Annotated in this window: 44 protein-coding genes (1 of these 44 running past the window's edge); 21 read left to right on the top strand and 23 right to left on the bottom strand. The window is 66.5% G+C overall.

Annotated elements, in window-relative coordinates:
* Nucleotides 1-256: 256 nt before the first annotated feature.
* From GTZ99_RS15040 to GTZ99_RS15030, 3 genes are all read right to left on the bottom strand, one after another.
* On the bottom strand, nt 257-823 hold the full coding sequence (locus GTZ99_RS15040; RefSeq protein WP_161720331.1) for a thermonuclease family protein: 567 nt from the start codon (nt 821-823) through the stop codon (nt 257-259).
* A 10-nt stretch (nt 824-833) separates the two neighbouring features.
* Nucleotides 834-2,066 carry a NupC/NupG family nucleoside CNT transporter gene (locus GTZ99_RS15035; protein ID WP_161720363.1) on the bottom strand — a complete coding sequence of 411 codons (1,233 nt, stop codon included), beginning with the start codon at nt 2,064-2,066 and terminating at the stop codon, nt 834-836.
* 134 nt (nt 2,067-2,200) lie between these two features.
* The gene (locus GTZ99_RS15030; RefSeq protein WP_161720329.1) at nt 2,201-4,282 is read right to left on the bottom strand and encodes a S8 family peptidase; all 2,082 of its coding nucleotides are present in this window, start codon (nt 4,280-4,282) and stop codon (nt 2,201-2,203) included.
* Between GTZ99_RS15030 and GTZ99_RS17085 the strand changes: the two genes are divergently transcribed.
* The 4 genes from GTZ99_RS17085 to GTZ99_RS15010 all read left to right on the top strand — a co-directional run bounded on the left by GTZ99_RS17085 (nt 4,248) and on the right by GTZ99_RS15010 (nt 7,137).
* Nucleotides 4,248-4,661, top strand: a complete 414-nt coding sequence (locus GTZ99_RS17085) for a hypothetical protein (protein WP_161720327.1) — start codon at nt 4,248-4,250, stop codon at nt 4,659-4,661. The genes GTZ99_RS15030 and GTZ99_RS17085 overlap by 35 nt on opposite strands.
* Nucleotides 4,662-4,969: 308 nt before the next feature.
* Nucleotides 4,970-5,812, top strand: coding sequence for a 2,3,4,5-tetrahydropyridine-2,6-dicarboxylate N-succinyltransferase (gene dapD, locus GTZ99_RS15020; protein ID WP_161720325.1), 843 nt, complete (start codon nt 4,970-4,972; stop codon nt 5,810-5,812).
* A gap of 5 nt (nt 5,813-5,817) precedes the next feature.
* Nucleotides 5,818-6,639 carry a glutaminyl-peptide cyclotransferase gene (locus tag GTZ99_RS15015; RefSeq protein ID WP_227711395.1) on the top strand — a complete coding sequence of 274 codons (822 nt, stop codon included), beginning with the start codon at nt 5,818-5,820 and terminating at the stop codon, nt 6,637-6,639.
* Between the two features lie 60 nt (nt 6,640-6,699).
* Nucleotides 6,700-7,137 carry an ion channel gene (locus GTZ99_RS15010; protein WP_161720323.1) on the top strand — a complete coding sequence of 146 codons (438 nt, stop codon included), beginning with the start codon at nt 6,700-6,702 and terminating at the stop codon, nt 7,135-7,137.
* Nucleotides 7,138-7,165: 28 nt separating this feature from the next.
* Here the strand turns inward: GTZ99_RS15010 and GTZ99_RS15005 are convergent, their stop codons facing one another.
* The 6 genes from GTZ99_RS15005 to GTZ99_RS14980 form a co-directional block, all read right to left on the bottom strand.
* Nucleotides 7,166-8,461, bottom strand: coding sequence for a dipeptidase (locus GTZ99_RS15005; RefSeq protein WP_320076695.1), 1,296 nt, complete (start codon nt 8,459-8,461; stop codon nt 7,166-7,168).
* Nucleotides 8,462-8,489: 28 nt separating this feature from the next.
* The gene (locus GTZ99_RS15000) at nt 8,490-9,659 is read right to left on the bottom strand and encodes a glycosyltransferase (protein ID WP_161720320.1); all 1,170 of its coding nucleotides are present in this window, start codon (nt 9,657-9,659) and stop codon (nt 8,490-8,492) included.
* Between the two features lie 179 nt (nt 9,660-9,838).
* Entirely contained in the window at nt 9,839-10,375 is a 537-nt protein-coding gene (locus GTZ99_RS14995) for a DUF2141 domain-containing protein (RefSeq protein WP_161720318.1), read from the bottom strand.
* Nucleotides 10,372-11,322 carry a hypothetical protein gene (locus tag GTZ99_RS14990; protein ID WP_161720316.1) on the bottom strand — a complete coding sequence of 317 codons (951 nt, stop codon included), beginning with the start codon at nt 11,320-11,322 and terminating at the stop codon, nt 10,372-10,374. The genes GTZ99_RS14995 and GTZ99_RS14990 overlap by 4 nt, the downstream gene beginning before the upstream one ends.
* A 141-nt stretch (nt 11,323-11,463) precedes the next feature.
* Nucleotides 11,464-12,204, bottom strand: a complete 741-nt coding sequence (locus GTZ99_RS14985; RefSeq protein ID WP_161720314.1) for a DUF2334 domain-containing protein — start codon at nt 12,202-12,204, stop codon at nt 11,464-11,466.
* 24 nt (nt 12,205-12,228) lie between these two features.
* Nucleotides 12,229-14,853: an MMPL family transporter gene (locus GTZ99_RS14980; protein ID WP_161720312.1), complete on the bottom strand. Its 2,625-nt coding sequence runs from the start codon at nt 14,851-14,853 to the stop codon at nt 12,229-12,231.
* 99 nt (nt 14,854-14,952) lie between these two features.
* On the opposite strand from GTZ99_RS14980, the gene GTZ99_RS14975 reads away from it, so the two are divergent.
* On the top strand, nt 14,953-16,005 hold the full coding sequence (locus GTZ99_RS14975) for a lysylphosphatidylglycerol synthase domain-containing protein (RefSeq protein ID WP_161720310.1): 1,053 nt from the start codon (nt 14,953-14,955) through the stop codon (nt 16,003-16,005).
* On the opposite strand, the gene GTZ99_RS14970 is transcribed toward GTZ99_RS14975, so the two are convergent.
* Genes GTZ99_RS14970 through hpnI form a run of 4 tightly spaced genes read right to left on the bottom strand, consistent with a single transcriptional unit; the run spans nt 15,999 to nt 20,651 of the window.
* Complete coding sequence (locus tag GTZ99_RS14970) at nt 15,999-17,171, bottom strand: MlaA family lipoprotein (protein ID WP_161720308.1); 1,173 nt, start codon at nt 17,169-17,171, stop codon at nt 15,999-16,001. The two genes, GTZ99_RS14975 and GTZ99_RS14970, sit on opposite strands and share 7 nt — an antisense overlap.
* Complete coding sequence (hpnK, locus tag GTZ99_RS14965; RefSeq protein ID WP_406818602.1) at nt 17,171-18,130, bottom strand: hopanoid biosynthesis-associated protein HpnK; 960 nt, start codon at nt 18,128-18,130, stop codon at nt 17,171-17,173. Before hpnK ends, GTZ99_RS14970 begins: the two co-directional genes overlap by 1 nt.
* A complete protein-coding gene (gene hpnJ / locus GTZ99_RS14960) occupies nt 18,052-19,497 on the bottom strand; it encodes a hopanoid biosynthesis associated radical SAM protein HpnJ (RefSeq protein ID WP_161720306.1) in 1,446 nt (481 codons plus the stop codon). Before hpnJ ends, hpnK begins: the two co-directional genes overlap by 79 nt.
* A complete protein-coding gene (gene hpnI, locus GTZ99_RS14955; RefSeq protein ID WP_161720304.1) occupies nt 19,494-20,651 on the bottom strand; it encodes a bacteriohopanetetrol glucosamine biosynthesis glycosyltransferase HpnI in 1,158 nt (385 codons plus the stop codon). The genes hpnJ and hpnI overlap by 4 nt, the downstream gene beginning before the upstream one ends.
* Nucleotides 20,652-20,727: 76 nt before the next feature.
* Between hpnI and hpnA the strand changes: the two genes are divergently transcribed.
* From hpnA to GTZ99_RS14920, 7 genes are read left to right on the top strand one after another with little or no spacing between them, the layout of a single operon-like run.
* Nucleotides 20,728-21,723 (top strand): hopanoid-associated sugar epimerase, encoded by a 996-nt coding sequence (hpnA, locus tag GTZ99_RS14950; RefSeq protein ID WP_161720302.1) that lies wholly within the window; start codon nt 20,728-20,730, stop codon nt 21,721-21,723.
* A complete protein-coding gene (locus GTZ99_RS14945; RefSeq protein WP_161720300.1) occupies nt 21,720-22,859 on the top strand; it encodes a glycosyltransferase in 1,140 nt (379 codons plus the stop codon). Before hpnA ends, GTZ99_RS14945 begins: the two co-directional genes overlap by 4 nt.
* Nucleotides 22,856-23,710, top strand: a complete 855-nt coding sequence (gene hpnC / locus GTZ99_RS14940; RefSeq protein ID WP_161720298.1) for a squalene synthase HpnC — start codon at nt 22,856-22,858, stop codon at nt 23,708-23,710. Before GTZ99_RS14945 ends, hpnC begins: the two co-directional genes overlap by 4 nt.
* 42 nt (nt 23,711-23,752) lie before the next feature.
* Nucleotides 23,753-24,622: a presqualene diphosphate synthase HpnD gene (gene hpnD / locus GTZ99_RS14935; RefSeq protein WP_161720296.1), complete on the top strand. Its 870-nt coding sequence runs from the start codon at nt 23,753-23,755 to the stop codon at nt 24,620-24,622.
* A complete protein-coding gene (gene hpnE / locus GTZ99_RS14930; RefSeq protein WP_161720294.1) occupies nt 24,619-25,899 on the top strand; it encodes a hydroxysqualene dehydroxylase HpnE in 1,281 nt (426 codons plus the stop codon). The genes hpnD and hpnE overlap by 4 nt, the downstream gene beginning before the upstream one ends.
* Nucleotides 25,896-27,884: a squalene--hopene cyclase gene (gene shc / locus GTZ99_RS14925; RefSeq protein WP_161720292.1), complete on the top strand. Its 1,989-nt coding sequence runs from the start codon at nt 25,896-25,898 to the stop codon at nt 27,882-27,884. The genes hpnE and shc overlap by 4 nt, the downstream gene beginning before the upstream one ends.
* Nucleotides 27,872-28,564 (top strand): phosphorylase family protein, encoded by a 693-nt coding sequence (locus GTZ99_RS14920; RefSeq protein ID WP_161720290.1) that lies wholly within the window; start codon nt 27,872-27,874, stop codon nt 28,562-28,564. The genes shc and GTZ99_RS14920 overlap by 13 nt, the downstream gene beginning before the upstream one ends.
* A gap of 144 nt (nt 28,565-28,708) precedes the next feature.
* Here GTZ99_RS14920 and hpnH read toward each other — a convergent pair whose 3' ends face one another.
* Nucleotides 28,709-29,869: an adenosyl-hopene transferase HpnH gene (gene hpnH, locus GTZ99_RS14915; protein ID WP_161720288.1), complete on the bottom strand. Its 1,161-nt coding sequence runs from the start codon at nt 29,867-29,869 to the stop codon at nt 28,709-28,711.
* Between the two features lie 55 nt (nt 29,870-29,924).
* Entirely contained in the window at nt 29,925-30,917 is a 993-nt protein-coding gene (ispH, locus tag GTZ99_RS14910; protein ID WP_227711394.1) for a 4-hydroxy-3-methylbut-2-enyl diphosphate reductase, read from the bottom strand.
* Nucleotides 30,918-31,135: 218 nt separating this feature from the next.
* On the opposite strand from ispH, the gene GTZ99_RS14905 reads away from it, so the two are divergent.
* Nucleotides 31,136-31,759 (top strand): ABC transporter substrate-binding protein, encoded by a 624-nt coding sequence (locus tag GTZ99_RS14905; RefSeq protein ID WP_227711393.1) that lies wholly within the window; start codon nt 31,136-31,138, stop codon nt 31,757-31,759.
* A 104-nt stretch (nt 31,760-31,863) separates the two neighbouring features.
* Here the strand turns inward: GTZ99_RS14905 and GTZ99_RS14900 are convergent, their stop codons facing one another.
* The gene (locus GTZ99_RS14900) at nt 31,864-32,319 is read right to left on the bottom strand and encodes a DUF2141 domain-containing protein (protein WP_161720353.1); all 456 of its coding nucleotides are present in this window, start codon (nt 32,317-32,319) and stop codon (nt 31,864-31,866) included.
* A 5-nt stretch (nt 32,320-32,324) separates the two neighbouring features.
* Nucleotides 32,325-34,274 carry a 1-deoxy-D-xylulose-5-phosphate synthase gene (dxs, locus tag GTZ99_RS14895; RefSeq protein ID WP_161720286.1) on the bottom strand — a complete coding sequence of 650 codons (1,950 nt, stop codon included), beginning with the start codon at nt 34,272-34,274 and terminating at the stop codon, nt 32,325-32,327.
* A 214-nt stretch (nt 34,275-34,488) separates the two neighbouring features.
* Between dxs and GTZ99_RS14890 the strand changes: the two genes are divergently transcribed.
* The 4 genes from GTZ99_RS14890 (at nt 34,489) to GTZ99_RS14875 (ending at nt 38,345) form a co-directional block, all read left to right on the top strand.
* Entirely contained in the window at nt 34,489-36,597 is a 2,109-nt protein-coding gene (locus GTZ99_RS14890; RefSeq protein WP_227711392.1) for a TonB-dependent receptor, read from the top strand.
* 51 nt (nt 36,598-36,648) lie between these two features.
* A complete protein-coding gene (locus tag GTZ99_RS14885) occupies nt 36,649-37,200 on the top strand; it encodes a (2Fe-2S)-binding protein (RefSeq protein WP_161720284.1) in 552 nt (183 codons plus the stop codon).
* Nucleotides 37,201-37,204: 4 nt separating this feature from the next.
* Nucleotides 37,205-37,549, top strand: coding sequence for an arsenate reductase family protein (locus GTZ99_RS14880; protein WP_161720282.1), 345 nt, complete (start codon nt 37,205-37,207; stop codon nt 37,547-37,549).
* Nucleotides 37,550-37,712: 163 nt separating this feature from the next.
* Nucleotides 37,713-38,345 carry a class I SAM-dependent methyltransferase gene (locus GTZ99_RS14875; RefSeq protein ID WP_161720280.1) on the top strand — a complete coding sequence of 211 codons (633 nt, stop codon included), beginning with the start codon at nt 37,713-37,715 and terminating at the stop codon, nt 38,343-38,345.
* 71 nt (nt 38,346-38,416) lie between these two features.
* Here GTZ99_RS14875 and GTZ99_RS14870 read toward each other — a convergent pair whose 3' ends face one another.
* Nucleotides 38,417-39,250, bottom strand: a complete 834-nt coding sequence (locus GTZ99_RS14870; protein WP_161720278.1) for a glycerophosphoryl diester phosphodiesterase membrane domain-containing protein — start codon at nt 39,248-39,250, stop codon at nt 38,417-38,419.
* Nucleotides 39,251-39,407: 157 nt separating this feature from the next.
* Between GTZ99_RS14870 and lipB the strand changes: the two genes are divergently transcribed.
* From lipB to GTZ99_RS14850, 4 genes are all read left to right on the top strand, one after another.
* Nucleotides 39,408-40,124, top strand: a complete 717-nt coding sequence (gene lipB, locus GTZ99_RS14865; RefSeq protein WP_161720276.1) for a lipoyl(octanoyl) transferase LipB — start codon at nt 39,408-39,410, stop codon at nt 40,122-40,124.
* The gene (locus tag GTZ99_RS14860) at nt 40,121-40,444 is read left to right on the top strand and encodes a hypothetical protein (RefSeq protein ID WP_227711391.1); all 324 of its coding nucleotides are present in this window, start codon (nt 40,121-40,123) and stop codon (nt 40,442-40,444) included. The genes lipB and GTZ99_RS14860 overlap by 4 nt, the downstream gene beginning before the upstream one ends.
* Nucleotides 40,445-40,769: 325 nt before the next feature.
* On the top strand, nt 40,770-40,952 hold the full coding sequence (locus GTZ99_RS14855; RefSeq protein WP_161720272.1) for a YdcH family protein: 183 nt from the start codon (nt 40,770-40,772) through the stop codon (nt 40,950-40,952).
* Nucleotides 40,953-41,111: 159 nt separating this feature from the next.
* Complete coding sequence (locus GTZ99_RS14850; RefSeq protein ID WP_161720270.1) at nt 41,112-42,098, top strand: TerC family protein; 987 nt, start codon at nt 41,112-41,114, stop codon at nt 42,096-42,098.
* A 104-nt stretch (nt 42,099-42,202) separates the two neighbouring features.
* On the opposite strand, the gene nadA is transcribed toward GTZ99_RS14850, so the two are convergent.
* The 5 genes from nadA to GTZ99_RS16920 form a co-directional block, all read right to left on the bottom strand.
* Nucleotides 42,203-43,189, bottom strand: a complete 987-nt coding sequence (nadA, locus tag GTZ99_RS14845; protein WP_161720268.1) for a quinolinate synthase NadA — start codon at nt 43,187-43,189, stop codon at nt 42,203-42,205.
* Nucleotides 43,182-44,096: an MBL fold metallo-hydrolase gene (locus GTZ99_RS14840; protein WP_161720266.1), complete on the bottom strand. Its 915-nt coding sequence runs from the start codon at nt 44,094-44,096 to the stop codon at nt 43,182-43,184. Before GTZ99_RS14840 ends, nadA begins: the two co-directional genes overlap by 8 nt.
* 111 nt (nt 44,097-44,207) lie before the next feature.
* The gene (locus GTZ99_RS14835; RefSeq protein WP_161720264.1) at nt 44,208-44,669 is read right to left on the bottom strand and encodes a DUF1465 family protein; all 462 of its coding nucleotides are present in this window, start codon (nt 44,667-44,669) and stop codon (nt 44,208-44,210) included.
* 264 nt (nt 44,670-44,933) lie between these two features.
* On the bottom strand, nt 44,934-45,131 hold the full coding sequence (locus GTZ99_RS14830; protein WP_161720262.1) for a YdcH family protein: 198 nt from the start codon (nt 45,129-45,131) through the stop codon (nt 44,934-44,936).
* On the bottom strand, nt 45,128-45,323 hold the 3' portion of the coding sequence (locus GTZ99_RS16920) for a hypothetical protein (protein ID WP_227711390.1). The gene runs 98 nt beyond the window's last position; only the last 196 of its 294 coding nucleotides appear in the window; its start codon lies beyond the right edge, outside the window — the gene reads right to left on this strand; it ends in the stop codon at nt 45,128-45,130. The genes GTZ99_RS14830 and GTZ99_RS16920 overlap by 4 nt, the downstream gene beginning before the upstream one ends.

The raw sequence follows: 45,323 nt of genomic DNA, 5'->3' as shown, positions 1-45,323 counted from the left end.
ACGGCATCCCGATCGTGCCCGACGCGCTGGAGCGGACCTATGATCTGGTGGTACTGGCAGTACCGCACCGGGAGTATCTGACCATCGGCGGGGCGGGTATGCGGGCGCGTTTGAACCCCAATGGTACGCTGGCCGATCTGAAGGGTGTGTTCGGCGCGGCGGCGGACTGGACGCTGTAACGCCACCCATCCGCAACAGCGAAAGGGCGCCCATGCGGCGCCCTTTTTGTTGTCAATGATAGCATTATCGACGCGGTTTAGTGGCACCAATCGCGCCGCCGCCCCGTCCATCTTTCGGCCAGCCCTTCGTTCACCAGCACATCGCCCAGACTGACCCCGCCGCGCGTAATTACACGCAGCGCCCGGCCATATTTGTCGGTCGCCCGCCCGCTGGGCATCTCCACCGAAAACGCCCCCGCGTTCAGCAATTCGACCAGCCGCAGCTTGGCCTTGTTGCCCAGATCCTGTTCGTAATCGCACTGCGCCTGACGGGTTTCTGGCGTGTTGATGTCGGCAATGCGGATCTTCAGCCCCTGATAGTGGATCGTGTCGCCATCCACCACACAGGCGTCCAGGCTGCTGCGCTTGCACAGGACAAATTGCGCCTGTTCCCGGTCACTTACGCCCGGTTTGACAGTCCCCGACACCGCCGCGCCCGGCGCGCTGGCGCCGCCGTTGAACCAGCCGCGCCAGCGGGTTGCCCCCACCATCACCGCCATCAGCGCCAGCACCACCAGAAACACCGCGCGCATCCCCGTAGGCAGCCGCCGCCGCCGGGCCTGCGGGCGCAGCATTTCCCATTCCTCGTCCCAATTGCTCTTCATCTACAATCGCTTACAACGAGAGGAACAGGCCTGCCAGCCCCGCGCTCATCAAATTGGACAGCGCGCCCGCGCACAGCGCCTTGATCCCCAGCCGCGCCAGCACCGGGCGCTGATTCGGCGCCAGCGATCCGGTCACCGCCATCTGGATCGCGATCGAGCTGAAATTGGCAAAGCCGCACAGGGCAAAGGTCACGATTCCAACCGTTTGCGCCGACAGATCCTTGGCCTGACCCAGATCGATGAAGGCGACGAATTCGTTCAGCACCACCTTGGTCCCGAACATGCTGCCCGCGCGCAGGGCTTCGGCCCAGGTGGGCGTGCCCAACAGCGCGAAAACCGGTGCAAAAACATAGCCCAGCACCATCTGGAACGACAAATCCGGGTGGCCAAACAGCCCGCCAACCCAGCCCACCACGCCATTGGCCAGCGCCACCAGCGCAACAAAGGCCAGCACCATCGCGCCCACCGCCACGGCCAGTTTCACGCCGGTTTGCGCGCCTTCGCTGGCTGCCATGATGATGTTGGCGGGGCGTTCCTGATCATGGCCATCGTCCAGATCGGCGTCATCGGATTCAACCACTTGGCCGCGCGGATCGGGCATGATGATCTTGGCCATGCAGATGCCGCCCGGCGCCGACATGAAACTGGCCGCCACCAGATAATCAATACGGATACCCAGCCCCGCATAAGCCGCCAGAATGGTTCCCGCGACGCCCGCCATCCCCACGCTCATCACGCAGAACAGTTGCGCCGGCGTCAGCCGCGCCAGATAGGGGCGGATCACCAAGGGCGCTTCGGACTGACCCAGAAAGATGTTGCTGGCCGCGCACAGCGATTCCAACCGGCTGATTCCGGTGATCTTTTCCAGCCCGCCGCCGATCCAGCGCACCACCAGCGGCATCACGCCCACGTAATACAGCACCGAAATCAGCGCCGCGAAAAAGATGATCACCGGCAATGACGAAATGGCGAAAGAGGTGCCGCCCAACTCTGGCTTGGCCAAGGGGCCGAACAGCAGGTTGATCCCCGCATGGGCATAACCCAGCAGATTGTTCACGCCCCCCGACACGAATTGCAGCGCCGCATTGCCCCACGGCAGATACAGCACCAGCGCGGCAAAGCCCGCCTGCAACCCGAACGCGGCCAGCACCACCCGCAACCGGATCGCCCCGCGATCCGACGACAGCGCAAAGGCTGCGGCGAAAATCAACACCAGCCCCAACAGGCTCAACAGGATATGCACGTTGCCCAAGGCCCCCTTTGGCGCGCCGGGCAGGGCCACGGGCGCGGATCACTTGGGGGCGGAACCTATCGCCGGTTGCCGCGCGCGTCCATGGGGCCCGGCGGGTTTATCCGCCCGCCTTGCTCACATTCCTGTCAAAAGCCGTATTTCCAGCCCACCGACCAGCCGCGATCGACCGGCAGCGTGGCGTAATGGCCCGGATTGTGCCGCCAGAACAGGTTGGCGTTGGCGCTGCCCCCCCACAGCGGCAGGTGCCACGCCAGCTCGGTGGCGATTTCGCGGCCATGCGGGCGCAGGTTTAGCCTTTGCGTGCCCCAAGTGGTTGTTTGCGTGTCGTAATCATAGGCCAGCGGTAGCCACAGATTGGCCCCGCCCGCCGCCACGCGCAGCGGCTGTGATACCCGGATGCTGAAAGTGTCGCCCGGCTTCAGCGCATTGGCCAGCGCCGCATCCACCACCCAGCCATTGGACCACAGATGCGACCCCGATTGCAGCATCGTGCCCGCATGGATCGCGGTATAGCCCTGCCGCCACCCCGCGCCGATGCGCAGATCGCCCATCGGGCGCCAGCCAACAGACGCATCGGCAAACCAGCTGTCGGCCCCCTGCGCGCCAAACACCGGGTTCAGCCGCGCGCCCAGCACGCCGCGCTGTTCGGCCATCCACGACAGGCCCAGCGCCGCGTCCCACGCGCCCCAGTGCCCATCGGCCGCCGCGCCAAAGCGATAGACCGCGTCACTGCGCTGCATCGGATCGGGCATGCCGGTGGTGCGCCATGGCGCGCCGATCTGGCCATCGGCGCGTTCCGCCGACAGCGTCAGCCCCCACAGCCCGCCCCACCGCGCGCCCAGATCCTGCCGCAGGGCAAAGGCGGTCTGGCCATGGCGGGCAAAGCCTGCGTCCTCCAGCGGGTTGGCCGCGATCATGAAGGCCGGGCGGTCCTGCCCCTGAAGTGAGGCCACCAGCCCGTCGGCCCCCATGCTATAGGCCAGACCCATCCGCGTGCGCGCCGACAATTGCGCGATCATCCGCGCGGCCAGCACGCGGGAGGCATCGGCATCCTCTCGGCTCAGCCGCAGCGCGCCGCGCCATGGATTGCCCTGATTGCGGCCATTGGCGTCCACGGTAAAGGCCAGCGACACCCGCCCCTGCGCCAGCGAGAGCGATTCCTGCCGCGCGGTCAGCGCCATCGTCAGCCGGGGCATGATCTGGGCCGCGCGCATGCCTGACGCCAGATTGACGTTGAACGCGCGGGCATAGCTGTCCATCATCACCGTGGGCAGGCTGGCCGCGCTGATCGCGTCACCCATGGCGGGCGATGTCACCACACTGGTGTCGCCCATCGCCATCTGGCTGCTGCCGATGCTGGTGCTGCCTTGCGCGGTAAAGGCCGCCGCGATGTTCAGCACCCCCTTGCCATAGGTGGTGTCCTCACCACTGGTGCCCGCGTCCGTCGCGGTGGTCAGCAGCAATTGCACCGCCTGCGCCGCGCTCAGATTGGGGAAGGCCTGCCGCAACAGCGCCACCGCCCCGGCGATCTGCGGCGCCGAAAAGCTGGTGCCGTTATAGACGGTGTAATAGTTCGACCCGCCGCTGCTGGTCACCTTGATCACGCCATTGGCGTATTCGCAGCAGATCTGTTCGCCCAGCGCGGCCAGATACCAGGCCGATTCCGTCCCCGCCCGGTTGGCAAAGCTGGAGATGACATTGCTGGTCCCGACCGACCCGGCGATGATCACATTGCCATTGCCCGCCGCCCGCAATGCCGCGGCAAAGTCATCCACCTGCGCCCCGCCGTCATTGCCGGCCGACACCACGATCACCACCCCCGCGCTGGCCGCGCGGCCCACCGCGCTGATCACGGCGGCATTGGGCGATGATCCGCCCAGCGAGATGTTGATCACCTTGGCCCCGGCGGCGATGGCGTTGTTGATGCCGGTGGCAATCGCGCTGTCGGCAAAGCTGCATCCGTTGGTGCTCAGGCAACTGCCGGGCGTGTCGGCGCGGTACGCCGCGATGGTGGCGTTGAACGCCATGCCCATCACGCCCGTCCCATCGCGCGCCCCCGCCGCGACCAGCGCGACCATCTCGCCATGCAGATCGTCGGCATTGGTCAGCCCCCGGCTGCCGGCCACATCGGCCGAGGCGCTGGAGATGCGGCCCGAAAATTCCGGATTGCTGGTGGTCAGCCCCGAATCGATGATGCCGATCGTCACCCCCGATCCCGAAGCCCCGGCCGCCCATGCGGTGATCGCGCCATGCTGGCTGGGCCCGCTCGAACGGGTGTATTCGCTGGTGATGAAACTGGCCGATGGGGTGGGCGTGATGATCGGCGTGGCGGTGGCGGTGGGTGTGGCCGTCGCCGTGGCCGATGTCGTCCCGCTGGGCGTGGAGTTCACCCCGCCGCCGCCATCGCCCCCGCCACAGGCCGCCAGCGTCCCCAGCGCCAGCGCGACCACGCCGGTCACGGGCACGCGCGCGATCAGCGCAAAGGCGCGGCTGCGGCAAAAGGTGGTGGCGGCATCGGTGGTGGTGGTGACGGAGTGCGCGTCACACGATTGGGCCGGCGATGGCGTATGGCTGTTCATGGCCTGAATATGTCCCCCAAAACGTCTGATGCCGTGTGCCGGTCGCCCCCTGCGCCCGTGCCATTGGTTCCGCACCGAACCGTGATGTAACGGCAAAAGATGAAGGCATGGTATGCCCGCGCGCGTCCCCGGCAAAGCCCGCAAAGCTCCATATTCCACCGATTTTGCCGCCTCTGCGCTGCGCGTGCCACAGGCGTTGGGGCAGGTGGGGGGCAGGTGGGGGTGCCATGGCTCTTGTGCGCGGGGGCGTGTGGCGATAGTCGCTGGTCGCAACCGTATCGTGGGCCTGTTGCCCCCAAATCCAAGGATTACCCCATGACCGATATCGCCGCCCTGTCCTCTGCCATCGAAGCCGCGTGGGACGCGCGCGACACCGTCACCCCCGCCAGCGATGATGTGCGCGCCTCTGTCGAGGCCGCGCTGGCGCTGCTGGACTCTGGCGAGGCGCGTGTTGCTGAAAAGATCGACGGCGAATGGGTGGTGAACCAGTGGCTGAAGAAGGCCGTGCTGCTGAGCTTCCGCCTGAATGACAACGCGATTTTGGACAATGGCATGGGCGGCGCGCCCGCTTGGGACAAGGTGCCGCTGAAAACCGCAGGCTGGACCGAGGAGCAGTTCCGCGCCGCCGGTTTCCGCGCCGTCCCCGGCAGCGTCGTGCGCCAGAGCGCCTTCATCGGCAAGGGCGTGATCTTGATGCCCAGCTTTGTGAACCTGGGCGCGCATGTCGATTCGGGCACGATGGTGGATACCTGGGCGACCGTGGGTTCCTGCGCCCAGATCGGCAAGAACGTCCACCTGTCGGGCGGCGTGGGCATTGGCGGCGTGCTGGAGCCGTTGCAGGCCGGCCCCGTGATCATCGAGGACAACTGCTTCATCGGCGCCCGCTCCGAGGTGGTCGAGGGCGTGCGCATTGGTGAGGGCGCGGTGCTCTCGATGGGCGTGTTCATCGGCGCGTCGACCAAGATCGTCGACCGCGCCACGGGCGAAGTGCATGTCGGTTACGTGCCGCCCTATTCGGTGGTGGTCCCCGGCAGCCTGCCCGGCAAGCCGCTGCCCGATGGCACGCCGGGGCCGAGCCTGTATTGCGCGGTCATCGTCAAGACCGTCGACGCGCAGACCCGCGCCAAGACCGGCATCAACGACCTGCTGCGCGACTAAGCGCCATGGTGGCGGCTTGGCGCGGATGGCTGATGGGGGTGGCGCTGGCGGCGCTGCCTCTGGCCGCGTGTCAGGCCGCCCCGGCGCGTGCCCCCGCCGCCGTGCCGGTGGCCGAGGCGCAGGCGCTGCGGGTGCTGCCCCATGACACGGGCGCCTTTACCGAAGGTCTGTTCATCGATGGCGACACGCTGTTCGAGAGCACCGGGATGGAGGGGCGCTCGTCACTGCGGCGGGTGGATCTGGAAACGGGGCGCGTGCAGGCGCAGATGAACCTGTCCGCGCCGTTGTTTGGCGAAGGCATCGCGCCGTTCACCGCGCCCGATGGCAGCCGTCAGATCCTGATGCTGACATGGCGCAACGCGGTCGGTTTCCGCTTTGCCCGCGATGGTTTGGCGGTGCAGGGCCGCTTTACCTATGTGGGTGAAGGCTGGGGCATGACCAGCAATGGCGCGCAGATCATCATGTCGGATGGCACCGATCAGCTGCGCTTTATCAATGGCGCGGACTTTACCACCACCCGGCTGTTGCGCGTCACCGCCAATGGCCGCCCGATCGTCAATCTGAACGAGCTGGAATGGGTGGATGGCGAGATTCTGGCCAACATCTGGCTGACCGACCGCATCGCCCGGATTGATCCGGCGACCGGCCACGTCAAGGGCTGGATCGACCTGTCGCCGCTGCGCCGCAAGATGCCCGCGCTGGGCACCGATCAGGTGGCCAATGGCATCGCGTGGGACGCGGTCCACCGTCGCCTGTATGTCACCGGCAAGGAATGGCCCGCGATGTTCCAGATCGCCTGGCCGGTGGCGGGGCGGCGCGCGCGCTAAGACGCCGGATCGGCGCGATTAAGCTATGGCATCGCGGCGCGGGCTTTGGCATGAAGGGCCATGCCGACAGCGCTTTTCTATCAGTTTGCCGTGTCCAGTGTGATGGTGGTGTTTTGCGTGGTGGTGCATGGCATCGGCCTGTTCGGCCTGACCAAGGCATTGCGCAGCGAAATCAACGTCGAACGCCTGCGTCATATCAAGCCGCTCTCCCCGCGCGGGGCGCTGTTCACACTGTCGATCGTGGTGGCGATCATCGGGCTGCACGGGCTGGAGATATGGGCCTTTGCGGTGGCCTATCTGGCGGTGGGCGCGGTGCAGGGGCTGGAGGCGGCGCTCTATTTCAGCACGATCTCCTATTCCACGGTGGGCTATTCGGATGTGCATATCCTGCACGAATGGCGGTTGATCGGCGCGTTTGAAAGCATTCTGGGCATGCTGCTGCTGGGCTGGTCGACCTCGTTCTTCTTCCGCATGCTGGGGCGCATCGACGCCCATTAGGGCGGCGATGCTTGGCCCCTGCGCGCCCTCAGAATGTCGTCGGGTTTTCGATCGGCGGGTCGGCGCGGTGGGTGGCGGCATAGGTTTCGGCGGCCTTGAGCACGCGCATCATGTTGCCGCTGGCGAGTTTTTGCAGATCGGCCTGTGAATGGCCGCGCCGCGCCAGTTCGACAAACAGCGCCGGATAGGCCGAGACATCGGGCAGCCCCTGCAACCCCACCGAGCCGCCATCGAAATCCCCGCCCAGACCCACATGGTCCACCCCGATCAGGCGGATGATATGTTCGATATGGTCGGCCACTTGGGCCAATGTCGCCACCGGCTTGGGATTGTCGCGGGTCCATGCGGCCATGCCGTCCTTGACCGCCTGCGGGCGGTCGGGGTTCAGCGCCTTCAGCCGCGCTTCCTCGCCCGCGCGGCGGCCGGTCCACAGCCGCAGATCGCCGTTGATATAGACCGGGAAGAAATTGACCATGATGATCCCGCCATTGGCCCGCAGGCGCAACAGCACGTCATCGGGCACATTGCGCGGGTGCGGCGCCACGGCATAGGCATTGGAATGCGAGAAGATCACTGGCGCGCCCGCCACGTCCAGCGCGTCCATCATCGTCTTGGGGCTGACATGCGACAGGTCCACCAGCACGCCCAGCCGCTGCATCTCGCGCACGACATCCTTGCCAAAAGGCGTCAGGCCGTTGTGCGCGGGGGCGTCGGTGCCGCTGTCGGCCCAGGCGTTGTTGCGCACATGCGTCAGCGTCATATAGCGCACGCCCAGCCCCGCCATCTGCCGCAGTACCGCCAGCGATCCGCCGATGGAATGGCCGCCCTCCGCGCCCAGCAGGCTGGCGATGCGGCCCTGTTTGAACGCGGTTTCGACGCAGGCGGCCGTTTCGCAATAGGCCATGGTGTCGGCGTGGCGGGCGATGATGCGCTTCATCACGTCCACCTGCTCGATGGTGGCCTGCACCGCCTGTGGTTCGGGCAGGGCGGCGCTGACATAGACCGACCAGAATTGCGCCCCCACGCGCCCCTGACGCAGGCGGGCGATGTCGGTTTGCATCCCCGCGCCGCCTGATTGGCCATCGGGGTCGGCCTCCGCGTGCGTGTCGCGAAAATCAAACGCGCCCGCCTGACCCGCCGCGCCCATCACATTGTGGCGGCGGTCGCGCAATTGTTCGGGCACGTCATTATGCCCATCCCACACGGGCGCGGCCTTCAGCGCGGCGGCGGCGATCTGCTCTGGCGAGGCGGAGGTGAGCGCCAGGGCGGGCATCGGTGCCAGCACGGCGCTGGCCAGCAACAGGGGGAACAGGGCGTGACGCAAGGCGGGTACTCCCAAACGGGGGGCAGGATCAGGCAAGCGCGGCCGCATCGGTGCCAAGGCCCCGGCGCGTGGCGGCATATTCGGCAAACAGCCCGGCAAAATGGCCCCGCGTGGTAACCGTTTCTGCGGCGACCGGGGTTTTGGGCAGGTTGTGCAACAGTTTCAGCGTCGCCTTGGCCGCGGCCACGGCGCTGCCGGCGCGATAGGTCACACCCGCCCCGCCGCGCGCATGATCGGCCGCGCCGCCGCGATTGGGCACGATCACTGGCACGCCGCTGGCCCGCGCCTCGGCCGCGGCCATGCAGAAGGTTTCGGCCTCACACCCATGGATCAGCGCGTCGGCGCTGGCCAGCAGGGTGGCGAATTTCACCCTGTCTTTTTCCGGGGTCAGCAGGCGGATATGCGGATTGCCCGCGATCTGTTTCAGAATGCGCGCCTTGTGCCCACCCGCGCCCAGCATCACCATGCCGATCGGCATCAGGCGGCTGGCGGCCATCACCGCGTCAACGATCATCGGCCAGCGCTTTTCCGCGCTCAAGCGGCCCACGCCGATCAACAGCTTGGCGCTTTCGGGCAGGTCGCACAGGGCCAGCATCTTGCGCCGCAGGGCCGGGTCGCGGCGGCTGGGGCTGAACACGCCCGCCTCGATCCCCATGGGGTGCAGCACGGTGTTGGCCACGCCCCCCGCCGCCAGCCGGTCGCGCAATTCGCCGCTGGCACAGACCACGCGGTCGAACGACTGGCCCAGTTCGCGCAGGTGGTCCCAGAACCGCGAGAACCGTTTGTCGATCGTCGCGCGCGAGAGCAGCGGTTCGAACCAGCGATAGGCATAGGCCGAGAGCGGATCGGCGTGCATCACCAGCGCGCGCGGGGCTGGCCCCGGCCAGCGCGCGACCATGCTGGCGCTGCGCCACGGGCTGGAGCATTCGACGAAATCGGGCGCCAGATCGTCCAGCGCCTGATGCAGCGCGGGTTCGTCATTGAAAAACCAGTATTTGCGATCCAGCGGAAAGCGCGGCGCGGGCAGGGTGATCAGCCGGGCGTTAGGGCCGCGCTCGCTGATTTCATAGCGGTCGCCGGGGGCCAGAATGATGATCTCGTGGCCCAGTTCGGGGCCGATCTTCATCTTCTGCTCGACATAGGTTTTCACGCCCCCGCCATGGGGCGAGTAAAAGGCGCAGACGTCGACAATTCTCATGCCCCAGCCACAGCCTTCATCCGTTTGGGCCAACCGATGGCGCAGGCGGCCGGTTGGGCCGAGCCTGTCGCGCGGGCGTTCTCATGCGCCCAACGTGGCGGATTGGCAAGAGGGGGGAGGGATCTCCTGCCCGCACCATTGGCGCGAGGGCGGGATGTCCCGCCCTCTTGGTCGATATGTCAGCGCGCGCCGTCGATCGGCGCGACGCCCAGCCCGCTGCGATAGTTCAGCACGACGCGCGTGGGGGTTGGCCCCGCGCCCACGGCCACGCCGGTATGGGCGGCCTTGGGCTTGCTCCAGCCCAGACGCGGATTCGAGCCAAAGCCGATGCCATCCACCCACCAGCCGAACTTGCGGTTGTTGTCGCGGTCATGCAGCAGCATCAGCGAATAGGTGCCGGGCGCGGGCACGCGGATGCACAGGCGCACGGGCCCGGTGGGCGGCAGGTCTTCCTCGACCCGGCGGAACGCCTTGCCCTGATAGACCAGCACATTGTCGTCCATCAGGAAATCGGCGTCGTTATTGGGATAGATTTCCAGCTTAAGCCGCCCGGTGCGGTCCTTCAGGCCGACGACCTCGACCATCAGCGAGGGGCCGCTTTCACCGGGGCGGCATTTGCCTTCGGCCTTGCCCAGTTCGGGCGTGGAGGGCAGCGGCACCGACGGCTTGGGCGCGTCAGCGGCCAGCAGGGGGATCAGGGCAAGCAATGCGCTCATCGTTCACTCCGCGAGGTTAGCACTTGGGTCGAGGCCAGCGTCAGTCCCATCACCACATGGGCCACCGGATAGATCGCCGCCATCAGCGTAAACAGATACGAAATCTGGGCATCATTCCCCAAAAGGAACACCGTCAGCCCGGCAAACACCACTTCCTTGTTCGGCAACAGCGGCAAGCGCGAGATCAGCATGCGCAGCGTCGCCAGCACCAGCCACATCACATAGGTCACTTCGGGCAGCACCAGATGCCACATCAAGGCCGTCAGCCCGACATAGGCGATGATGCGCAAGAAGTGCACGCCGGTGATAATCCACAATTCACGTTTCGGGAGGGTGAACAGCTTTTGCCGGAACAGCATGATGACAAAGCTGGTCACCAGCACCACACCCAGCGAGCTGAACACCAGCCGCGTTTCCATGCCCAGCGCGCCCGAGGACACAAATGGCCATGCCCACACCAGCATCACCATCGTCGCGATATTGCCCGTCAGCGCCGAGAGGATCGTCATGTCCTTGATCGCGCCAAACGGGGCCGTCACCATGTTCAGCCGCGCCCGCGCCCAGGCATAGAACTGCACCTCGCCCAGATAGGAGAGCAGCAGTTCGTTCGACACCTGTTTGCGCAACAGCGCGCCCATGCCCGACAGCGGGATCTGCCACAAACGGCGATAGATCACCCATTCGGACAGCGGCGGCATCATGTAATTGACCGCGAAGACGATCCAGAACACCGGCGAATGCGGGATCATCTGGACGATCTTGTCCAGATCCAGCTCGCGCAGTTTCAGGATCACGACCACCAGCATCGCCAGCGAAATGCCGGTCGAGAGATATTCGGCCCAGCGTTGCTGCTTGGATCGGTCGGCGGTGGTGACCACAGGCTCGGCGCCCGGTTCGGGCGCGGGGGTGGCCGGGGACGCGGCGGGGGTGCTGTTGCTGTCGGTCATCAGTTCACGGCCTTGTCCCAAAAGGGTCGGGGGCGTCCCTGATGCCCTTTCATGGCGGAATTAGGGCCATGCGCCCTAATGCAGGCTGAACCGCGCATGGGGGGGATGTTCATGATGTCTCCACGGGGGCTGCGGCACATTTCAGACCGGCCCCATCAGTTGGGCATAGCGCGCCGCCGGACGGCGCGCGGCAAAAGCGGCATAGGTGGCGCGAATGGACGCGATCAGTGACGGTACGGTGACATCGCCGGGATGGGTGGCGATGCGCACCACGCGCTGTCCGTGCAGGGTGTGGCGGGCCAATGCGGCAAAGAATTTGCTGGAGCGCTGGCGCGGGACGCTGCGGCTGGCCCATGTGATGACGGGGCCGCGAGCCAGTACCTCGCCGGTCTGGGGACGCCAGACGCGCATGTGATCCTCGGCCATGGCAAAGCCCGATTGCGCCAGCGCGGCATGCGCGCCCGGCCCATACAGCCATGCCGGCGCGATGAAGCCTGTGGTCGGGCGGCCGATGATGTCCTCGATCAGCTTGCGCCCGTCCGCCATGCGGCGGGCGGCTTCGTCCTGGCTCAACCCCAGAAACTCGCCCTCGCTGGCGGTCATGTGCTTGGCCTTGAACGCGGCCATGCCGGAATGCTCGGCCAGATCCTTGTGGAACCAGCCGTGGACGAACATCTCCACCCCCTGATCGGCCCAGCCGCGCAGTTTGGTCTGGAACGCGGGGGCGGCGGCCAGCGGCGCCTGCGCCCAATGGTCGGGCACCACCAGCATCGCCAGCTTCATCCCCCCCAGAATCGGCGCCATGATGTCGATCAGGTGATCCACCGCGCTTTCGCTGCGGGGACCCACATCGTGGATCGAGGCCAGAAGCAGTTTTGTCATGTGCGCACCCGTTTGTCCTGCGGCCTAGTCCGGCTCTTGCGCCTGTGGCGTGCCCGCCGGGACCGGCCCCAACAGCGCCGGTTCAAAGATCAGCGCACAGATCAGCGTCCAGATCAACGAGATCATCAGGATCAGACCCATGCTGGCCGTGCCGGGATGCGCGCTGAACCATAGCGCGCCAAACGCGCTGCCGGTGGCCAGCGCCGAACACACCACCGCGCGGGCCAGACTGGTCTGCAACAGATCGGCGATGCCGCGCCGCCACGCCATGACGAAATAGATATGAAACGCCACGCCCACGCCAAACAGCAGCGGAAAGGCGATGATATTGGCAAAGTTCAGCGGTTGCCCGATCACCACACAGGTGCCCAGCGTCAGGAACCCCGACAGCACCACCGGCGCCAGCGTAAAGGCCACCTCACGCAATGACCGCAGCACCAGCCACAGCAGGCCGCTGACCAGCACCAGCGCCAGAATGCCCGCCTGAATGAAGGCCCAGGCCACCGTCTTGGCGGCCTCCTGCGTGGCGATGGGCATGCCGGTGGCGCGCGGCGCCTCGGCCCGGACGACGCGGGTGAAACGTTCCAGCACGGCGTTGTCGGTGCTGTTGCCCGCGGGCGTCACCTGCACCAGCGCCCGCCCGTCCTTGGCCAGCCAGTCGGCCACCAGTTCGGGCGGCAGGTTGTCGCGGGTGATTTCGCTGGCCGTCAGGCTGGCGCGCAATTTGTCCAGCGTCAGCGTCAAGGGCGGGACCAGCGTGTGTTCGGCCGCCGCGCGCTGGGCCGGGGTGCCCGCCGCCAGCGCGGCAAAGCTGCGCGCCAACCGCCGCGCCGCATCGCCCAGTTCCCCGCCACGCGCATCGGCCAGCGCGTTCAGGCTGACCGATGCCTTGGTCAGCGCGGCCAGTGTGCTGGCGTCATCGGCAGGGGCGGGCAGGTCAAACGGGTTCACCGCCGCGTCCAGCAACAGCGAAGCATCCGAAATCAGCGCCAGCTTCAACGCCTGCCCCTCGGGCACGAAACTGTCGATCGAGATGGCCCGCGCGACCTCTGGATGGGCCTGCAACCGGCTGGCCAGCGCGGCGGCCTGCGCCGCATTGGGCGACAGCACGGCGATGGTGTTGGGCGTGCGCTCGGCGTCCCGCATCAGGTTGGACAATTCGCGCATGGCGGGCGATTGCGGGTTGCGCAGATGCAGCGGGTTGAAATCAAACCGCACCCACGCCAGCAACATGATCGACAACGCCATCGCGCCGACAAAGGCGATCAGGATCGACCGGCGATGGCGGTGCAGCCATGCGTCCATCGGCGCGGCCCCGGCCCAGCCCACGCGGGCGGCCGGCACGGCGGGGCGCATCAGGATCAGCAATGCGGGCAACAGCGTGATGTTCAGCACAAAGGCGATCACCATCCCCACGCCCGCGATCACGCCCAATTCGGCAATGCCGATATAGTCGGTGGGCAAGAACGCTCCCAGCGCCAGAAAGATCGCGCCCGCCGCCAGACTCAGCGGTTCGCCGATGGCGTGGGCCATGCGTTCCAGCGCGCTCAGCGGATCGGCGCCACCGTGTCGCTCGGCGTTGAAACGCACCGCGACCTGAATGCCAAAATCCACCCCCAGCCCGACAAACAGCGGGATGAACGCCACCGAGATCAGGTTCAGCCGCCCAACCGCCAACAGCCCCAGCGCCAGCGTGATGACCAGCCCGGCCACGATGGTGATCAGGATCGCCGCCACGCTGCGCGCCGACCGGGTGGCCAGCCACAGGCACACCAGCATGGCGATCACCATCACCGCGCCGATCACCCCCATGCCCTCGCGGATCGAGGCGAATTCCTCGTCGGCCAGCGGCACTTCGCCGGTGATGCCCACCCGCACCCCATGCCCGCCATCCAGCCCCAGCCGCGCGGCATGGGTGCTGATTGCCGCCACCGCCTCGGCGCCCGGTTCCAGCTCGCCATATTGCATGCGCGGCAGGACCATCAACAGCCGGCGGGTGGGGGGCGCCATCGTGCCGGTCGACCCGGAAAACAGCCGCTGCCATGAAAAGAACGTCTTGCGCCCGGCCAGATCGCCGTCAATCGCGTCCGACAGAGCGCGCATCGGCACGGCCAGACGGCCCGCATCGGCGGGCGAATGCAGCGCGCCATCAGCCACCGTGTCCAGCGTCTTGGCAATCCCGCGCAACGATGGGTCCGCCGCCAGCCCACCCAGCAACGGCTGTGCGTCGATCAGTCGACGGGTCGTATCCTGCACCTCGGGCAAAGAGGCGAACAACAGGCCGTTCTGGTCAAAGAAGGCGCCCCCATCGGGCCGCCGCACACCGATCACATGCGCCTTGTCCTGCGCCAGTTTGGCGGACAGGCGGATGGCGGCGTCCTCGGCCAATTCGGGGGTTTGCCCGTCCACCACCACCAGCACCGAATCGCGGATCTGGGGAAAGGCCGCCTCGATCGCGGCGCCGTCCTGCCGCCATGGTGTTTTGGCGCTGATCAGTTCGCCCGTGTCGGTGGTCATGTCGAACGCCACCGAAACATAGGCCAGCGAGGCAATCACCAGCCCCACCGCCGCCATCAACGCGCGCAGCGGACGGCCCGCGCAGGCGCGGATGGCCATCAGGATCAGTTGGTGCAACCTTGCGGACATCATCAGGATTAGCCCCTGCCGGAAAACCGCCGTTTCGACAATAGGCCACAGGCGTGCGGCATGGATTGCCCAAACCCGCATTGGCCCTTATCGGGCTGGGGCATGACCACATCCACCCCCGCGTCTGCCCCCGTCACCGCCGCCGCCGCTGGCCCCGCTTTCGCCTCCCGCCATGGGGCGCTGCTGGGGTCGCTGGTCTTGCTGCTGGTGTTGCTGGGCATGGTGGCGGCCAATCCGGCGCTGCGCCAGATGCTGGCCGAAGCGGTAGGGACGATCGACCCGATGGCCGTGCTGATCGTCCTGCCGGTGCAACTGGTGGCGATCCTGCTGTGCACGGCGGCGCAACAGGCGCTGGGGGTAGGGATCAGTTTTGGCCGCAGCTTCATCGCCCGGCTGGTGCGCGATGCGGCGCATAACCTGCTGATCTTTCCCCCCGGTCTGGGCGAAGCGGTCGGCGCGCGGATCGTTGTCGTGCTGGGCGGGCGGGGCCGCGCGGCGGTGGCGCTGCGCGCGCTGGACATTGCGGCCGAGGTGATCGCCCAATTGCCCTATATGGCGCTGGCGTTCTGGGTGTTGTGGCATTGGTGGCGGGGCGGAGGCGATCTGCACGCCGCGCAGGCACAGGCCCATGGCGGAGGCTGGGCCGCCTATGCGCAAATCGCGGGCGGCTTCGCGCTGGCGGCGGGGGCGGGCTGGGCGGGGTGGCGCGTGTGGCGCGGATCGGCCCATTTCGCCCGCTGGCGTGGCACGCGGCCCGCCCGCATCCTGCGCGCCGAAAGCCATCTGATGCGCCGCGAGCTGACACGGCAAAAGGCGGGCCTGCCGCTGGCGGTGGGGCTGCATTTCATCGCGTGGGGGCTGTCGGGCGTGCAGGTGTGGCTGGCGGCGGGGGTGTTCGGGCTGAACCTCTCGCTGTTTGACGCGCTGGCGATCGAGGCGGCGGCCACTTCGGCGCGGATGATCCTGTTTTTCGTCCCCGGCGGGCTGGTGATGCAGGAAGGCGCGGCGGTCCTGGCGGGCGCGGCGCTGGGCGTGGCCGCGCCACAGGCGCTGGCGCTGTCACTGGTGCTGCGGTTGCGCGATGTGGCGTTCGGGCTGGCGCTGTTGCTGTGGCCCTGGCTGGAATACCGCGCGCGGGCCCGCCGCGCCTATTGAGCAACCGGCGCAGGGGCTGGCTCTGCCGGGGCGGGCGGCGCGGGGTCTTCCAGCGGGTCGTCCAGACCGCCGGGCAGGGCGGGGGCCTCGCCATGTTTGGCCTTCAACATTGCCACTTCGCCCGCGCGCGATTGCAGATAGGACGAACGCAGCGCCGCATAGGGATCAACCGAGCCGCGCAGCAGTGTGCGCAAATCGCCATCGGCCCGCGCCCGCTGGTCCAGCCCGTCCACCACCAGCACCGTCGCGCCAAAGGTCGACAGCTCCATCACCGTCGAGACCGACGAGATCTGGCGGTTGCGTGGCAATTGGCGGACGCGGGTGTATGACACGCGGTCGATCAACAGCGGCTGGGTAAAGGCATCGCCCACCAGCCCCAGAATATCGCGCACCGTGGAAGGCCCCATCACCGGCAGGTACAGATAGGCTCCGTCCGGCAGGCCGTAATAGCCCAGCGTATCGGAAAAGCCGTTGGGGTGGCCCACCATTTTGAACGGTTTGCGCCGCGCCATGTCCAGCATCCCGCCGATGCCGATGGTCGAGTTGATGGCAAAGCGGCCCAGCGTGTTCAGCGCCCGGCGTGGCCGCAATTGCAGGATGTCATTGGCCAGCACGCCGGGGACATAGATATTGGCCAGCATGTTGTGGATGCCATCGCGGACCGGCTCGGGCAGGAGCGCTTTGTACACCATGGCGATGGGGCGGATGATGAACCGGTCGATCGGCTGATTGATCGCCCAGAACAGCCGGTTCATGCCTTCAAACGGATCGGGATTGTCGGCCTCGGCCCCCTCGTCGGGCTGCCCTTCAAACCCGGTGTCGGGCGGGCTGACGGGCGGCGGCGCGGCCTCGGGCGCGGCGGGGGCGGTTTCGGCTGCCTCCACCTGGGCTTCGGGCGGAACAGCGGCCGGGGCCAGTTGCGGCTCGGTCCATTCGGCGTAATCGGTGCGGGTATGGGGCGGGTGCAGCGCGCTGCTGGCGCGGATCGCGGCCACCAGTCCGGCACGGTCGGGCGCGCTGACTGGGCCATCGGTGGGCAAGGCGGCCACCAGCGCGGCCACCAGCGCGGGCGGCGGCGTGGAGGTGGGGTGGGGCATGTCGGCAGGCGCGGGGGCGCCCGTCATCAGCCCCACCGACATCAGCGGCAAAGTCAGCACGCCAGCCATCACGCGGCCTCCACCTGTTGCGCCACGGGGCCGTCCGCCCAGCGCGCAAAGGACCCGGTTTGCGCGCCAGAGGCCGCTACCGCCGCGATCACCTGTGGATCGATCAACGCGGCCAGTTCGTCGCGGTAACGATAGCCTGCCGCGCTGCCGTCATAGGCGTTGCGCGTGGCGGGGTGGGTATAGAGCTCGGTCAGGCCGGGGCCGATGGCGGCCAGCGCGGCCAGCATGGCGGGCGTGTCGAACGCCCCGCTTTGCGTCAGGCCGGCCACCGCGTCATTGGTCATCAGCCCGCGCGCGCGCCAGCCCCGGGCCAACAACCGCGCCCATGCCGCCATCATCCCGCCACCGGGTTGCGCCGGCACGCGGATGGCGCGCAGGCCGTATTGCCGGCCACAGCGCAGCATGGCCGCCGCGATCATCGGGTGCAGGTGGAAATGTTTATGCGCATTGACATGGTCCAGCGGCAGGCCCGTCGCGGCAAAGGCGGCAAATTGCGCGGCGACTTCGGCCTGCATCTGGGCGCGGGCGGCGGGGGACAGCGCGATGCGCAGCGCCGTGCGCAACATGTCGGCCGGGAACCGCCCATCCGGCCCCACCAGCGCGGGGATCTGTTCGGGCGGCAGCACCGGCGCGCCATCGGCCAGCACCACATGCAGCCCCACGCCCAGTCCCGGCAGGCGGCGGGCGCGGGCCACCGCATCCTCGACCGCCGCGCCGCCCACCATCAGGCTGGCGGCGGTCAGGATGCCCTGGGTATGGGCGCGCTCCACCGCCTCGTTCACCGAAATATCGGCGCCGAAGTCATCTGCCGTGATGATCAGGCGCTTTGGCGTGTCAGGGCCCCCCCCATCCTGCCCGCGCGTATAGGCGTCTGGCGTGGTCAGGCGGCCTCCTTGCGGCGGCGCAGGAAGTCGAAGAATTCCACACCCTCGCGCAAGCGGCGCTTGAGCATGTCCCAATCGCGCAGCATCTCGCCCACGATCGCGGCGATCTTGCTGGGGCGGAAGTAATAGCGGCGGTAGAATTCCTCGACCTTGTCAAAGATCACCGCGCTGGACAGGTGCGGATAGGAGAGCTGCGCGATCTGGTTGCCGCCATCGGTCAGCAGATGGTCGGTGCCGTCGAACCAGCCGTTTTCGGTCGCCTGCTTGTACAGGAAGGTGCCCGGATAGGGCGCGGCCAGCGACACCTGAATGGTGTGCGGGTTCAGCTCGATCGCGTAACGGATGGTTTCCTCGATCGTGTCCAGCGTTTCGCCCGGCAGGCCGAGGATGAAGGTGCCGTGGATCGTCAGGCCCAGGCTGTGCGCGTCCTTGGTGAACTGGCGCGCGACATCGGTGCGCAGCCCCTTCTTGATGTTGTGCAGGATCTGCTGGTTGCCGCTTTCATAGCCCACCAGCAGCACGCGGCAGCCGCCTTCCTTCATGGCCTTCAGCACCTTGTACGGCACATTGGCCTTGGCGTTGCAGCCCCACGTCTTGTCAAAGCCCTTGGTGCCAAAGCCCAGCTTGCGCAGCTCGCCCGACAGCTCGATGACGAAATCATGCGCATCGGCCAGCGTGTCGTCGTCGAAGAAGATCTCCTTCGTCTCGGGCATTTCGCGCAGGATGTATTTCACCTCCTCGATCACCTTGGCGACCGAGCGGTGGCGATAGCGGTGGCCCGAAATGGTCTGCGGCCACAGGCAGAAGGTGCAACGGCTCTTGCACCCGCGCCCGGTGTAGAAGCTGACGTAAGGGTGGCGCTGATAGCCGCCGAAATATTTCGTCATGTCCAGATCGCGCTTATAGATCGGGCTGACCATGGGCAGCACGTCCATATCCTCGATCGGGGCGCGGTCCTTGTTGCGGATGATCGCGCCATCGGGGCCGCGATAGGTGATGCCGTCGATCTGCTCCAGCGGCAGGCCATTGGCCAGATCGACGCAGGTGAAATCATATTCCTCGCGGCAGACCAGATCGATGGCGGGGCTGGCCATCAGGCTCTTTTCGTCCTCGATCATCACCTTGGCGCCCACGAACACCACGGTGATGTTCGGGTTGCGCGCCTTGATCAGCTCGGCCGTCTGCACGTCCTGACGAAAGCTGGGCGTCGAGGTATGCATGATCACCAGATCGCGGTCGTCAAACTCATGCGCGATATCGTCCCACGACAGGTCATGCGCGGGCGCGTCGATCAGCTTGGACCCTTCGATCATCGCGGCGGGCTGGGCGATCCATGTCGGATACCAGAAGCTCTTGACCTCGCGCTTCATCTGATAGCGCGCGCCAGCGCCGCCATCAAAGCCGTCGAACGAGGGGCCTTGCAGGAAAAGGGTACGCTTCATCGGTCTCTCTTGTCTGGGGCGGCGGCACGGTCCGCAATGCGCCCTTTGGCCGTTATAGTAAGGCCCGCGCCGCGCCAATCAATCTTTGATGCACACAGGCTGCCGCAAAATGCGGCAAATGCGAAAAGGTCGCCCGCCACCACCAGCCACAGCGGCGGCATCGGCAGGCCGGCGCGGGCGTTGACGCGCGCGGCGATGGTCTGGCGCAGGGCGAGCGTTGCGATCAGCGGCCACACCCACACCCCCGGCGCCATGGCACAGGCCAGCAACGCCCACACCGTCCCATGCGTCACGACCGAGCCATAATGGCCGGCGCCTGCCAGATCCCGCACCGTCACCGCCCAGCGCAAATGCTGGCGCCACAGCGCGCGGGCGGAGCCTTCGGCCCCGGCATGCACCAGCACCATCGGCGGGATCGCCACGCGCATGCCCATTGCCGCCACCCCTGCGCCGATGGCGTGATCATCGGCCAGCACATCGCGCAAGGCGTCAAACCCGCCCATCGCGGTCAAGGTCTCGCGGCGGATGGCGATGGTGGACCCCATGCATGGGCGCGCCATGCCGGTTATCAGCCCCACCACCATATTGGGCAGGGTGCTGGCGGATATGATCGCCGCGCCCATGCGGCTCCACACGCCTGCATCGCCCCGTCCGGCGTACAGGCACGAGACGGCGCCCACGCCCGGTTGTGCCAGTGCGGCGGTGATCTGCGCCAGATAGTCTGGCCTCACCACCATGTCGCTGTCGGACAGGAGGATGATGTCATGCGCGCACAATGGCAAAGCGGCGGCGCAATTGGCCATCTTGCCATTGGCGGCGGGCGTTACGGGGCCGGTCGACAGGGCAAAATCCACAGCAAGATGGCCCGCCATCACCGCGCGGGCGGCGGGCAGGGCGGGGTCATCGGGCGTATTGGTGGCCAGCACGATCTGTACCGGCCCGGCGTAATCTTGGCGCGCAAAACTGCGCAGGTTGTCCGCCAGTCGCGGCTCATCCCTATACAGGGGTTTCAGGATCGAGACGGCAGGCGCGTCCCCCGATACGGGCAGGGCCAAGCCAAAATGCCGCCGCAGCGCCCATAGCGCAAAGGCCTGATAGGCCAGCGCCACCGCCGCCATCGCCACCACCAGCCACCAGATTGCCAGATATGCCATCGCCCCGGCTCTAGCCGCTTTGCACCCGCGGCAAAAGGCTTTAGGGGAACACGCGGCAGCCGCAGAGGGACCGGATATGGCGCAGGGCATCACGATCGTCACCGGCGTTGCCGGGTTTCTGGGCAGCGCGGTGGCGCGGGAACTGGCCGCCGCCGGGCACAATGTGCGCGGCATCGTGCGCGCCAGCAGCGTGACCGGCAATCTGGCCGACTTTCCCGGCGACATCACCACCGCCGACCTGCGGGACGAGGACGCGGTGCGCGCCGCGATGGTGGGCGCGACTCAGGTTTATCACGTGGCGGCTGACTATCGCATCTGGGCGCCCGACCCACAGGAGATCGTCGCCAACAATCTGGCCATGACGCGCGCGGTGATGCGCGGCGCGCTGGCGGCGGGGGCTGGGCGGGTGGTCTATACCTCCAGCGTGGCGACATTGCTGCCCGGCCATGGCGAGCCATCGGATGAAACCCGCCCCGCCACCCCCGAACAGGCCGTGGGTGCCTACAAACGCAGCAAGGTGGTGGCCGAACGCCTGGTCGAGCAGATGGTGGCGAGCGAAGGCCTGCCCGCCGTCATCGTCAACCCCAGCACGCCCATCGGCCCGCGCGACATCAAGCCCACCCCTACGGGTCGCATTCTGGTGGAATGCGCGCAGGGCAAGATGCCGGCCTATGTCGAATCGGGCCTGAACCTTGTGCATGTGCAGGATGTGGCGCGCGGCCATCTGCTGGCGGCGGAACGGGGCGTGGTCGGGCGGCGCTATGTGCTGGGTGGGCAGGACGTGCGGCTGGGCGAAATGCTGGCCGAGATTTGTGCGCAGGTGGGGCGCAAACCGCCGACCGTGCGCCTGCCGGTGGCGCCGCTGTTCCCGCTGGCGGTGGGGGCGGAACTGTGGGCGCGGGTGACAGGGCAAGAGCCGTTCCTGACCTGTGACGCGCTGCGCATGGCGCGCCACCATATGTATTACTCCAGCGCGCGGGCGCAGGCCGAATTGGGCTATACGGCGCGGCCGTGGCAAGAGGCGGTGCGTGACGCGCTGGGCTGGTTCCGGGGCGCGGGGATGATCGCGTGATCGGCTGGATCGCCCTGCTGATCTGGCTGGGTCTGGCGGCAACGCGCTTTTGGACCTGTGACCAGAATGACGAGGCCGCTCCCGTGGCGCAGCCCGCGCCGGGCGCGTGGCCCGATGTGGTGGCCGTGGTCCCCGCGCGGGACGAGGCAGACGTCATCGCCCAATCGATCGGCAGCCTGTTGGCGCAGGACTATCCCGGCGCGCTGCGGGTCATTCTGGTGGATGACAATTCCTCGGACGGCACCGGCGACATCGCCCGCGCCCTGCCCGCCACCGACCGGTTGACGGTGCTGACCGGCGCGCCATTGGCCGATGGCTGGACCGGAAAGCTGTGGGCGGTGCATCAGGGCATCCATGCCGCCCAAAATGCGCAGGCGGGCGCGCCCGAATATCTGTGGCTGACCGATGCCGATATCGCCCATGCGCCCGACACGTTGCGCACGCTGGTGGGGGTTGCGCGGGCGGGGGACAAAAGGCTGGTGTCCTTCATGGCGCTGTTGACCAACCAGACATGGGCCGAACGCTGGCTGATCCCGGCGTTTATCTGGTTTTTCATGATGCTCTACCCATTTGGGCTGGTGAACAGCACCGGCTTTATCGGCCGCCGTGTCGCGGGGGCGGCCGGGGGCTGCGTGCTGGTGCGGGGCGATGCCTTGGCCGCGGCGGGCGGGATTGGCGCCATGCGCGGGGCGCTGATCGATGATTGCACGCTGGGCGCGCTGATCAAACGTCAAGGCCCGATCTGGCTGGGCCTGACGCGGCGCAGCCAGTCGATCCGGCCCTATGCCGATTGGCGCGGGATCGGGCGGATGATCGCCCGCAGCGCCTATGCCCAATTGCGCTATAACCCGGTGCTGTTGATCGGCACGGTGGCGGGGCTGGGGCTGGTGTTTGGCGCGCCGATCTGGGCGGCGCTGTGCGGGCAGGGCGGCGGGCAACTGGCCGGGATTGCAGCCTGCCTTGTTGCGCTCACGCTTTATCAGCCGGTGCTGGCATTCTATCGCCGATCGCCGCTATGGGCGCTGACCCTGCCGCTGGTGGCGGGGTTTTATCTGGGCTGCACGCTGTGGTCGGCGCTGTGTTATTATCGCGGCACCGGCGGCATGTGGAAAGGCCGGGCACAGGCAGGCAAATGACGCAAGCGGCACCCAACGACATCGCGGATCTGGCCAGTGGCAAGGACCACAATCAGGAAAACTTTCCGGTGGCCAGTTGGCTGTTGCGGCCCGATGCGCGCGCGCCGGTGATGGCCTATTACCGCTTTGCCCGCGCGGCCGATGACATTGCCGACAACCCCGACGCCAGCGCGGCGGACAAGCTGCGGCTGCTTCGGCACATGCGCAAGGGGCTGACCGGCGTTGGCGCGGCCGAGGCGATGGAACTGGCCCATGTCTGTCGCAACCGGGGCATATCGGTGGTGCATGCCATGGAATTGCTGGACGCGTTTGAACAGGACTGCCGCCAGTCGCGCTACGAGGATTGGGACGGGCTGATCGCCTATTGCCGCAAATCGGCGATGCCGGTGGGGCGCTATGTGCTGGATGTGCATGGCGAAACGCGCGACACATGGCCTGCCAATGATGCCTTGTGCGCGGCGTTGCAGATCATCAACCACCTGCAGGATTGCGGCAAGGATTACCGCGTGATGGACCGCGTCTATATCCCGCTGCCGCTGCTGCATGCCGCCGGGCTGGACGAAAGCGCGCTGGGCGGCGCGCGGGCCGACCGGGCCTTGCTGGACATCATCCACCTGCTGACGGAAAAGACGCAAGGTCTGCTGCGGCAAAGCGCCGGTTTTGCCGCCCAGATCCGCGACCGCCGTCTGGCCAGCGAGGTGGCGGTGATCCATGCCTTGGCGCAGGATCTGTGCACCCTGTTGTTGACCCGCGATCCGCTGGTGGGGGGCGTGCACCATTCCAAACGCCGCGCGGGCTGGTTGGCGCTGGGGGCACTGGGCCGCTATTGGCTGGGACAGTTGCGCCGATAGGCCCAGTTGCGCCAACAGGCATAGAACCGTAGGAAGCGCGCGATGACGACCACCCTGACCGCTCCGCTGGCGACTGCCGCCCCGCTGACCATGGCCGATCTGTCCGCCAAAGTGTCGGGCAGCAGCTTTTACGCCGGCATGCGCATCCTGCCCCGGCCTGAGCGTGAGGCGATGTTTGCCATCTATGGCTTTTGCCGGATCGTGGATGACATTGCCGATGATCAGACCGCCCCGCGTGACCGGCGCGGCGCGATGCTGGACGATTGGGCGCGCTGGATCGGCGCGCTGTATCGTGGCGGCGACACCGGGCAGGCGGCGTTTCTGGCCGAAGCGGTGCGCCGGTTCGACCTGCAGGAGGCCGATTTCCAGGAGGTGATCGCGGGGATGCGGATGGATGTCGACGCCGACATCTGCTGGCCCGATTTCGCCACGCTGGACCTCTATTGCGACCGGGTGGCCAGCGCGGTGGGGCGGCTGTCGGTCAATGTCTTTGGCATGGAGCGGGCCGTGGGCGTCGATCTGGCGCATCATCTGGGGCGCGCCTTGCAGTTCACCAATATCCTGCGCGACATTGACGAGGACGCCGGGATCGACCGCGTGTACCTGCCGATCGAGGCGTTGCGGCTGGCAGGGATCACCCCCACGACGCCCGCCGCGCTGTTGGGGGAAGCCGGCGTGTACACCGCCGCCCGCTGGCTGGCGGCCAAGGCGCAGGCGCATTTCCGCGCTGCCGGGGCCATCCTGCGCGCCCGCCCGCGCGGCCATCTGGTCGCCCCGCGCCTGATGGAGGCGGCCTATGCGCCCGTGCTGGAGCGCATGATCGCGGCCGGCTGGCACGCGCCGCGCCATCGTATCCGTGTCTCCAAACTGGCGTTGCTGGGCATGGCGCTGCGGCTGTGGCTGTTTCGGTGAGCACGCGCTACACCGGGGTCACGGTTGTCGGGGCCGGGCTGTCGGGGCTGAACGCGGCCTGTGTGCTGCGCGATGCCGGGCTGGAGGTCAGCCTGTCGGACGCGGCCGCCCGCGCCGGAGGCCGGTGCCGGTCATATCGCGATCCCGCGCTGGACATGGTGATCGACAATGGCAACCATCTGGTGCTGGCGGGCAATCCGGCGGTGGCGGATTTCCGCGCGCTGGTGGGGGCGGACACGCCGCTGGCGGGGGACAGGCATGCCGATTTCCCCTTTGTCGATCTGAACGATGACACGCGCTGGACGCTGCGGATCAATGACGGGCGGTTTCCGTGGTGGGTGTTTGTGCCCTCGCGCCGGGTGCCCGGGACGCTTCCGTCCGATTACCTGCCGCTGGCCCGGTTGCTCAAAGGGCGCAGCCATCAGACCATCACCGATCTGATCCGCGCGGGGGGGCGGCTGTGGGACCGGATGCTCAATCCGGTGCTGCTTTCGGTGCTCAACACCCCGCTGGATCAGGCCTCGGCGCGGTTGACGGCCAATGTGCTGGCCGAAACGCTGGCGGCGGGCGGGCGGGCCAGCGCGCCGCGCGTGGCGGTGCCCAATCTGGGCGCGGCGTTCATTGATCCGGCGGTGGACTGGCTGGCGGCGCGGGGCGTGCCTTTGGCCACCGGGCGGCGGCTGCGCGCCATCCGCTTCGAAGGCCAGGCGGTGACCGCGCTGGAATGGGCCGACGGGGTGGAGGAGATCGCGCCGACCCGCGCCGTGGTGCTGGCCGTGCCGGCATGGGTGGCGGGCGATCTGGTGCCTGATCTGGTGGTGCCCGATGACCACCGCTCGATCCTGAACCTGCATTTTGCCGTGGCCCCGCCTGCGGGCGCGCCCGATCTGCTGGGCGTGGTGGGGGCGACCAGCGAATGGATTTTTACCCATCCCGACCGCATATCGGTGACGGTGTCATGGGCCGACCGTTTGATGGACACCCCGCGTGAAGCTTTGGCCAGCAGCGTCTGGGCCGAGGTGTGCGCCGCGCTGCGTCTGGGCGATGCGCCGCTGCCGCCGTGGCAGGTGGTCAAGGAAAAGCGCGCCACCTTTGCCGCAACGCCGCAACAGGACGCCCGCCGTCCGGCCACCGCGACGCGCTGGCGCAACCTGTTTCTGGCGGGGGACTGGGTGCAAAACGGCCTGCCCGCCACGATCGAGGGCGCTCTTCGCAATGGCGATGCTGCAGCGCAGCTAGTCTTGGGGCGCCCCTTGCGTTATAGACCTAAGGGATGACCGAAGTATTGGACCTCCCCCGCGCCACCGCAGATGTGGGCGCTGCGCCCGCGCGCGATGCGTTGGACGCGGCCATTGCCCGCGCCACCAACGCCCTGATTGCCGAGCAAAAGGGCGATGGCCATTGGGTGTACGAATTGGAGGCGGACGCCACCATCCCGTCCGAATATATCCTGTTGCGCCACTTTCTGGGCGAACCGGACGATCTGGTGCTGGAGGCCAAGATTGGCCGGTATTTGCGCCGGATTCAGTCGGATGCGCATGATGGCTGGCCGTTGTACCATGACGGCGGGTTTGACATCAGCGCCAGTGTAAAGGCCTATTACGCGCTCAAGATGATCGGCGATGATGTCGACGCGCCCCATATGGCCCGCGCCCGCGCCGCCATTCTGCGCGCCGGCGGGGCAGAGGCGGTGAATGTCTTTACCCGCATCCAGCTGGCGCTGTTTGGCGCGGGCGATTGGGCGCAGGTGCCCACCATTCCGCCCGAACTGATTCTGGCGCCCAAATGGTTCCCGGTCCACCTGCTGAAGATGAGCTATTGGGCGCGCACGGTGGTGGTGCCCTTGCTGGTGCTATGCGCGCTGAAACCGCGGGCCAAAAACCCGCGCGGCGTCATGGTGGACGAGCTGTTTTCCGGCACGCCCCGGCCGCTCACCAGTCAGGCCGCCCATGTCCACGTCATCTGGAAGACCGGGTTCGAGGCTCTGGACTGGGCGCTCAAACGGTTTGAGCCGCATTGGCCGCGCCGTATCCGCGCCCGCGCCATCGAACGCTGCCGCGCTTGGGTGACGCAGCGGTTGAACGGCGTTGACGGGCTGGGCGCGATCTATCCGGCGATGGCCAACAGCGTGATGATGTATGACGTGCTGGGCTATGGGGCCGATCACCCCGACCGCGCCATTGCCCGCGAATCGGTCGAACGCCTGTTGGTGGTGCATGAGGACGAGGCATACTGCCAGCCCTGCGTCAGCCCGGTGTGGGACACCGCCTTGGCCGCCCACGCCATGCTGGAGGTCGGCACGCCCCAGGCCGAGGCGGCCGCAAGCCGCGCGCTGGACTGGCTGGGCCCGCGTCAGGTGCTGGACACGGTGGGCGATTGGGAGGAGCAGCGTCCCGGTGTGCGTCCCGGTGGCTGGGCGTTCCAATATGCCAATGATTACTATCCCGATCTGGACGACACGGCGGTGGTGGTGATGGCGATGGACCGCGCCGCCGGGATGGCGAAGATTGGGCGTGGCGGCAAGGACGCCGAACGCATCGCGCGCGGCGCCGAATGGACGCTGGGGTTGCAAAGCAAGGATGGCGGGTTTGCCGCATTCGACGCCGACAATGACGCGCATTACCTGAACAATCTGCCTTTTGCCGATCATGGCGCCTTGCTGGACCCGCCGACGGCGGATGTGTCGGCGCGCGTTGTTTCGATGTTGGCGCAAATGGGTGAGCCGCTGGACAGCCCGCGCATGGTCGCCGCGCTGAACTGGCTGGCCAAGGAACAGGAGCCGGACGGCAGCTGGTTTGGCCGCTGGGGCGTCAATTATGTCTATGGCACATGGTCGGTGCTGTGCGCGCTGGGCCGGGCGGGGCTGAGCGCCGATCACCCGATGGTGGCGCGTGCGGTGGCGTGGCTGAAGTCTGTGCAGAACGCGGACGGCGGCTGGGGGGAATCTTGCGATTCCTATGCGCTGGACCGGACCGGCCATCAGGCATTCCGTTCAACCGCCAGTCAGACGGCATGGGCCACATTGGGGCTGATGGCCGTGGGTGAGGCGCGCAGCGATAGCGTCGCGCGTGGCATGGCATGGCTGGCAGCGCATCAGGCCGATGACGGTCTGTGGGGTCAGGAGGTCTATACGGGCGGTGGTTTCCCGCGGGTGTTTTACCTGCGTTATCATGGGTATCCACGTTATTTCCCACTGTGGGCGATGGCGCGGTATCGCAATCTGATCGATTCAAATGCGGAGCGCATCGCGTGGGGTATGTAGACAAGCCTGTGCTGGTGGTGACCGGCACGCTGCGTGAGGGCATGGTGCTGGACGGCAACGGCGTCGAGGTGATCGCGGCTGGCAGCGATCAGGACGGCCTGCGCCGCACGTTGGCGCAGCGCGCGCCCCATGTCGCGGGCATTGTCAGCTTTGGCATGTGCGGGGCGATCGACCCGTCGATGCGGCTGGGCGACTGGGTGATCGGGCGCCGCCTGATCGGCAGTTTCCACGCCAAATGCGACGAGGCATGGGTCAAGGTGTTGCAGGCCCGCCTGCCCGGCGCGCGGGTGGGCGCGGTCCACTGTGACGGCCATCTGATGAGCGAGGCGATGGACAAGGCTGCCCGGGCATGGGCCAGCGCCGCGCTGGTGGTGGACATGGAAAGCCACATCGCCGCCGAGGCCGCCAGCCACGCCAACATCCCCTTTGCCATCCTGCGTTGCGTGTCCGACCGGGCCGAGGACCAGTTGCCCCCCGCCGTCGAGGTGATGATGAAGGATGATGGCGGCATCGCCGTGGGCGCGGTGATGAAGTCGTTGATAGATCGGCCCAACCAGATCGGCCATTTCGCCCATACCGTCTATGGTTTTGCCCAGGCCTATCGCGAATTGGGCAATGGCGCGCGTGAACTGGGCTGTCGCCTGGGCTTTGACGAGCGCATGTCGGCGATGCTGTTCTAACACCCCTGCTGCCCGCGCGGCGGATATGAAAAGGGCGGTGCGGGATCATCCTGCACCGCCCTTTTGGCGTTTGGCTGGCGTGGCCCGATCAGGCCGCGCGGGTGGCCCGCAGGTGATCAGGCCGCGCGGGTGACCCGCATGCTATCAGGCCGCGCGGGTCGCCCGCGCGTAGCCCTCCGGGTCCTCGATGCGGATCTTTTCCATCTCGGCCTCGACATGGGTCATGTGCACGTCCACCGCCGGGCGGGCTTGCGAGAGGTCCACATCGGGGGCCATCGGCCCTTCGGTGCGGATGCCCTTCAGCGCGGTGCCGATGAATTCCCACGGGCGCAGGATGCCTTCCTTGGCCGCCGTGCCCTCAAACCCGCAATGCACCATGCAGTCCGAGCACTTCTCGTACTTGCCGACACCATACTGGTCCCAGTCGGTGCCTTCCATCAGCTGCGCAAAGGTGTCGACATAGCCTTCGCCCACCAGATAGCACGGCTTTTGCCAGCCAAACACGGTGCGCAGCGGCATCGACCACGGCGTGCATTCATAGCTGCGGTTGCCCGCCAGAAAGTCCAGGAACAGCGGCGAATTGGTGAATTTCCACGCGGGCTTGCCGGCGGCCTTGCTTTCCTTGCCATGGCGGAAAAAGTCGCGGAACAGCGTCTTGGTGCGCTCACGATTCAGGAAGTGCTGCTGGTCGGCCGCGCGCTCATAGGCATAGCCGGGCGAGATCGTCACCTCGACGTCCAGACTGGCCATCAGGTCCATGAACGTGGCCAATTGCTGGGGCGAGGCATCGTTGAACACGGTGCAATTGACCTGCACCCGGAAACCGCGCGCCTTGGCCATGTGGATCGCCTCGACGGCGACTTCATATACCCCGTCCTGATCGACCGCCTTGTCATGCATGGCCTTGTCGCCGTCCAGATGGATCGACCAGGTAAAATAGGGCGAGGGCGCGTATTGATCGATCTTCTTCTTCAGCAACAGCGCGTTGGTGCACAAGATGACGAACTTCTTGCGCGCGATATAGCCCTTGACGATCTCGGGCATGTCGCGGTGCAACAGCGGCTCACCCCCGGCGATCGAGACGGCGGGCGCCCCGCATTCCTCGATCGCGTCCATGCATTGCTGCACCGACAGGCGGCGGTTGAGGATGGCGTCGGGATAGTCGATCTTGCCACAGCCCTTGCACGCCAGATTGCAGCGCAACAACGGCTCCAGCATCAGCACCAGCGGATATTTGCCGCCCTTGATCTGTTGCGTGACGGCATGGGCGCCGATGCGCAGAGCGGGGCCAAGAGGAAGGGACATTGCAAAACTCCAATACGCGAAGGCCAGGGGCCGGGGGCGTGCGCTGTGGACCAATCTATCCCGCGACCGATCGGCGATCGGCCGGTCGACGCAGGGCGGCAGGCAGGCTGAACGACACGTTTTCGCGGATGCCGTCAAGCTCTGCCACCGAAATTTTACGGATTGATGCCAGATGGTCGATCACGCCCTGCACCAGATCCTCGGGCGCGCTGGCCCCGGCGGTGATGCCGATGGTGGTGATGGGGCCATGCGGGCCGATCAGCCATTCGGCCCGCACATCGGACGCATCCCCCACCAGCCACGCCGGTTTGCCCAAACTGGCCGCGACATCGCGCAGGCGGTTTGAATTGCTGGAATTGGCCGCGCCCACCACGATCAGCGCGTCGCATTGCTGTGCCAGATCGCGCACCGCGTTCTGACGGTTTTGCGTGGCGTAACAGATATCGGCCACATCGGGCCCGGCCACATCGCTGAACCGGGCGTGGATCGCCGCGATGGTGGCGCGCGTCTCGTCCACTGACAGCGTCGTCTGCGTGATATAGGCCACCGGCGCGTCATCATCCAGCGCCAGCGCGTCCACGTCTTCGGGATCGGCCACCAGATGCACCGGCGCCTCGATCTGGCCAATGGTGCCCACCACCTCTGGATGGCCCGCGTGGCCGATCAGCAGGATATGCCGCCCCTCCTGCGCGAAACGGGCGCCATGCCGATGTACCTTGGTCACCAGCGGGCAGGTGGCGTCAAACACCGGCAGGCTGCGTGCGGTGGCTGCATCGACCACGCTGGCGGGCACGCCATGGGCGGAAAACACTGTCACCGCGCCATCAGGCACCTCGTCCAATTCCTCGACAAACACCGCGCCCAACGCAGCCAGCCGGTCAACCACATGGCGGTTATGGACGATTTCGTGCCGGACATAGACAGGCGCGCCATGCGCTTCCAGCGCGCGTTCGACAATGGCGATGGCGCGCACCACACCGGCGCAGAACCCACGCGGGGCAGCCAGCAGGACACGCAATGGTGCGGCGATGCTTTGGACGTCAGACAAGCAGGTGTCACCCTTCTCGCTTTGCGGGGAAAAGCCGAGATCCCAACCTCAGCTTATAGTTACCATATAAATTACGCTTGAAAAGCTGGCTCTTGGCTGAACCGCTGCTTCATTGCGCGGTCATGGCAATGCGATTAGGTATCGCGCAGGGATGGCGCGTGGCGGATTCGGCTGTGCCGAGGGTCGCATGCGTCCAGCTTCATGCGAAAGAGGTTGGGATGAACAGTTTGCTGGGCCGTATGGGAATGGCGATGATGACGGTGCCGCTGGCGATGGTCGTGGCGCCGGTGACCGCGCAGGCACAGGCCGCCGACCCCGCCCTCGCCACGGTCGAGGCGCTGGATAACGGGCTGATCGCCCTGATGAAGGCCGCGGCGGGCGGGGCCAATCAGGCCGCCCGCGCGCGCCAGATCGGCCCGGTGGTGGATCGCGCCTTTGACATTCCGGCGATGGCCCGGTTGGCGGTGGGCGCGCCCTGGACCGGATTTTCCCCGCAGGACCAGACCGCCGTGGTTGCCGCGTTCCGGGCGATGACGGTGGCGCAATATGCGACCAATTTTGACGGTTACGCCGGCGAAAAGATCGCCATCACCGGCCCTGTCGAAACGCGCGGCGCGGACAAGCTGGTGCGTACCCAACTGACCGGCCCGCGCGGCACCAATGAATCGCTGAACTATCGCCTGCGGCAAAGCGGCGGTCAGTGGAAGATCATCGACGTGATCTATCGCCAGGGCGTCAGCGAGCTGGCCACGCGCCGTTCGGACTTTGCCGCGGTGGTGGCCAAGGGCGGTGCGCCCGCCCTGATCCAGCACCTGAACCGCATCGCCGCCAACCCGAAATAGGCCGCCGCGCGTGCGATGACAAATGCCATGACAAAAGGCCCGCCAACATGATGTTGTGCGGGCCTTATTGTAGTCATTGACAACAAAATCGCGCGGACAGGGCGCTATTTGGGATGCGCCTTGGCCCATGCCTCGGGGCTGCCGGGGCCCATGAAATAGCGCAGCGCGAAACGGATCACCTGCGGCCCGCTGCCCTGCACAAACACCGCGTCGGCCCATTTGGGCGGGCCCATCACGATCCGCGCGTCGCGGGAAAAGCCGACCCCTTCCTTGGGGATGCCAAACAGCATCTGATCGACCTTTTTGTTGTTGTTTTCATCCAGAAAACCCTGCGCGGCCCATTCGCCGGGCGGCACATTGTCGATCACCACCGTGGTCACCCCCGGCTGTGCCGGAGCGCTGGCGTTGATCGGGCAGGTTTCCTTTAAAAACTGAGCCTTGCGGCATAGGGCGATCAGTACGCGGCCATTGGCGTTGCGCACATTGGTCACCTGCACCGTCACGCTGGCCCCGCCCGGCGTCACCACCGCATCGGCCAGCAGCAGTGCCGCCATCAGCATCCCGCTCAAGCCCGCGCGCCCTCTGCCGGATCAACGATCAGCCCAGCCTCGTTCCAGCGCAGCGCCTTGAGCACCGTCTCGACGATATGCGGCGCGTTCAGGCCCGCCGTGTCATATTGCTTGTCGGGCGAATCATGGTCCTGGAACACGTCCGGCAGGCGCATCGTCCTGATTTTCAAGCCATTATCCGTCCAGCCCTCGTCGCTGGCCAGCGTCAGCAGATGCGCGCCCAGACCGCCGATCGCGCCTTCCTCGATGCTGACCACCACCTCATGGGAGGCCGACAGGCGGCGGATCATGTCCTCGTCCAGCGGCTTGGCAAAGCGCAGGTCGGCCACCGTGGTCGACAACCCGCGCGCCTCCAGCACATCGGCGGCCTTCAACGCCTCGGCCAGACGGGTGCCCAGCGACAGGATCGCCACCTTGCCGCCCTTGTCACCGGGGCCGCGCACGATTCGGCCCTTGCCAATCTCCAGCTTTTCAGGAACTTGCGGCAGGTCCACGCCCACACCATTGCCGCGCGGATAGCGGAAGGCGATCGGCCCGCTGTCATGGCAGACGGCGGTATAGGTCATATGGACCAGCTCGGCCTCATCGCTTGCGGCCATCACCACCATGTTGGGCAAGGACGCCAGATAGGTGATGTCAAACGTGCCCGCATGGGTGCAGCCATCGGCCCCCACCAGCCCGGCCCGGTCAATGGCAAAACGCACGGGCAGATTCTGGATCGCCACGTCATGCACCACCTGATCATAGGCGCGCTGCAAGAACGTTGAATAAATGGCACAAAACGGGCGCATCCCCTGCGCCGCAAGCCCTGCCGCGAATGTCACCGCATGCTGTTCGGCAATGCCCACGTCAAAGGTGCGGTCCGGGAACGCCTTGGCAAATTTGTCGACGCCGGTGCCCGAAGGCATGGCGGCGGTGATCGCCACGATGCGCGCGTCCGTCTCGGCGCATTTGGCCAGTGTTTCGCCAAACACGTTCTGATAGGCGGGCGCCTTGGCTACGGCCTTGACCTGCTCGCCAGTGACGACGTTGAATTTCTGCACGCCATGATACTTGTCGGCGGCCGCCTCGGCCGGGGCATAGCCCTTGCCCTTTTGCGTGACGACATGGATCAGGCACGGCCCTTCGGCGGCGTCACGCACATTTTCCAGCACCGGGATCAGCTGTTCCAGATTGTGGCCGTCGATCGGGCCGACGTAATAGAACCCCAATTCCTCGAACAAAGTCCCGCCCATGACCATGCCACGGGCGAATTCGTCGGTCTTGCGCGCGGCCGAATGCAGCGGCGCGGGCAGTTTGCGCGACAGCTTCTTGGCCAGTTCGCGCAGTTCCAAAAACGGGCGCGAGGACACCAGCCGCGCCAGATAGGCCGACAGCCCCCCCACCGGGGGCGCGATCGACATGTCATTGTCGTTCAGGATGACGACCAGACGGTTGCCCGCGTCCTGCGCGTTGTTCATCGCCTCATAGGCCATCCCCGCGCTCATCGAGCCATCGCCGATCACGGCAATCGCCTTGCCGGGCTGACCCGCGATCTTGTTCGCCATGGCAAAGCCCAGCGCCGCCGAGATCGAGGTGGACGAGTGCGCCGCGCCGAACGGATCGTATTCGCTCTCGCTCCGCTTGGTAAAGCCGGAGAGGCCGCCCGGTTGGCGCAGCGTGCGGATGCGGTCACGCCGGCCGGTGATGATCTTGTGCGGATAGGCCTGATGGCCCACGTCCCAGATCACCTTGTCGCGCGGCGTTTCAAACACATAGTGCAGTGCCACCGTCAGTTCCACCACCCCCAGGCCAGAGCCCAGATGCCCGCCGGTCTGACCCACGGCGTGAATCATCTCGGTGCGGACGTCATCGGCCAATTGGCGCAATTGCGCCATGGACAGGCCGCGCATATCGGCGGGAACGGTGACACGGTCCAGGATCGGGGTCGACAGATCTGCTTCCATAGCGCCCAGCCATACACACCCATTTGCCCGATGTCGATGAAGGACGCGCATTCCCGTAGGGTCATTGGCCGGTATGGTGACAAGGGGGGGCGTGGGCCGGGCAAATTGTCGCGGGCATGGGGGATGTTTGCAAGGCGTGGCGGGGCGGGCTATGGGCGCGGCATGGCTGCCCTTACTGTGTAACGGGCGAAAAAAGCATATGGGATTGAGCAGGATGGGCGGCAGGCAGGGAATCATCAAGGCGCGTTTGGGTGCGGTGGGGCGTGGGGCGCTGGCGGGGGCGATGGTGGCCGGGCTGCTGGCTCCGGTGGCCGCGCGCGCCGATGATGCCGCCCCGGACAGCGCGGCGCAGATTGTCGTTACCGGGCTGGAATCGGCGCTGCGGCTGAATGCCACCTATGACACGCGGGTTCTGGGGCGCGATGCGCTGGTGGCCTCCGCGTCGGGCCGGGTCGAGGACGTTTTGTCCAATGTCGCCGGTTTTCAACAGTTTCGTCGCTCGGATAGCCGCGCGGCCAATCCCTCGTCGCAGGGGGTGACGTTGCGCGCGCTGGGCGGGAATGCGGCGGCGCGCACGCTGGTGCTGCTGGATGGCGTGCCGATGGCCGATCCGATGTTTGGTTCGGTCCCGCTGTCGGCCATTGCGCCAGACCGGCTGGGGGCGATCCGGGTGACGCGGGGCGGGGGCTCTGGCGCGTTTGGCGCGGGCGCGGTGGCCGGCACGATCGAGATGGAAAGCGCGCCCGCCCGCGTGCTCCACCGCCTGTCCGCCGAAGCCATGGGCAATGACCGGGGCGAAACCAGCCTGTCGGGCGGGATTGCCGCGCCGCTGGGCGGGGGCGAACTGACCGCTTCGGCGCGGTGGGACCGGGGCGATGGGTTTTGGACCACGCCTGTCAGCCAGCGCGCCGCCGCCAGCGTTCCGGCGCGTTATGACGGGTGGTCGGGGGCGCTGCGCGCCGTGGTGCCGATTGCCGCCGATGTCGAATTGCAGGCGCGCGTCATGGCGTTTGGCGACCATCGCACCCTGCGCTTTGCCGGGGCGAACAGTATCTCGCGCGGGGAGGATGCCTCGATCCGGGTGATCGGGCGGGGGCGCTGGGGGTTTGACCTGCTGGCCTATGTGCAGGACCGGGGGTTTTCGAACATCACCATCTCGTCGGGCACCTATCGCCCGACGGTGGACCAGCGCAGCACGCCCTCCACAGGCATCGGGGCAAAGGCGGAAGTGCGTCCGCCGCTGGGGGGCGATCACCTGTTGCGGTTGGGCGCGGATTGGCGCCACGCACAGGGCGACTTGTCAGAGGTGGGGTATAACGCCAGCACCGGCGCGGTGACCGCCTATCGCACGGCGGGCGGGCGCAGCGGCGATCTGGGCCTGTACGCCGAGGAAGCCTGGACGCCCGCCTTCCTGAATGGCGCTGTGACGCTGACGGGCGCGGTGCGGGCTGATCGTTGGTCGATCAGCGGCGGTTATAACACCACCGCCAGCCCGGCGGGCGTGGTGACCGTGGCGCTGAACCACCCCGATCGCGCCGATTGGGCGGTGACGGGGCGCGGCGGATTGCGCTGGCAGGTGACGGGGCGGCTGGCGGTGATCGCCTCGGCCTATACCGGCCTGCGTCAGCCCACCGTGAATGAGCTGTACCGCAGTTTCACCCTGACGGCATCGGGCGTGTCGACCGTGACGAACGCCAATCCCGCGCTGGGCAATGAATTGCTGCGCGGGGCAGAGGCGGGGGTGGAATGGCGCCCGGCCGAGGCGCTGCGCCTGTCGGTGACGGCGTTTGACAACCGCGTGGCGCACGCCATCGCCAATGTCACCACCGCGCAAACGCTGACGACCATCACCCGCCTGCGCCAGAATGTTGACGCCATCCGCGCCCGTGGGCTGGAGATCGAGGCGGGGGTGAAGGCGGGCAAGGTCACGCTGGACGGATCGCTGGCGCTGAGCGATGCGGTGGTGCGGGCCAGCGGCGCGGCGGTGGGGCTGAACGGCATGCGCCCGGCCCAGACGCCCAAGGTGGCCGCCAGCCTGACGCTGGGCTGGCAACCGCGCGAAGGGCTGCGCGGGGCGGTGATCCTGCGCCATGTCGGCAGCCAGTACGAGGATGACCAGCAGGTCAGCCTGATGCCATCGGCCACCACCATCGGCGCCTATGTGCAGGTGCCGGTGCGCGCCGGGGTCAGCCTGATCCTGCGCGGGGAAAATCTGGCCGATGTTGCCGTCATCACCCGCAGCCAGCCTGTGCCAGGGCAGCCCAACAGCATCGATCTGGCCGCGCCGCGCACGGTCTGGGCGGGGGTGCGTATCGGGCTATAAGCGGTGGCTGGCCCCTTGCGGTCGGGCGCGGCTGCGGGCAAGACAGGGCTTATGCCTAGTCTGATTGTCAATGGCCAACCGCTGGAGATGCGCGCCGATCCGCAGATGCCCCTGTTGTGGGGCCTGCGTGAGGTGGCCAATCTGACCGGCACCAAATATGGCTGCGGCGTGGGCGATTGCGGGGCCTGCACGGTGTTGCTGGATGGGCAGGCGATGCGGTCCTGTCAGGTGACTCTGGCCCAGGCCGAGGGGCGCTCTGTCACCACCATCGAGGGGTTGAGCCGCGACCGGTCGCATCCGGTGCAACAGGCGATGGTGGCCGAGCAGGCGATCCAGTGCGGGTTTTGCACGCCGGGCATCGTCATGGCGGCGGCGGGCCTGTTGGCCGCCAACCCCAACCCGACCGAGGCCGAGATCAAGGTCGGCATCACCAACCTGTGCCGTTGCGGCGTCTATCCCCGGCTGGTGCGGGCTGTGGTGCGCGCGGGCCGCGCGCTGCGTGGGCAGGAGAGCGTGGCGGCGGCCCCCGCGCCCGGCATTTCTCCGGCGCAGGCGGCGCAGGCCGTGCCCGCCTTGCGCCGCCCACCCCAAACCAAGGACTGATTTCATGAAGGCAACCATCTGGCACAATCCGGCCTGCGGCACGTCGCGCAAGACGCTGGCGATTCTGGAGGAAACCCCCGGCGTCGAGGTGAGCGTGGTGGAATATCTGAAAACCGCCCCCAGCGCCGACAAGCTGGCGCAGTTGTACCGCGACGCGGGGATGACGCCGCAACAGGGCCTGCGCCTGCGCGGCACCGATGCGGTCGAGCGCGGTCTGCCGGACGCCGATGACGCCACCGTGCTGGCCGCGATGGCCGCCGATCCCCGCCTGATCGAGCGGCCTTTGGTCGAGACCGACAAGGGCGTGCGCCTGTGCCGACCGCAGGAACTGGTGGCGCAAATCCTGTGATTGGCGCGCGGTAAGCCGCAAAGCGATATGTGGAAAAACGCAGCCTGAACCGCCGGACTGTGCCGTAATCGGCCATGCGCACCGTCAACCAGCCTTGCCATTTGGTTGCAGTTTTGCGAACCAATCGTGACAGTCATCCACGCCCAGGGGAATATTCGGTAATATGACTACGGAAATGGCCAGTGCGGCCCCGCTGTCCAAGATCAAGAGCCGCATCCGCCGGGCGATGGGACCGTGGGGCGTGTTTGTCGAAGGCTTCCTGAAGAATCCGGTGATGGTCGGCTCGATCGTGCCGTCCTCGCGCCAGACAATCGCCAAGGTGCTGGGCCCGGTCGACTGGGACAATACCAAGCTTTTCGTGGAATATGGGCCGGGTGTGGGCACCTTCTGTCAGCCGGTGCTGGACCGGTTGCGGCGCGATGCGATGCTGATCGTGATCGACACCAACCCGCTGTTCATCGACTATCTCAAGCGCACGATTACCGACAGCCGCTTTGTCGCGGTCAACGGGTCGGCCGCCGATGTCGAGGAGATCGTGCGCGCCCATGGCCATGAAAAGGCGGACTATGTTTTGTCGGGCCTGCCGTTTTCCACCCTGCCGCCCGGTGTTGGCCCGGCGATTGCCAGCGCTACCCATCGCGTGCTGCGCAAGGGAGGGGCGTTTCTGGTCTATCAGTTCACCCCGCGCGCGGGCGATTTCATGGCGCAGTTCTTCAAGCGCATCGACAAGGGGCTGGAGTGGATCAACGTGCCCCCCTGCTTCATCTTCTGGGGCTGGAAGGACGAAGAGGCGTAAGGCCTGATCGGCCGGTAACACAAAGGGGCGCTGTGGGAGGACCACAGCGCCCCTTTTGCATGCCGCCCCGTTTACGCAAAGGGGCTGGCGCTGTGGCGCTCGGGGGCGGTCAACTGGCGGTGGAATTCGGCGACAAAGGCGGCCATGTAGATGGCAAAGCCGCTGGCCACCACCACTATCACCGCCATATTTGCCATCCGCCCGGCCGCAGCATCGGCCACCAAAGCCACCAGTGCGCCCGCTACCAGCCCACAGGCCTGGGCCACCACCGCCTGCAACAGCGTCATCAGCGCCGCCACCAACAGCATCGGCCCCACCTGGCCGCGCGTCAGTTGCCAACTGCGGGTCAGGGCGCGAGCGGGGTTGGTCTGGCGCTCGATCACCATCACCGGGGCCAACAGCAACAGGCGCAGCACGACATAGCACACCACCACCGCCAGCCCCAGGCCCGTGATGATCAACAGCGGCAGGCTGTCGCTGGCCGCCGCCGCGCCCAGCAGCGTCAAGGCGATGGCGGCGATCAGTGTGGTGAACAGGAACTCGGCCGCCAGATAGGGCAGGACACGGCGCAGCGCGATGCTGATCGCATCACCCACCGTGGGCAGCGCGCGGTCGGCAAACAGCGCCACCAGCGCCAGCGATCCGGCCGCCTGTAGCGCGAATTGCGCCAGTTGCGCGCCAAAGATCAGCGGCAGCCACGGGCGATAGGTGTCGACATAGTGGCGCATCGCGGCCACCACCTCGTTCATTTTGATATCGCCTTCCATCAATGGCTGCGGCACAAAGAACAGCACCGCCAGCGCGGGCAGCAGGCTGAACACCCCCGCCAGCGGCAAAGCCAGCGCCAGATTGGCCGATACGCTGCGCGAAACGCGTTGCCATGCCAGATTCGTGTCGATTTTCATGCCTGTCCTTGCTTGCGCCTGTGGCGGGTGGGGATGCGCGGGCGCATGTCCTGATTGCCCTATGCGCCCGGTGGTGCGATGTTTCAACCGGCCGCTTGCGGTAATCACGGGCCTGCCCCCTCTTGCCTTGGCGCGCGATCTGACGCAGGCATCAGCGATGCGATTGACCTCTGTTTCCGGCAGCGCCCTGTGGCAGGGCTTGGCCGCGCCCGATGGCGTGGATGTGGTGTGCGAGGCGGGGCTGGTGCCCTATGCGCAGGCATTGGCCGCGATGGAGGCGCGCAACACCGCCATTGGCGAGGCGCGCGCGCGCGATCTGGTGTGGTTGCTGGAGCATCCCCCGGTCTATACCGCCGGGACCAGCGCCAGTCTGGATGATCTGCGCAACCCCCAGTTTGACATCGTGCCCGCCGGGCGCGGGGGCAAACATACCTATCACGGGCCGGGCCAGCGTATTGGTTATGTCATGATCGACCTGAAACAGCGCGCGCGTGACGTGCGCGGCTTTGTCCATGCGCTGGAAGGCTGGGTGATCGACACGCTGGGCGATTTTGGCGTGGAAAGCTGGCGGTCAGAGGCGGGCGTGGGCATCTGGACCCGCGATATCGACGGCGCCGAGGCCAAGATCGGCGCAATCGGCGTGCGTATCCGGCGCTGGGTGACGATGCATGGCTTTTCGGTCAACCTGAACCCGGATCTGTCGCATTTTGGCGGCATCGTGCCCTGCGGCATCGCTGAAAAGGGCGTGACCAGCCTGACGCGACTGGGGCTTGCGGTCAGTGCCGAACAATGGGACAGGGCGCTGGTGGCGCGGATGGGCGATTTTCTGGCGCGGCTGGCACAGCCATGCCCGACGCCCCGGGCAGGTGAGTGAGACAGATGCGGATCGGGCAAAAAGCGGTGGTGGCAGGCATGGCGGTGGCGCTGTGCGCGGTTCTGGCGGCATGTGGCGCGAAAAAGGACGCGCGGCAGGATGACCAGCGTTCGGCCAGCGGGCAGGTGTTGTCGGGATCGATTTCCGACGCGATGCTGCCCTATGAGGCGACCAGTTCGCAGCCGCCGTTGGCGCCGCGGGTGGTGCATTCAGGTGCAGCCGCCGCCGAGAGCGCGGCCGATGATGGCGCGACAGGGGATGCCGCCCCGGCCTCCGCGGCCGATGACACAACGGCCAAGCCATCGATCAAGATCGACTGAAAAACGCGTAAAAACAGCTTAAAACCGGCGCTGGACATGGTCTGGGGCCGGTTTTTGCGTGTCTGGCTGCGGTGAATGGATGGCCAAATGCGATGGACTGCACCTAAGGGCTATTGAAAGTGGAGCGAATCGCTCGTATTTACGTCTTCGCGGACCGGGCCCCTCTGGCGCGGTGGAGCAGGCAGCAATGCCATCCACCTCGTGATGTCGGACCGCATCGGATGTGCCGATGTCTGGGTCCGGGTGTTGTCTTCCCTCCCAACATCCCCAAACCGGGCATCGGCGCCTCCGATCGAACCACCTCCTTGTTCGAAAGGGACCGTATATGTCTGACCGTTATTTCGCCATGCTGCGCCGCCACCAGAAGCTGGACGAGGCCTTGCGCCTTGCCCGCCTGCGCCGCTTTGCCGACCCGTTCGAGATCGCCCGGCTGAAGAAGCTGAAGCTGGCGATCAAGGACCGGCTGGCGCGCCTGACGCCGGCGCGTCGCCGCACGCAGATGGCCTGATCGCCCGACCCTTCACCTGAGCCGCCGGAACACCCCCCGGCGGCCCCTGCATGGCTCCGGTTGCTGCCGACGCCCCCTCGGCCATACCCCCAACCAGCGCCGGGGCCATGCCTTTTTCAAAGGCCAATTCATCGGGCCTTTCAATCGGGATGATCCGACATGGACTTCTTCAACAGCCTGTGGCTCGATACGCCGATCTGGTTATGGGCGGGATTTGCCCTGTTGGTGGTGGTGCTCACCGCCTTTGATCTGGGCGTGCTGTCGGCCGGCAACAAAGAAATGGATATGGGCCGCTCGCTGCGGCTTTCGGCGTTTTACATCGGCATCGCGATGCTGTTCGGCGTCTGGGTCTGGTGGGCCAAGGGCGATGGGGCGGGCATGGCCTATTTCACCGGCTTCTTCATCGAAAAGGCGCTCTCGATCGACAATGTCTTTGTCATTGCGATGATCTTTGGCTTTTTCGCCATCCCCGCGCGGTTTCAGTATCGCGCGCTGGTGTGGGGCATCATTGCGGTGATCGTGCTGCGCGGCATCATGATCGCGGGCGGTGCGGCGATTGTCGCCCATGCGCATTGGGTGCTTTACCTGTTCGCCGCTTTCCTGATCGCGACGGGCATCAAGATGCTGTTCGTCAAGGACAGCGATCCCGACATTGGCAAGAACCCCGTGGTGCGCTGGTTGTCGGCGCGGATGCGGGTGACGGACCAGTTGCACGGACAGCGCTTTTTCGTGAAGGTGCCCGATGGCGCCACCGGCAAGCTGGTCTGGGCGGCAACGCCGCTGTTTCTGGCGCTGGTGGTAATCAATCTGGCCGACGCGGTGTTCGCGGTGGATTCGGTCCCGGCGATCTTTGCCATCACCACCGATACCTTTGTGATCTACACGTCAAACATCATGGCCATTCTGGGCCTGCGGGCGCTGTATTTCGCGCTGTCGGCGATGGTGCACCGCTTCCACTATCTGAAATACGCTCTGGCGCTGGTGCTGGTGTTTATCGGGTCGAAGATTCTGGTGGCCGATTTCCTGCTGGGCGGCGCCAAATTTCCGCCGCTGCTTAGCCTGGGCGTGACCCTTGGTCTGATTGCGGGCGGCGTGGTCTATTCCTTGTGGAAGACCGGGCCGCAGGGCGCGCCCGCCCGTGTTTGATCAGCTTGCCTGATCTCTAATCCGCCGAGTGGCGGTTGCAGGACGGCTGGCCGAGGGTGCGACCCACTCGGTCAGCCGTTTTGCGTTTTGGCGCGGCTGGGCGCTTAGCGCGCGCCCAGATCGCCCTGACCAACCGTGCCGCTGGCCATGTCCAGCATGCGGTCCAGGCTCTTCTTGGCCTCCAGCCGCAGGCTTTCCTCGATCTCGATCCGGGGCGAGAGGTCACGCAGGCTGATATACAGCTTTTCCAGCGTGTTGAGCGCCATGTACGGGCAGATGTTGCAGTTGCAGTTGCCGTCCGCCCCCGGCGCGCCAATGAAGGTCTTGTTCGGGATGGCCAGTTGCATCTGGTGGATGATGTGCGGTTCGGTCGCGACGATCAGCGTGTCGGCGTCCATCCCCTTGGCATAGTTCAGGATGCCGCTGGTGGAGCCCACATAGTCGGCGTGATCGACGATGGTGGGCGGGCATTCGGGATGCGCGGCGATGGGGGCGCCGGGGTGCTGGGCTTTCAGCTTCAACAGCTCGGTTTCGCTGAACGCCTCGTGCACGATGCACACGCCCGGCCACAGCAACATCTCGCGGTCAAACTTGCGCGAGAGATAGCCGCCCAGATGGCGGTCGGGGCCAAAGATGATCTTCTGGTCGCGCGGGATCTGGGCCAGAATCTTTTCCGCGCTGCTGCTGGTGACGATGATGTCGGACAATGCCTTCACCTCGGTCGAGCAGTTGATATAGGTCAGCGCGATGTGGTCGGGATGGGCTTCGCGGAAAGCCTTGAACTTGGCCGGGGGGCAGGCATCCTCCAGACTGCATCCCGCGTTCAGGTCGGGCAGGATCACCGTCTTTTGCGGCGAAAGGATCTTGGCCACCTCGGCCATGAACTTGACGCCGCAGAATGCGATGACCTCGGCGTCCGTCTCGGCCGCCTTGCGCGAGAGTTCCAGCGAATCGCCGACAAAATCGGCCAGATCCTGCAATTCCGGCTTTTGGTAGTAGTGGGCCAGAATGACCGCGTTCTTCTCACGGCGCAGGCGCTCGATCTCGGCGCGGATGTCGATCCCAGCCAGACTTGCCTTCAACTCACTCATTCAAACCTCCCTTGGCCGGCGCCCAATGGGTGTCGCTGTGCCGCACCGCCATGTCACGCCGTTCCAGATCGATCAGGTGGGCCAGCACCGAACGGCCGGCCGCCCCCCACAAACGTTCGTCCAGCCCGCGATACATGCGTGCCACCATGTCGGCAATGGGCAGGGGCGCGGCATGGCTCGTCTCTGCCAGCAGGTTCAGGATTTGCCGTTCACGGCTGCGGCGGTGGCCGATCATGCCGCGCACCAATTGGCGCGGGCGGTCGATCACCGGGCCGTGGGCGGGATAATACAGGCGGTCCTCGCGGGCGTACAGGCGTTCCAGACTGGCCAGATAGTCGGCCATGTCGCCATCGGGTGGGGCCACGACACTGGTGGACCAGCCCATCACATGGTCGCCGGTGAACAGCACCGGGGGCGCGTCGCCCCCCACCTCCAGCGCGTAACACAAATGGTTGCTGGTATGGCCGGGGGTGGCGATGGCGCGCAGGGCAAAATCGGTGCCCTCGATCACATCGCCGTCCCCCATCACCGAGTCGGGGCGATAGGAGACGTCAAAGGCCGCGTCAGCGCGGGGGCCATCGTCATCCATGGTTAACGGGGCGCAGCCAATGATCGGCGCGCCGGTATGCGCGGCCAGCGGTGCGGCGCCGGGCGAATGGTCGCGATGGGTGTGGGTGCAGGCAATCGCGATCACGCGGGTGTCGCCAATCGCGGCGCGCAACGCGGCCAGATGGACGGCATCGTCCGGGCCGGGATCGATCACCACCAGACCTTGCGCGTCGCCCACCAGATAGGTCTGCGTGCCGGTAAACGTATAGGGCGAGGCGTTGGGGGCCAGCACGCGCGCCACCAGCCGCTCTGGGCGTTCAAGGGTGCCGGTTGGCCAAGGCTTTGGGGGCAGGCTCATGCGCGGTGCATATGGGCATTGCGGGCCCGCCTGTCGAGATGATCAATGTGCGGGGGCGGGCCGGACATGGGGCGACGCCATCAATCGCCCCCTGTCTGGCCGTTGCGGGCCTTAGGCGACGGCCTGATTCAACCGCGCACGCAAGCGGTCGATTGCGCTGTCATTGCCGGGCTGCGGTTCGCGCCAACTGCGGTCGATGCGCAGCAGGCGGGCATAGAAATGTTCGGTCGCGGTGATCAGTTCGCGGATGTCCTGCCCCACCAGCGCCAGCCGTTCAGGATCGGCGGCGGGAAAGTCCGGGGCCAATCGGCCATAGCGGCGCAATTGGAACTCGCTGAGTTCGCCCATGAAATAGGCGCGGTGGTTAAGCAACCAGGCCACCGCATGCATCATGCGGGTGGTGGTGCGCAACGCCTCGCACGACAGGGCGATGCGGGCGGCATCCTCGTTGGTGCCGGTTTCCTCGATGCGCCCGGACAGGTCAAAGGCGGCGCGGACCTCATCCGACAGGACAAGTGCCTCGCAGTAAAGCCCTTCGACGATGCGGGGGTTGATGTTGTTTGTCAGTGTCATGGCAAGATTGCGTTAACCACTGACTGCAATCGGTGACAATGATTCGGCCGATGTGGGCGTTTCCCGAAACGGGACAGTCCAATTATGGGACAGTGCAGCGCGGCCGGGTGTCCCATCGCTCATGTGCAGGGGCGGTTCATTGATCGCGGTCAAGAAACCCAATGGGATCGCAATGCGGGGTTAATTGGGCAAATTGCGGCGCAGTGCCGGAAAAAGTGGGGCCTGCCGGCCCCTTGCTGCCGCATGGGGCGACGTTTTGGCGGATCAGGCGATGATGTCGGGGATCAGGAAATCCTCGATCAGCGCCATCTGGTCCTTCACCTTCAGCTTGCGCCGCTTGAGCCGGGCCAGTTGCATCTGGTCGGCGGCATTGGACTCGCTCAGCGCATCAATGGCGGCATGCAAATCGCGATGCTCCACGCGCAGCATCTCCAGCTGCTTGCGCATTTCATCTTCGGTCATGCCTGGTCCTTTTGTGCATATGTCGTCCCCTGGCTGCGGTCAGTCTCCGCGCCCCGCAGCACTGCGGGGCGAAGGTAGCTGTCATCATGGCACACATCGTAGGTCACAATGGCAAACAACCTGTCGCAAAAAACCACGGCTTGTCCCGTAAGACTCCGAAAGGGCTTCGCACGATAGGCTTTCTGTGTTTCC

The sequence above is a fragment of the Novosphingobium ovatum genome, assembly GCF_009909235.1.
GTDB lineage: Bacteria > Pseudomonadota > Alphaproteobacteria > Sphingomonadales > Sphingomonadaceae > Novosphingobium > Novosphingobium ovatum.
The sequence above is the reverse complement of the archived record's forward strand: the minus strand, read 5'-3'. Positions and strand labels throughout refer to the sequence as shown.

Excerpts from the sequence above, each read along its gene's own strand:
- GTZ99_RS15040 (WP_161720331.1), bottom strand. The coding sequence starts at position 823 with ATGAAGAGCAATTGGGACGAGGAATGGGAAATGCTGCGCCCGCAGGCC.
- dapD (WP_161720325.1), top strand. The coding sequence starts at position 4,970 with ATGACCGATATCGCCGCCCTGTCCTCTGCCATCGAAGCCGCGTGGGAC.
- GTZ99_RS15015 (WP_227711395.1), top strand. The coding sequence starts at position 5,818 with ATGGTGGCGGCTTGGCGCGGATGGCTGATGGGGGTGGCGCTGGCGGCG.
- GTZ99_RS15010 (WP_161720323.1), top strand. The coding sequence starts at position 6,700 with ATGCCGACAGCGCTTTTCTATCAGTTTGCCGTGTCCAGTGTGATGGTG.
- GTZ99_RS15000 (WP_161720320.1), bottom strand. The coding sequence starts at position 9,659 with ATGAGAATTGTCGACGTCTGCGCCTTTTACTCGCCCCATGGCGGGGGC.
- GTZ99_RS14995 (WP_161720318.1), bottom strand. The coding sequence starts at position 10,375 with ATGAGCGCATTGCTTGCCCTGATCCCCCTGCTGGCCGCTGACGCGCCC.
- GTZ99_RS14990 (WP_161720316.1), bottom strand. The coding sequence starts at position 11,322 with ATGACCGACAGCAACAGCACCCCCGCCGCGTCCCCGGCCACCCCCGCG.
- GTZ99_RS14985 (WP_161720314.1), bottom strand. The coding sequence starts at position 12,204 with ATGACAAAACTGCTTCTGGCCTCGATCCACGATGTGGGTCCCCGCAGC.
- GTZ99_RS14980 (WP_161720312.1), bottom strand. The coding sequence starts at position 14,853 with ATGATGTCCGCAAGGTTGCACCAACTGATCCTGATGGCCATCCGCGCC.
- GTZ99_RS14975 (WP_161720310.1), top strand. The coding sequence starts at position 14,953 with ATGACCACATCCACCCCCGCGTCTGCCCCCGTCACCGCCGCCGCCGCT.
- GTZ99_RS14970 (WP_161720308.1), bottom strand. The coding sequence starts at position 17,171 with ATGGCTGGCGTGCTGACTTTGCCGCTGATGTCGGTGGGGCTGATGACG.
- hpnJ (WP_161720306.1), bottom strand. The coding sequence starts at position 19,497 with ATGAAGCGTACCCTTTTCCTGCAAGGCCCCTCGTTCGACGGCTTTGAT.
- hpnI (WP_161720304.1), bottom strand. The coding sequence starts at position 20,651 with ATGGCATATCTGGCAATCTGGTGGCTGGTGGTGGCGATGGCGGCGGTG.
- hpnA (WP_161720302.1), top strand. The coding sequence starts at position 20,728 with ATGGCGCAGGGCATCACGATCGTCACCGGCGTTGCCGGGTTTCTGGGC.
- hpnC (WP_161720298.1), top strand. The coding sequence starts at position 22,856 with ATGACGCAAGCGGCACCCAACGACATCGCGGATCTGGCCAGTGGCAAG.
- hpnD (WP_161720296.1), top strand. The coding sequence starts at position 23,753 with ATGACGACCACCCTGACCGCTCCGCTGGCGACTGCCGCCCCGCTGACC.
- shc (WP_161720292.1), top strand. The coding sequence starts at position 25,896 with ATGACCGAAGTATTGGACCTCCCCCGCGCCACCGCAGATGTGGGCGCT.
- hpnH (WP_161720288.1), bottom strand. The coding sequence starts at position 29,869 with ATGTCCCTTCCTCTTGGCCCCGCTCTGCGCATCGGCGCCCATGCCGTC.
- GTZ99_RS14905 (WP_227711393.1), top strand. The coding sequence starts at position 31,136 with ATGAACAGTTTGCTGGGCCGTATGGGAATGGCGATGATGACGGTGCCG.
- GTZ99_RS14900 (WP_161720353.1), bottom strand. The coding sequence starts at position 32,319 with ATGCTGATGGCGGCACTGCTGCTGGCCGATGCGGTGGTGACGCCGGGC.
- dxs (WP_161720286.1), bottom strand. The coding sequence starts at position 34,274 with ATGGAAGCAGATCTGTCGACCCCGATCCTGGACCGTGTCACCGTTCCC.
- GTZ99_RS14890 (WP_227711392.1), top strand. The coding sequence starts at position 34,489 with ATGGGCGGCAGGCAGGGAATCATCAAGGCGCGTTTGGGTGCGGTGGGG.
- GTZ99_RS14885 (WP_161720284.1), top strand. The coding sequence starts at position 36,649 with ATGCCTAGTCTGATTGTCAATGGCCAACCGCTGGAGATGCGCGCCGAT.
- GTZ99_RS14880 (WP_161720282.1), top strand. The coding sequence starts at position 37,205 with ATGAAGGCAACCATCTGGCACAATCCGGCCTGCGGCACGTCGCGCAAG.
- GTZ99_RS14875 (WP_161720280.1), top strand. The coding sequence starts at position 37,713 with ATGACTACGGAAATGGCCAGTGCGGCCCCGCTGTCCAAGATCAAGAGC.
- GTZ99_RS14870 (WP_161720278.1), bottom strand. The coding sequence starts at position 39,250 with ATGAAAATCGACACGAATCTGGCATGGCAACGCGTTTCGCGCAGCGTA.
- lipB (WP_161720276.1), top strand. The coding sequence starts at position 39,408 with ATGCGATTGACCTCTGTTTCCGGCAGCGCCCTGTGGCAGGGCTTGGCC.
- GTZ99_RS14855 (WP_161720272.1), top strand. The coding sequence starts at position 40,770 with ATGTCTGACCGTTATTTCGCCATGCTGCGCCGCCACCAGAAGCTGGAC.
- GTZ99_RS14850 (WP_161720270.1), top strand. The coding sequence starts at position 41,112 with ATGGACTTCTTCAACAGCCTGTGGCTCGATACGCCGATCTGGTTATGG.
- nadA (WP_161720268.1), bottom strand. The coding sequence starts at position 43,189 with ATGAGTGAGTTGAAGGCAAGTCTGGCTGGGATCGACATCCGCGCCGAG.
- GTZ99_RS14840 (WP_161720266.1), bottom strand. The coding sequence starts at position 44,096 with ATGAGCCTGCCCCCAAAGCCTTGGCCAACCGGCACCCTTGAACGCCCA.
- GTZ99_RS14835 (WP_161720264.1), bottom strand. The coding sequence starts at position 44,669 with ATGACACTGACAAACAACATCAACCCCCGCATCGTCGAAGGGCTTTAC.
- GTZ99_RS14830 (WP_161720262.1), bottom strand. The coding sequence starts at position 45,131 with ATGACCGAAGATGAAATGCGCAAGCAGCTGGAGATGCTGCGCGTGGAG.